This is a genomic window from Vreelandella sp. V005, assembly GCF_052645115.1.
In genome coordinates, this window is the sequence record NZ_JBQXYA010000011.1 from 57,672 (window position 1) to 115,044 (window position 57,373).

The 57,373-nt window shown below is 53.0% G+C and carries 50 protein-coding genes and 1 pseudogene (1 of these 51 running past the window's edge); 29 read left to right on the forward strand and 22 right to left on the reverse strand.

The annotated features are described in order from the left end of the window. Positions 1–1,296, reverse strand: partial view of a class II fumarate hydratase gene (locus ACUN8H_RS17810; RefSeq protein WP_445533379.1) — the 5' portion only. It extends 81 nt beyond the left edge of the window; the window shows 1,296 of its 1,377 coding nt (coding positions 1–1,296); its start codon is at positions 1,294–1,296; its stop codon lies beyond the left edge, outside the window. A 350-nt stretch (positions 1,297–1,646) separates the two neighbouring features. On the opposite strand from ACUN8H_RS17810, the gene ACUN8H_RS17815 reads away from it, so the two are divergent. Continuing rightward, entirely contained in the window at positions 1,647–2,021 is a 375-nt protein-coding gene (locus ACUN8H_RS17815) for a phasin family protein (RefSeq protein ID WP_298966950.1), read from the forward strand. 117 nt (positions 2,022–2,138) lie between these two features. On the opposite strand, the gene hda is transcribed toward ACUN8H_RS17815, so the two are convergent. Both hda and ACUN8H_RS17825 read right to left on the reverse strand, forming a co-directional pair. After that, the gene (gene hda / locus ACUN8H_RS17820; protein WP_445533380.1) at positions 2,139–2,846 is read right to left on the reverse strand and encodes a DnaA regulatory inactivator Hda; all 708 of its coding nucleotides are present in this window, start codon (positions 2,844–2,846) and stop codon (positions 2,139–2,141) included. Next, on the reverse strand, positions 2,843–3,988 hold the full coding sequence (locus tag ACUN8H_RS17825) for an AI-2E family transporter (RefSeq protein ID WP_445533381.1): 1,146 nt from the start codon (positions 3,986–3,988) through the stop codon (positions 2,843–2,845). The genes hda and ACUN8H_RS17825 overlap by 4 nt, the downstream gene beginning before the upstream one ends. A gap of 227 nt (positions 3,989–4,215) precedes the next feature. On the opposite strand from ACUN8H_RS17825, the gene purM reads away from it, so the two are divergent. Continuing rightward, positions 4,216–5,283, forward strand: a complete 1,068-nt coding sequence (gene purM, locus ACUN8H_RS17830; protein WP_445533382.1) for a phosphoribosylformylglycinamidine cyclo-ligase — start codon at positions 4,216–4,218, stop codon at positions 5,281–5,283. Next, on the forward strand, positions 5,280–6,035 hold the full coding sequence (gene purN / locus ACUN8H_RS17835) for a phosphoribosylglycinamide formyltransferase (protein ID WP_445533383.1): 756 nt from the start codon (positions 5,280–5,282) through the stop codon (positions 6,033–6,035). Before purM ends, purN begins: the two co-directional genes overlap by 4 nt. Before the next feature lie 93 nt (positions 6,036–6,128). Here the strand turns inward: purN and dcd are convergent, their stop codons facing one another. From dcd to cobA, 4 genes are all read right to left on the reverse strand, one after another. After that, positions 6,129–6,695 carry a dCTP deaminase gene (gene dcd, locus ACUN8H_RS17840; protein ID WP_008956214.1) on the reverse strand — a complete coding sequence of 189 codons (567 nt, stop codon included), beginning with the start codon at positions 6,693–6,695 and terminating at the stop codon, positions 6,129–6,131. An 11-nt stretch (positions 6,696–6,706) separates the two neighbouring features. Further along, entirely contained in the window at positions 6,707–7,507 is an 801-nt protein-coding gene (apbC, locus tag ACUN8H_RS17845; RefSeq protein WP_445533384.1) for an iron-sulfur cluster carrier protein ApbC, read from the reverse strand. Between the two features lie 179 nt (positions 7,508–7,686). Continuing rightward, the gene (locus tag ACUN8H_RS17850) at positions 7,687–8,883 is read right to left on the reverse strand and encodes a kinesin (RefSeq protein ID WP_445533385.1); all 1,197 of its coding nucleotides are present in this window, start codon (positions 8,881–8,883) and stop codon (positions 7,687–7,689) included. A 187-nt stretch (positions 8,884–9,070) separates the two neighbouring features. Continuing rightward, the gene (gene cobA, locus ACUN8H_RS17855) at positions 9,071–9,892 is read right to left on the reverse strand and encodes a uroporphyrinogen-III C-methyltransferase (protein ID WP_445533386.1); all 822 of its coding nucleotides are present in this window, start codon (positions 9,890–9,892) and stop codon (positions 9,071–9,073) included. Positions 9,893–10,138: 246 nt separating this feature from the next. Between cobA and ACUN8H_RS17860 the strand changes: the two genes are divergently transcribed. From ACUN8H_RS17860 to ACUN8H_RS17875, 4 genes are all read left to right on the forward strand, one after another. Further along, on the forward strand, positions 10,139–11,041 hold the full coding sequence (locus ACUN8H_RS17860; protein WP_445533387.1) for a GGDEF domain-containing protein: 903 nt from the start codon (positions 10,139–10,141) through the stop codon (positions 11,039–11,041). A gap of 30 nt (positions 11,042–11,071) precedes the next feature. Next, positions 11,072–11,410 (forward strand): 4a-hydroxytetrahydrobiopterin dehydratase, encoded by a 339-nt coding sequence (locus tag ACUN8H_RS17865; protein WP_445533388.1) that lies wholly within the window; start codon positions 11,072–11,074, stop codon positions 11,408–11,410. Next, positions 11,411–12,601: an amino acid aminotransferase gene (locus ACUN8H_RS17870; protein WP_445533389.1), complete on the forward strand. Its 1,191-nt coding sequence runs from the start codon at positions 11,411–11,413 to the stop codon at positions 12,599–12,601. Positions 12,602–12,742: 141 nt separating this feature from the next. Continuing rightward, a complete protein-coding gene (locus ACUN8H_RS17875; RefSeq protein ID WP_445533390.1) occupies positions 12,743–14,227 on the forward strand; it encodes an NCS2 family permease in 1,485 nt (494 codons plus the stop codon). On the opposite strand, the gene ACUN8H_RS17880 is transcribed toward ACUN8H_RS17875, so the two are convergent. From ACUN8H_RS17880 to ACUN8H_RS17890, 3 genes are all read right to left on the reverse strand, one after another. Further along, a complete protein-coding gene (locus ACUN8H_RS17880) occupies positions 14,224–15,558 on the reverse strand; it encodes an MATE family efflux transporter (protein ID WP_445533425.1) in 1,335 nt (444 codons plus the stop codon). The genes ACUN8H_RS17875 and ACUN8H_RS17880 overlap by 4 nt on opposite strands. A gap of 108 nt (positions 15,559–15,666) precedes the next feature. Further along, positions 15,667–16,251 carry a YceI family protein gene (locus tag ACUN8H_RS17885; RefSeq protein WP_445533391.1) on the reverse strand — a complete coding sequence of 195 codons (585 nt, stop codon included), beginning with the start codon at positions 16,249–16,251 and terminating at the stop codon, positions 15,667–15,669. 106 nt (positions 16,252–16,357) lie between these two features. Next, complete coding sequence (locus ACUN8H_RS17890) at positions 16,358–16,915, reverse strand: cytochrome b (RefSeq protein WP_445533392.1); 558 nt, start codon at positions 16,913–16,915, stop codon at positions 16,358–16,360. A gap of 326 nt (positions 16,916–17,241) precedes the next feature. On the opposite strand from ACUN8H_RS17890, the gene ACUN8H_RS17895 reads away from it, so the two are divergent. The 8 genes from ACUN8H_RS17895 to ACUN8H_RS17930 all read left to right on the forward strand — a co-directional run bounded on the left by ACUN8H_RS17895 (position 17,242) and on the right by ACUN8H_RS17930 (position 27,888). Next, a complete protein-coding gene (locus tag ACUN8H_RS17895) occupies positions 17,242–19,728 on the forward strand; it encodes an acyl-CoA dehydrogenase (protein WP_445533393.1) in 2,487 nt (828 codons plus the stop codon). A 225-nt stretch (positions 19,729–19,953) separates the two neighbouring features. Continuing rightward, positions 19,954–21,051 (forward strand): ABC transporter ATP-binding protein, encoded by a 1,098-nt coding sequence (locus ACUN8H_RS17900; RefSeq protein ID WP_445533394.1) that lies wholly within the window; start codon positions 19,954–19,956, stop codon positions 21,049–21,051. Then, the gene (locus ACUN8H_RS17905) at positions 21,044–22,144 is read left to right on the forward strand and encodes an ABC transporter ATP-binding protein (protein ID WP_445533395.1); all 1,101 of its coding nucleotides are present in this window, start codon (positions 21,044–21,046) and stop codon (positions 22,142–22,144) included. Before ACUN8H_RS17900 ends, ACUN8H_RS17905 begins: the two co-directional genes overlap by 8 nt. Beyond that, complete coding sequence (locus tag ACUN8H_RS17910; protein WP_445533396.1) at positions 22,137–23,027, forward strand: carbohydrate ABC transporter permease; 891 nt, start codon at positions 22,137–22,139, stop codon at positions 23,025–23,027. Before ACUN8H_RS17905 ends, ACUN8H_RS17910 begins: the two co-directional genes overlap by 8 nt. A gap of 1 nt (position 23,028) precedes the next feature. Then, a complete protein-coding gene (locus ACUN8H_RS17915; protein WP_445533397.1) occupies positions 23,029–23,925 on the forward strand; it encodes a carbohydrate ABC transporter permease in 897 nt (298 codons plus the stop codon). Positions 23,926–23,937: 12 nt separating this feature from the next. Continuing rightward, the gene (locus ACUN8H_RS17920) at positions 23,938–24,210 is read left to right on the forward strand and encodes a DUF2160 domain-containing protein (protein ID WP_445533398.1); all 273 of its coding nucleotides are present in this window, start codon (positions 23,938–23,940) and stop codon (positions 24,208–24,210) included. 125 nt (positions 24,211–24,335) lie between these two features. Further along, positions 24,336–26,102 carry an ABC transporter substrate-binding protein gene (locus tag ACUN8H_RS17925; protein WP_445533399.1) on the forward strand — a complete coding sequence of 589 codons (1,767 nt, stop codon included), beginning with the start codon at positions 24,336–24,338 and terminating at the stop codon, positions 26,100–26,102. 142 nt (positions 26,103–26,244) lie between these two features. Further along, positions 26,245–27,888: an FAD-dependent oxidoreductase gene (locus ACUN8H_RS17930; protein WP_445533400.1), complete on the forward strand. Its 1,644-nt coding sequence runs from the start codon at positions 26,245–26,247 to the stop codon at positions 27,886–27,888. Between the two features lie 75 nt (positions 27,889–27,963). Here the strand turns inward: ACUN8H_RS17930 and ACUN8H_RS17935 are convergent, their stop codons facing one another. From ACUN8H_RS17935 to ACUN8H_RS17955, 5 genes are all read right to left on the reverse strand, one after another. After that, positions 27,964–28,188 carry a hypothetical protein gene (locus ACUN8H_RS17935; RefSeq protein ID WP_008956668.1) on the reverse strand — a complete coding sequence of 75 codons (225 nt, stop codon included), beginning with the start codon at positions 28,186–28,188 and terminating at the stop codon, positions 27,964–27,966. Between the two features lie 495 nt (positions 28,189–28,683). Continuing rightward, positions 28,684–30,171, reverse strand: coding sequence for a glycerol kinase GlpK (gene glpK, locus ACUN8H_RS17940; RefSeq protein ID WP_445533401.1), 1,488 nt, complete (start codon positions 30,169–30,171; stop codon positions 28,684–28,686). A gap of 122 nt (positions 30,172–30,293) precedes the next feature. After that, positions 30,294–31,052, reverse strand: coding sequence for a DeoR/GlpR family transcriptional regulator (locus ACUN8H_RS17945; RefSeq protein WP_290694982.1), 759 nt, complete (start codon positions 31,050–31,052; stop codon positions 30,294–30,296). A 126-nt stretch (positions 31,053–31,178) separates the two neighbouring features. Beyond that, on the reverse strand, positions 31,179–33,062 hold the full coding sequence (locus ACUN8H_RS17950; protein WP_445533426.1) for an SLC13 family permease: 1,884 nt from the start codon (positions 33,060–33,062) through the stop codon (positions 31,179–31,181). Positions 33,063–33,430: 368 nt separating this feature from the next. After that, the gene (locus ACUN8H_RS17955; protein WP_445533402.1) at positions 33,431–34,408 is read right to left on the reverse strand and encodes an NADPH:quinone reductase; all 978 of its coding nucleotides are present in this window, start codon (positions 34,406–34,408) and stop codon (positions 33,431–33,433) included. A 225-nt stretch (positions 34,409–34,633) separates the two neighbouring features. Between ACUN8H_RS17955 and ACUN8H_RS17960 the strand changes: the two genes are divergently transcribed. From ACUN8H_RS17960 to ACUN8H_RS17970, 3 genes are all read left to right on the forward strand, one after another. Next, positions 34,634–35,389 carry a glycerophosphoryl diester phosphodiesterase gene (locus ACUN8H_RS17960; protein ID WP_445533403.1) on the forward strand — a complete coding sequence of 252 codons (756 nt, stop codon included), beginning with the start codon at positions 34,634–34,636 and terminating at the stop codon, positions 35,387–35,389. A 47-nt stretch (positions 35,390–35,436) separates the two neighbouring features. After that, positions 35,437–36,294 (forward strand): deoxyribonuclease IV, encoded by an 858-nt coding sequence (gene nfo / locus ACUN8H_RS17965; protein WP_445533404.1) that lies wholly within the window; start codon positions 35,437–35,439, stop codon positions 36,292–36,294. Between the two features lie 93 nt (positions 36,295–36,387). Then, on the forward strand, positions 36,388–37,803 hold the full coding sequence (locus tag ACUN8H_RS17970) for an amidase (protein WP_445533405.1): 1,416 nt from the start codon (positions 36,388–36,390) through the stop codon (positions 37,801–37,803). A gap of 93 nt (positions 37,804–37,896) precedes the next feature. Here ACUN8H_RS17970 and ACUN8H_RS17975 read toward each other — a convergent pair whose 3' ends face one another. After that, positions 37,897–38,331, reverse strand: coding sequence for a hypothetical protein (locus tag ACUN8H_RS17975; RefSeq protein WP_445533406.1), 435 nt, complete (start codon positions 38,329–38,331; stop codon positions 37,897–37,899). 292 nt (positions 38,332–38,623) lie between these two features. Here ACUN8H_RS17975 and ACUN8H_RS17980 point away from each other — a divergent pair, with 292 nt between their 5' ends. Both ACUN8H_RS17980 and ACUN8H_RS17985 read left to right on the forward strand, forming a co-directional pair. Then, positions 38,624–40,342 (forward strand): proline--tRNA ligase, encoded by a 1,719-nt coding sequence (locus ACUN8H_RS17980; RefSeq protein ID WP_445533407.1) that lies wholly within the window; start codon positions 38,624–38,626, stop codon positions 40,340–40,342. Continuing rightward, positions 40,326–40,958 (forward strand): lytic transglycosylase domain-containing protein, encoded by a 633-nt coding sequence (locus ACUN8H_RS17985; protein ID WP_445533408.1) that lies wholly within the window; start codon positions 40,326–40,328, stop codon positions 40,956–40,958. The genes ACUN8H_RS17980 and ACUN8H_RS17985 overlap by 17 nt, the downstream gene beginning before the upstream one ends. Here ACUN8H_RS17985 and ACUN8H_RS17990 read toward each other — a convergent pair. Both ACUN8H_RS17990 and ACUN8H_RS17995 read right to left on the reverse strand, forming a co-directional pair. After that, complete coding sequence (locus ACUN8H_RS17990) at positions 40,955–42,178, reverse strand: PqqD family protein (RefSeq protein ID WP_445533409.1); 1,224 nt, start codon at positions 42,176–42,178, stop codon at positions 40,955–40,957. The genes ACUN8H_RS17985 and ACUN8H_RS17990 overlap by 4 nt on opposite strands. A gap of 6 nt (positions 42,179–42,184) precedes the next feature. Beyond that, positions 42,185–42,667 (reverse strand): hypothetical protein, encoded by a 483-nt coding sequence (locus tag ACUN8H_RS17995; protein ID WP_445533410.1) that lies wholly within the window; start codon positions 42,665–42,667, stop codon positions 42,185–42,187. 210 nt (positions 42,668–42,877) lie between these two features. Between ACUN8H_RS17995 and ACUN8H_RS18000 the strand changes: the two genes are divergently transcribed. Genes ACUN8H_RS18000 through ACUN8H_RS18015 form a run of 4 tightly spaced genes read left to right on the forward strand, consistent with a single transcriptional unit; the run spans position 42,878 to position 47,345 of the window. Next, positions 42,878–43,567: a Cupredoxin gene (locus tag ACUN8H_RS18000; protein ID WP_445533411.1), complete on the forward strand. Its 690-nt coding sequence runs from the start codon at positions 42,878–42,880 to the stop codon at positions 43,565–43,567. 49 nt (positions 43,568–43,616) lie between these two features. Then, positions 43,617–45,986, forward strand: coding sequence for a putative bifunctional diguanylate cyclase/phosphodiesterase (locus ACUN8H_RS18005; RefSeq protein ID WP_445533412.1), 2,370 nt, complete (start codon positions 43,617–43,619; stop codon positions 45,984–45,986). After that, positions 45,983–46,861, forward strand: a complete 879-nt coding sequence (locus ACUN8H_RS18010) for a DUF3034 family protein (RefSeq protein WP_445533413.1) — start codon at positions 45,983–45,985, stop codon at positions 46,859–46,861. The genes ACUN8H_RS18005 and ACUN8H_RS18010 overlap by 4 nt, the downstream gene beginning before the upstream one ends. 10 nt (positions 46,862–46,871) lie before the next feature. Then, entirely contained in the window at positions 46,872–47,345 is a 474-nt protein-coding gene (locus ACUN8H_RS18015) for a group I truncated hemoglobin (RefSeq protein WP_445533414.1), read from the forward strand. 148 nt (positions 47,346–47,493) lie between these two features. Here ACUN8H_RS18015 and ccoM read toward each other — a convergent pair whose 3' ends face one another. Both ccoM and ACUN8H_RS18025 read right to left on the reverse strand, forming a co-directional pair. Continuing rightward, positions 47,494–47,649 (reverse strand): cytochrome c oxidase subunit CcoM, encoded by a 156-nt coding sequence (ccoM, locus tag ACUN8H_RS18020; protein WP_445533415.1) that lies wholly within the window; start codon positions 47,647–47,649, stop codon positions 47,494–47,496. A gap of 109 nt (positions 47,650–47,758) precedes the next feature. After that, on the reverse strand, positions 47,759–48,277 hold the full coding sequence (locus ACUN8H_RS18025; protein ID WP_445533416.1) for an FKBP-type peptidyl-prolyl cis-trans isomerase: 519 nt from the start codon (positions 48,275–48,277) through the stop codon (positions 47,759–47,761). Between the two features lie 111 nt (positions 48,278–48,388). Here ACUN8H_RS18025 and ACUN8H_RS18030 point away from each other — a divergent pair, with 111 nt between their 5' ends. Then, complete coding sequence (locus ACUN8H_RS18030; RefSeq protein WP_445533417.1) at positions 48,389–49,750, forward strand: AmpG family muropeptide MFS transporter; 1,362 nt, start codon at positions 48,389–48,391, stop codon at positions 49,748–49,750. Positions 49,751–49,786: 36 nt separating this feature from the next. On the opposite strand, the gene ACUN8H_RS18035 is transcribed toward ACUN8H_RS18030, so the two are convergent. Together ACUN8H_RS18035 and ACUN8H_RS18040 are read right to left on the reverse strand one after the other, a co-directional pair. Further along, positions 49,787–51,604 (reverse strand): SEC-C metal-binding domain-containing protein, encoded by a 1,818-nt coding sequence (locus tag ACUN8H_RS18035; protein ID WP_445533418.1) that lies wholly within the window; start codon positions 51,602–51,604, stop codon positions 49,787–49,789. 108 nt (positions 51,605–51,712) lie between these two features. After that, positions 51,713–52,954: an ABC1 kinase family protein gene (locus ACUN8H_RS18040; RefSeq protein ID WP_445533419.1), complete on the reverse strand. Its 1,242-nt coding sequence runs from the start codon at positions 52,952–52,954 to the stop codon at positions 51,713–51,715. Positions 52,955–53,165: 211 nt separating this feature from the next. Between ACUN8H_RS18040 and ACUN8H_RS18045 the strand changes: the two are divergent. The 4 genes and pseudogenes from ACUN8H_RS18045 to ACUN8H_RS18060 form a co-directional block, all read left to right on the forward strand. Next, positions 53,166–53,480, forward strand: a pseudogene (locus ACUN8H_RS18045) (toprim domain-containing protein); the annotation flags it as partial. Positions 53,481–53,549: 69 nt separating this feature from the next. Then, positions 53,550–54,893 carry a tyrosine-type recombinase/integrase gene (locus tag ACUN8H_RS18050; protein ID WP_445533420.1) on the forward strand — a complete coding sequence of 448 codons (1,344 nt, stop codon included), beginning with the start codon at positions 53,550–53,552 and terminating at the stop codon, positions 54,891–54,893. After that, positions 54,893–56,677, forward strand: a complete 1,785-nt coding sequence (locus ACUN8H_RS18055; RefSeq protein ID WP_445533421.1) for a hypothetical protein — start codon at positions 54,893–54,895, stop codon at positions 56,675–56,677. Before ACUN8H_RS18050 ends, ACUN8H_RS18055 begins: the two co-directional genes overlap by 1 nt. After that, on the forward strand, positions 56,677–57,267 hold the full coding sequence (locus ACUN8H_RS18060; protein ID WP_445533422.1) for a hypothetical protein: 591 nt from the start codon (positions 56,677–56,679) through the stop codon (positions 57,265–57,267). The genes ACUN8H_RS18055 and ACUN8H_RS18060 overlap by 1 nt, the downstream gene beginning before the upstream one ends. Positions 57,268–57,373: the final 106 nt, after the last annotated feature.

The following is a 57,373-nucleotide window of genomic DNA, read 5'->3' on the forward strand; positions in this document are numbered from 1 at the left end:
TTCGGCAACATCAATAATCGCCCTGCCCGCTTGATAAGCCTCTTTAGCAATCGCTGCAGCCGCGTTATATCCAATCACCCCGTTTAAAGCCGTTACCAGAATAGGGTTTTTCGCCAGCGGCCCTGTCAAGTTATCCTCTCGAACTTTGAAGGTCGCAATCGCCCTATCGGCCAGCAGTCTGGCGGTATTGCTCATTAAGCTGATGGACGTAAGCAAATTAGACGCCACCAGCGGCAGCATGACATTCAACTGAAAATTGCCGCTTTGCCCAGCAACCGTGATCGCCGTATCCAGGCCAATGACTTGGGCGGCCGCTTGCGCCGCTGATTCAGGGATTACAGGATTCACCTTACCCGGCATAATGGAACTACCCGGCTGCAATGCCTCAAGTTCGATTTCTCCCAGCCCTGCCAATGGGCCGGAATTCATCCAGCGCAGGTCATTAGCGATCTTCATAATGACACAGGCCAACCCCTTCAACTGCCCGGAAAGCTCGACCGCCGCGTCTTGTGACGAGAGGCTGGCGAAAAAGCTGTCATTGGGCGTGAACATTAATCCGGTCTGTTCGCTAAGCTCTTGAGCAACCTGCTCAGCAAAGCCGGTAGGCGCGTTGATACCGGTGCCTACGGCAGTTCCGCCCTGTGCCAGGCGGCACAGCCGCTTCATTGCACTGTCGAAACGCTCAATGGCTTGATTGATCTGGCTCGACCAAGCGCCAAGTTCTTGATCCATGCGCAGCGGCATCGCATCCATCAAATGGGTACGACCGGTTTTTACTACGTGAGTGAGTTCGCTAGCACGCAGATCAATCGTGTCGCGCAGATGAATCAGCGCGGGACGCAGCGATTCATGTACGGCAATGGCCGACGAAAGATGGATCGCCGTTGGAATCACGTCGTTACTCGACTGCCCCATATTAACGTGATCGTTAGGCGTTACCTCGACTCCTTCACGACTTGCCAATGTTGCCAGCACCTCGTTGACGTTCATATTGGTGGACGTACCGGAGCCGGTTTGAAAAACATCGATGGGAAACTGATGGTCGTGTTTGCCAGCTAGCACTTCACGAGCCGCTTTTTGAATCGCTTCGCCGCGTTCCCTATCAAGCCCTCCCAGCGTTTGGTTCGCCCGAGCCGCCGCCAATTTGATGCGGGCGACTGCATAAATAAACGCCGTCGGCATAGGACTATGAGAGACGGGGAAGTTATTGATTGCACGCTGGGTCTGCGCACCGTAAAGGGCGTCATCAGGCACTTCTAGCTCGCCCATGCTATCGCGCTCCATCCGTGTTGCCATTGCTATTACTCCCATCGATGTCTGTGTAAGGCTGCTTTATCCGAGCAAAAGCAGTTAGATCATTGGCTATGGTTCACGCCGTTAACTTCAAGCTAGCTGGTTAGCACGCAAGGGTAAATATGCGAGTGCTTCCGTTGCGATTTTCGTCGTTCAACACTCATCCAGGTAACGCGAAAAACAAGCAAAGAAAAAGCCAAATGTTGCACTGCACAAATAGGCTTGCTATGCTGCACCGCAAGATAGCTCGAAAGCAGTATTGCTTATTGAGCTAGCCATTCTAGCCAATGAAGTAGCAGCGCCAACCTCTGGATAGCTACTTCTGGCGAGACTAAACCCTGGAGAGTATGACGATGCGTACATTCAATACTAATGAAATGACTCAGCAATTCGACAACATTTTTATGGCACCGGCGCGCGCCTACATGGCATTGAGCGTCGATTACACTGAAAAAATGGTCAATGCGCAGATGGATGCCAGCAAAGCCTATTTCGACACAGGCGTTGCCCAAATGCGTCAGATGATGGACGTCAAAGATGCCGAAGGGCTTCGTAGCTACATGGAAAGCCAGCAAAAAGTCGCTAAAGACCTAGCCGAGCGTGCAAAAGGTGATGCGGATAAGGTCGTATCTCTACAGCAAGACTTTATTCAAAAAAGCCAGAAAATTACCGAAGACAACGTCAAGCAGGCACAAACTGCTGCTAGCAAAATGACCAAAACTGCCTAAACCATCAAGGTTTACGTGAGCCGTATGCTCTGTCGAGCATGACGCTAAAAACGCCACCGTCGGCCCCGCCCGCGGTGGCGTTTTTGACTCTGGATCCTCTGTTTTTCATTGACTGTTTCACCAGTTAAGTGCCGATTTTACAAAGGGAATGGTTAGTTTTCGCTTGGCCGACAACGACGCCTTGTCCAGCGTTTCCACTGCACGGCAAAGCTCGCCCAATTCGCGCGGGCCACGGTGCAAAATATAGCGACCGACATCATCGGGCAGTTGCATACCTCTTACGCTCGCGCGTAGCTTTAAAGCCGCCAAACGCTCAGCATCGTCCTCTAACGGGTGTATGTGAAAGGTCACTCCCCAGGACAGTCGAGACGCCAAATCAGGTAGCACCACATTCAACTGGCGCGGAGAAGCGCTCGCCGCAATGACCAGTTTTTTACCGGCATCACGTAGTCGGTTAAACGCATGGAATAACGCCTCCTCCCAGCGTTTACGCCCAATGACACACTCCAAATCGTCAATGGCCACTAGGTCTAAACGCTCGATATCTTCGAGCATTAGCGGCGGGAAATGGCCTAAATCCTCCAACGGTAAATAAAGTGCACGCTTATCGGCATCTGAAGCGGCATGGCAGGCTGCCTGTAACAGGTGACTGCGGCCTACGCCAGGCGCGCCCCACAGATAAAGAAACGGCTCCCCTTGGGGCGTTAACTGCCGTGTAATATGCTCTAAAAGCGGCGCGTTTGAACGCGCCGAATAATAGTTATCGAAAGTAGCGTCGTCACGAAGCCCAATGCCAAGTGGAAGCTGTGCCGGTATTCGGCTCATGGTGACTCCCCAAAATCCTTACGACCATGCGCATCACGGCCTGGCTCTTCATGATAGGAGGAACTGACTTCAATGATCGCTGGCGGTTTGTCGGTGTTTTTATCGTCGTACAATTCGCTGTGCTGGTAACGCACCTTCACTTCTTTCAAGAGTACTAAGATAACCGCCGCGACGGGCAATGCTAATAGCACCCCAGTCAAACCAAAGAGATTACCTCCCGCCAGTACAGCGAAAATGACCGCCACTGGATGAAGACCAATCTTATCACCGAGCAACTTAGGTTGAAGGATTACACTCTCTGCCATTTGACCAATACCGAATACCAAAATGACCCCGAGCACTGCCCACCAAGTAGCGTATTGGAAAAGCGCAACAACCAGTGCAATCACTAAGCCGACGATAAAACCCAAGAACGGTACGATGCTTACTAATCCCGAAACAAAGCCAATGAGCAGACCAAAATTGAGCCCCATTAGCGTTAACCCCACCGCATAAATAACGCCTAAACAGAGCATAACAAGCAACTGACCACGCAAAAAAGATGAAAGCACTTCATCGCAGCGGCGTGCTAAACGAAAGCTGTCATCTGCCCACTGGCGAGGAATCAAATTAGCAATGTTATTGAGCAACCGGTCCCAGTCTAAAAGCAAATAAAAGGTGACGACGGGAATCAAGGCGACATAGGTAATCCAAGAAACAAAGGCCATGCCCGAACGGCCAATTTGGCCTAAGGCCTGAGCTAAATAACCACCGGCATCCCGCCAGTTTTCAGCCAGTGTTTCTCGCACGTTAGTTAGTTCTGCCGTTACATCGTAGCCGGTCCACTCTTGCACCTGCGGGGCAAGGATATTTTCTACCCAGATAAAGATACTGGGGATGGCCTCACCTAACTGTTTAAGCTGTTGGACGATGAGCGGAATCAAGATCAGCAAACTCACCACAAGCACGATCAGCAAGACCAGAAACACACTGCTTACTGCCAACGGCCGGTTCATGCCCCAGCGTTGGAAGTGGTTAGTTAATGGATCGGCTAAATAAGCGAGAATCATCCCTGCAATAAAGGGCATCAATACGGCATCTAACAAATAAATTAAACCACCGATCACCACTAAAAACAGAACACCCCACCAAGAATTGCGCATAGTTCCCTCTCAAACGCGGATCGAATCAAACCATATTCATTTAAACGCTACTATTTTTACTTACCTCTACTATGCCGCAAATTAGCAAAAGCCGCTCGGATGCTTTTCATCATGCGTGACGGCGGTGCGAGTCGGGCCTCTGAGTGTTACAATCCGCTCAAGTTAAGCCCAGCACTGGCCTTGTCGCCAGCACTACCAGCACCGCTAATTGCCTCACAGGATCTGTCATGACCGAGACCTCCTCCTCTTCGGCTACTCCTTCCCTCAGCTACAAGGACGCGGGCGTCGATATAGATGCCGGTAATGCCCTGGTTGACCGCATCAAACATGTTGCCAAACGCACCACTCGCCCAGAAGTAATGGGTGGGCTTGGCGGTTTTGGTGCACTGTGTGAAATTCCAGCGGGTTACCGCCAGCCCGTGCTCGTCTCTGGCACCGATGGCGTCGGCACCAAGTTGCGCCTAGCAATGGATCTGGGCAAACACGACACGATTGGAATCGATTTAGTCGCAATGTGTGTCAATGACTTGATAGTGGCCGGCGCCGAGCCGTTACTGTTTCTTGACTACTATGCCACGGGTAAGCTCGATGTGGATATTGCCGCTGACGTTGTCACCGGCATTGGCGCTGGCTGCGAGCTAGCTGGCTGCGCCTTGGTGGGCGGTGAAACGGCTGAAATGCCGGGCATGTATGAAGGGAGCGATTACGACTTAGCGGGTTTTTGTGTCGGTGTCGTGGAAAAAGCAGACATACTGGATGGCAGTAACGTGGCCGAAGGCAATGTTATTTTAGGACTCGCCTCTTCAGGCCCTCACTCCAACGGCTATTCGCTGATTCGCAAAATACTCGAGGTCAGTAACGCATCGTTGACCACTGACGTGGACGGCCAGCCCCTGAGCGACGCACTGATGGCGCCCACCCGGATTTATGTCAAATCACTGCTCTCTTTGATGCGTGGTAGCGATATTCCTGTTCACGCTCTGTCCCACATTACTGGCGGCGGCTTGCTTGAAAACATCCCGCGCGTTCTGCCGGATGATCTTGCGGCGCATATCGATATTAATAGCTGGCAGCGTCCGGCCATCTTCGACTGGCTACAGGCCCAGGGTAATGTCAACGAAACCGAGATGCATCGAGTACTTAACTGCGGCATTGGCATGGTCGTTGTCGTACCTGAGCAACAGGCCGAGCAGGCTATCGCTCACCTGCAAGGCGAAGGCGAATCCGTTTATCGTCTTGGACAGATCGTCAAACGCCAAGGGGAAGCCGTCATTCTGGAGAATCTCTCGGCATGACCAATACGGACTACCAAAGCGATACCATTAAAGATATAACGCCAGACCCCCTTGGTGCTCGCCGCATCGTGGTGCTGGTGTCGGGTAGCGGCAGCAACCTCCAGGCATTGATAGATGCGCAGTCCCATGACCGCCTCGGCGGCGGGGAGATTGTTGCCGTTATTTCAAACGTGGCGGATGCTTACGGCTTAAAGCGTGCCCACGAAGCGGGCATTGAAGCGGTCGCCCTGCCCCACCGCGAATACGATAGCCGTGAAGCCTATGATGGCGCCTTGATCAAAGTGATCGAACGCCATGAACCCGACCTAATCGTGTTGGCAGGCTTCATGCGCATTCTGACTCCTCGCTTTGTTCAGCGTTTTTTGGGCCGTATGCTGAATATCCACCCCTCGCTACTCCCTGAGTACCAAGGATTGAATACGCATGCGCGCGCGCTGGCAGCGGGTGTTACCAGTCATGGCTGCAGCGTCCACTTTGTCACCGAAGAGCTAGATGGAGGCCCTGTCGTGCTGCAAGCGGAACTCCAGGTCAGCCCTGATGACACCGTGGAAACGCTGCAGGAAAAAGTGCGCTCCCGCGAGCATCTGATCTACCCGATTGCGGTGCAGTGGTTTTTGGAAGGCAGGCTGCAGTTCAGCACTGAAGGTGCCAAGATGGATGGTCATCTGCTACCCGAACACGGCATGCGGCTTTCTCACGCCGATGCTGCTGAAGAGCTGGACGAGGAGTTGGATGACGACCAGCAAGACTGAAAGCACATTGTAAATTGCACAACTTCTATTGGTGGAAACAAAAACGCCTGGCGGCTTTATCACCGTCAGGCATTTTTTTGCAGCACAGTGAAGCTAGGTCCGCGGCAAGGTAACGCCACGTTGCCCCATGTACTTTCCGCCGCGATCTTTGTACGAGGTTTCGCACACTTCGTCCGACTCTAAAAACAGCATTTGCGCGACGCCCTCATGGGCATAGATTTTCGCCGGCAAATTCGTCGTATTAGAGAATTCAAGTGTCACGTGACCTTCCCACTCGGGCTCCAGCGGGGTCACATTGACAATAATGCCGCAGCGGGCGTATGTGGATTTTCCCAAGCAAATAGTCAGCACATTACGTGGAATACGGAAGTATTCTACTGTACGTGCCAGTGCAAAGGAGTTGGGCGGAATAACGCACACATCGCCTTTAATATCGACGAAGCTTTTTGCATCAAATGCCTTCGGATCAACGATCGCAGAGTGAATATTGGTGAAGACTTTAAATTCATCTGAGCAGCGCACGTCATAACCATAGCTGGACGTGCCGTAGGAAATCACGCGCTGGTCATTGACATAGCGCACTTGCTCGGCTTCAAACGGCTCGATCATCGCGTCGCTCTTGGCCATGCGACGAATCCAATTATCAGATTTGATACTCATTTATGTCGTCTTCACTCACTGAAAGAAATAGTGGGGCTATCGCCTTGATTCGCGTTGACTGATTCAGCGACTTTTTTGGCGATACTGGCAAAGGTTTGGCTCACGCTTCCCTCCGGCTCAGACACAACACTGGGACGCCCTGAATCGGTCAGTTCGCGAATGGAGAGGGTCAAGGGAAGCCGTCCAAGTACTTGAGTATCGTACTCCTGTGCGATGTTATCGCCTCCACCCGTACCGAAAATAGCCGCCTCATGGCCGCAATTTTCGCAGTGGTAGAGGCTCATGTTCTCAACCACACCCAGTACCGGTACGTTAACCTTCCGAAACATTTCGATCCCTTTACGGGCATCTAACAAGGCAATATCTTGCGGGGTAGTCACAATCACCGCCCCTGCCACGGGTACTTTTTGGGCCAGCGTCAGCTGTATATCGCCCGTACCGGGAGGCATGTCGATCAGTAGAAAATCGAGATTGTCCCATTGGGTTTGCGTCAACATTTGCTGGAATGCACCCACTACCATTGGCCCGCGCCATACCATCGGCTCGCGGGTATTGACCATAAAGGCCATCGACATGGCCTGAATACCATGCGCTTCTAGCGGTAGGAATTTATCATTGGCCGCCGCCTGGGGACGCACGCCCTCTTTAACTCCTAACATCTGCGCTTGGCTCGGGCCGTAAATATCCGCGTCCAACACACCTACACGGTAACCTTCCTTCGCCAGGGCTAACGCCAAATTGACGGTAATCGTGGATTTACCCACGCCGCCTTTGCCCGATGCCACTGCAATAATATGTTTAACCCCATCCATTCAATGGCACTCCTCATTTAGGCTAATCGGTAACGTTGCGTGAATGATACTCCTCGGGGGCTCAATCATAAACCAACAAACAAAAAGCGGATGCCGGTTGCCCAACATCCGCTCTTGCTCTCTTCTTGTGATAGCTAAGCTATTACGGCAGCAGCTTCCAACCATTGCTTGCAAACATTTTAGCCAGCATTTTGCTGCGCTTCTTCACTGCCACCATCGCTATCGTTGGCGCTTTCATCAGCGGAGCTGCTCTGTGAAGAGCTCTCTTCAGAGGAGCTTTCTTCTGAAGAACTGCCTTCAGAGGCGCTACCTTCACTCTCTTGTGAGGATGAAGTCGCTTCAGCAGCGGACTCTTCTGCATCGGCCAAACGGCTATCTAACGTCGACAGCTCATTGCGCCATTCGCTTAACTGGCCCTCTAAACGCTCCAGTTGGCTCTCACGCTCTTCAATATCGCTTTCAACGCTCGACACTTCCTCGCGACCCATCTCCAAAGCGACCATGACATCATCAAGCTCAGTGCGCACATCGCTCAAGCTCTGTTCTTCCTCTTCACGAAGCGCCGTTAGCGAATCAACTTCGTTTTGCAGCTCATCGCGTTCGCTAGAGATGGAGTCACGCTCACTTTTTAGCTCATCAAGCTCGCTTTGGGCAGTTGATATTTCTTCTTCTAAACCACTTAGCTGTTCATTTGACTGGCTAATCTGCTCTTCTAGCCCGGACAGCTCCTCTTCCGTGTTGCCCAGCTCTTCAACCGCTTGCTGGCGCTGCTCCTCGGCTTCTTGACGAGCGGCTTCTGCTTCCTGACGGGCTTCTTCAGCGCTAGAACGCGCTTCTTCTACTTGCTGAAGGGTGCTTTCCGCCTCATCACGTGTGCTGGTGATCTCGTCGCGCTCTTCACGCAGTGCGCTCATCTCGCTCTCAGCGGTTGATACCTGATCGTTTAGGGAAGCAATCTCTTCCTCTAGCGAGCTTCGCTCTGCTTCAAGTTCTTCAAGGCGGGACTGAACGTTAGTGACATTCCCCTGGGCGCTTTCAAGCGAAGCACTCGCCTCTTCCTGCTGAGCTTCCAAAGAGGCCATTTCTTCTTGAAGCGCAGCTAAATTAGTTTCCGCCTCTTCAATTTCGGCAATACGCTGACTCATTTGACTATTATCTTGCTCAGCGCTGGCAAGCTGCTCTTCCAAGCGATCCACCTGTTCCTGACGAGACCCTGCGTTAGATTGCGCCATGATGGCCCAAATAACTGCAATCGCCGCGATACCGGCAATCGCCTTCACCCGGTTATCTTGAAAGAGGGTTTTCATGTCCGTTTTTTTGGCCAGCTCCGGCTTCTTGGCAGGTGTCGGGCTATCCGAATGATTTGTTTCTGTCATTATGCATTCCTCAATGGTCAAAACTAACGTTTGCCCAAGCTAACGGTCATCAGCCAACGATGAAATGCGCTAGCCGTGGATGAACTCCCTTTCAGCATACACAGCTCACTGTATCTAGCCAGTCTGTTAGTAAAATCGTATATAAATGTTGCTGTAATGTTACCAGCATCTTCTATTTTGAAATGCGCTAGCTCGAAGCTGGGTGCTTACCTTCGTGAAAACCCGATGCTTGTCCCTCATGTGCATCAAACCAGCGAAGCGTGGTGTGTAGCGACACCACACTCCCTACGATTAAAAGCGTAGGCGGTTTAATCTTCCCCGCCAAGAAAGCAGTTGGCAGCGCTGACAAACACCCCACATGGGTAAGCTGCTGGCGCGTCGTGCCCTGCTCAATCAAGGCAAGGGGCGTGTGTGGTGCTAAGCCGTGTTTTATCAACGCTTGGCTAATAACGTTGACGCTACCCAACCCCATATAAAAGACCAGCGTTTGCCCTGGCCGTGCCAGTGCATCCCAGTCAAGCTCGCACTCGCCTTGCTGTAAGTGGCCAGTCACGAAACGCACCGACTGCGCATGATCGCGATGCGTGAGCGGTATCCCCGCATAGGCCGCACACCCCGAAGCTGCCGTCACCCCGGGGATAACTTCCACGCTGATTTGCGCGGCCACCAACGCCTCCAGTTCTTCGCCTCCGCGCCCAAAAATAAACGGATCCCCACCTTTAAGTCTTACCACGCGCTTACCTTGCTGCGCCCATTGGACTAAGGCTTGGTTAATACCGTCTTGCGGTACGCTGTGCTGGGAGCGCGCCTTGCCAACGTAAAAACGCTGCGCACCATGGGGAATAAACGCCACAATTTCTTCGCTGACTAAACGGTCATACAAGACCACTTCTGCGGCCTGCAAACGCTTGTAAGCTTTGAGCGTTAATAACTCTGGATCGCCAGGGCCGGCTCCCATTAAACTAACTAGACCGTGTGGTGCAGACGTTAGCGCTTGTCCTGCTTCCAAGGAATCACCTCAGGAATAAAAAAAGTGTTTAATATTCGAAAAAGTAATTAATTTTATCATTAAATAGTGATGACGCTTTATTTGCTGGTTAAAAAATTAATCGCAAACATGTATAAAACGAATAACCTTATTCAAAATAAGTATGGATTTTAGCCAATTTGTCTGCAATGGCTTACATCCTGATTACGTAAATAGCGCTAATCTTCACGATCGAAATTTAATTGGTATATGCTTGGAGATTCACGCATGCCCGTGAATGATGTAGACGCACCCCAGCGAATCAGTGCAGATCACCTCGTCCCTCACATTCCTGGTGTCATCTTTCAATTACACCGCGCGCGCAACGGCCATATGCGCTTTCCCTACCTAGAGGGCGGTGGTGTAGCACTTCAACATATTGATCGAGAGCTGCTTGCTCATAACGCAGGTCAGCTAGTCGAGCAATTAACGGGTAAAGATCACCCCAAAATCATGTCGGCAATCGAGCGTTCTGCACGCTGGATGTTGCCACTCACCACCCGCTTCAGATTACCGTTCCCAAAGGGGAAGCCGCACTGGATTGCCGTTAGCGCTAAGCCCGCTCCCGTCGCTGATGGCGTACAGTGGAACGGCATCATGATGGATATTAGCGATCAGGTGTCCGAGGAGCAGCGGCTTCGTAAATTGTGCGATACGGATCCGCTTACAGAACTACCCAATCGCCGCAAATTGATGCTGCACTTAACGAATGTCGCGTCACTGAGCACCCGCCATGGCACCCCGCTTTCTATTATGATGATCGACATTGATCATTTTAAACACCTTAACGACCGCTGGGGACACCTACATGGTGACGACGTGCTCAAGCAACTGGCGACACAGGCGCTATCGTTACTGCGTCGGGAAGACATGATTGCTCGACTGGGTGGCGAAGAGTTTATGGTCGTGTTACCGCTCACCCCGCTGCAACAATGCCATACACTCGCCGAACGCATACGCCAAGCGATCAGCGCTCGCGACTTTGGTGTTGGCACAGGTCAAGTAACACTGAGCATCGGTATCGCCGAGTACCGCTGTGGCGAACCCCTTCACAGCCTGATCGAACGGGCCGATAAAGCGCTCTATAGCGCCAAAGACGATGGTCGCGACTGTGTTTGCCTTCTACGCTAAAGGTTAGCACTTAAGCTTAGGAGCCAAACGATGACCACGCTAGCCGACTCTATCTGTGAACCGTGTAGCAAAGGTGCTCAGCCGCTGAGTAAAGCGGACGCTCAAGAACGGCTAAAAAGCCTCCCCCAGTGGCAGATTGTCGATCACGATGGCATCATGAAGGTGTTGCGGTGTTTTAAATTTCGTGACTTTGCCAGCGCTTTGGCGTTTACCCAAGCCGTTGGCGATATTGCAGAGCAGGCTGGCCATCATCCTGTCATTGTGACGGAGTGGGGCAGCGTCACCGTTACGTGGTGGACGCATGCTATTAACGGCCTGCATCTAAATGACTTCATTCTTGCCGCCAGAACCGACGAGGTAGCCGAATAAATGTTTGAGCATATTGAGCGAGTCCCAGGAGATGCCATTCTCGGGCTGATCGAAGCTTTCAAGAAAGATACCAACCCACAGAAAGTGGATCTAGGTGTCGGTGTTTACCGCGATACCCAAGGCAATACGCCGGTAATGCGCGCTGTTAAGGAAGCAGAAGCTCGCCTGCTCAAGAATGAAACAACGAAAACGTATATTGGCTCTCATGGCGCCCCCAGCTATGGCGAAGTCGTGCTGCCTATGGTGTTTGGCACGGAATCGCCGGTATTGGCAGCTAACCGCGCCAGCGCGACGCAGTCACCTGGCGGTACCGGTGCTCTGCGCCTGGCGGCTGATTTCGTTGCTACCCAGTTGCCGGGCAAGGATATTTGGGTGAGTGACCCCACATGGCCCAACCACCACGGTATTTTTACCGCGGCGGGTATTAAACTGCATAAGTACCCTTACGTTGATCCTGACAACCGTCTCGATTTTGATGGTATGCGCGCAGCGCTGAAAAACATTCCGGAAGGCGACGTAGTCGTGCTACATGCCTGCTGCCACAACCCAACCGGTTTTGACCTTTCCCATGACCAATGGCAGGAAGTGCTGGAAATTGTTCGCGAGCGCAAACTACTGCCGCTGATCGACTTTGCCTATCAAGGCTTTGGCGAAGGCTTGGATGAAGATGCCTATGGCGTGCGCCTGTTGGCCGAAAACCTCGATGAAGCGATCATCACCAGCTCCTGCTCCAAGAACTTTGGTATTTATTGCGAGCGTACCGGCTGCTTGATCATGGTCGCCAAAGATAGCGAGCAGATGGATAACATTCGCTCTCAGGTCGCTATCGTTGCCCGTGAAAACTATTCAAATCCGCCTGCTCACGGCGGCGCCATCGTCAGTGAAATCCTCCACGACGACGAGCTAACCGCATTGTGGCGTGAAGAACTCACCGAAATGCGCGACCGTATCAATACCCTTCGTCGTGATTTCGTAGCAGCACTAAAGCCTTATGGCTTGGACGAAAAGTATGCCTGCGTTGCCGAACAGCGCGGCATGTTCTCCTACACCGGCTTAACACCGGAGCAGGTTGATCGTCTGCGCGACGAGTTTGGTATCTACATGGTGCGTTCAGGCCGTGCCAACGTAGCGGGCTTCTCCCAAGAGAATCTCCCCTACCTCGCTAAAGCGATTGCCGCTGTCAACGACTAGATAGCGTCCAAGCACTATCGCACAACAAACGCCCAGGCTTCCCTGGGCGTTTTTGTGTGCAAGGCGCTTGACCGATTAGTCAACCCTTCGGCACACTCAACGTTGCCTTGTATACAACACACCATAATCAAGAGGCCTGACATGGCGGCTGCCAGCACCCACTACCCCTGGTACAAAAAAGAAGACACCGACGCGTTCTTCGCCCTGTTTCAAAACAACATTGCCAACTTTGTCATTATTGCCATCACCATGCTGGGCATGGGGTTCCCCTCGTCCATTGTCTATGGGCAAGTGCTGCCCGGTGCGGCAGTAGCGGTAATGGTCGGTAATTTTTACTATGCGTGGAGCGCAGCCAGATTAGCGCGTAAAGAGAATCGTGCCGACGTGACGGCACTTTCTTACGGTATCTCAACGCCGGTGATGTTCGTCTTTCTGTTTGGTGTTTTATTACCTGCTAAACAGCTTACTGGCGACGCGGAAATGGCCTGGAAAGTAGCCGTTGCCGCCTGCTTCATTAGCGGTGCCATTGAAGCCGCGATCAGCGTGATTGGCCGCTGGGTGCAGTACCACCTGCCACGTGCCGCCATGCTAGGTGCCGTGGCTGGTGTCGCACTGACGTTTATCGCCGGTGAAATGTTGTTTAAAACGCTCGAAATGCCCATTATTGGCCTGCTGGTGTTAGCGATCATTATCGTTGGTTTGGTCGCACGAGTGAGTATGCCGTTCAAGCTGCCCACCTCACTATTTGCCATTATCGTCGGCACCGCCATGGCCTATTTGATAGGCGATGCGGGCGCCGAACGCTTTAGCGATGCATTCACTCACCTGGGCTTTTATCCGCTGCTTCCCAACCTAGCGTGGTTTGAAGGGCTGGGTTTACTGCTGACCAGCATGCTCGCGGTACTCACCGTGGTGCTGCCGATTACTCTTTATAATGCCATTGAAACCATGAATAACGTGGAAGCAATGGAAGCCGCTGGCGATAAGTACGATGTGCGCGAGTGCCAAGCGGTTGATGGCGCAGGCACAATGATTGGCGCCCTGTTTGGCGGGGTCTTTCCTACCACGGTCTATATCGCCACCGTGGGCGCTAAGTGGATGGGCGCTGGACGTGGTTACAGCCTTCTCAACGGCGCGGTTTATGCGCTGGCCACCATGTTCGGCTTGATTGCCGCCCTGGCCGCGATTATTCCCGTTTCAGTGGTAGCACCGATTTTGGTTTTTGTGGGTATGTCGATGATTGCGACGGCGTTTCAAGCCAACGACACGCGCTACTACCCTGCCGTGGCGTTGGCAATGCTGCCCTACTTTGCTAACTACGTGATGACACGCTTCAATCGCGGTGCGGGCGAAGTGGTCACGGATATCTCCAGTGCCATTGTCGTCATGGGCCAAGGCGCCATGTTTATGGCCATACTGCTCGGCGCCATGACGGTGTCGGTGATCGATCATCAATTCAGACGCGCCGCCGCTTTTGCAGCCGTTGCCGCGGGATTCTCATTCGTCGGACTAATGCACGCCCCAGAGCTGTCACTGAATGCCGCCCCTGAGTTTGTCATGGGCTACTTGGGCATGGCGCTCCTGTTTATGTATTTCTCTATTCAGGAAGCTTCATACAAGCATTAATTTACGTATCCCGCCTGCCGGTGCGGGCGGGATAAAATACGCCGCATCACTTGCCACGCCAGAAAGCCTGCCAGCACATTGCCTATGGCTGCGCCCGCCGCTAACCCCCACCAACCAAAGAACTGCGAGCCTAACCATAAACAAGGCAAATAGCAGATAAACAGCCGAGCGCTGGAGAGCAACATCGCGCGCAACGGCCAGCCCAATGCATTACCTGCCGAAACCACCAGCATGCAGACCCCTAGCGCTGCGTAGCTTGGCAAAAGAAACCGAATGAGCAGTGTCAGCTCGCTTTGCACATCGGGGTTGCCCGCTAACGCCATCGACAGCCAGGGCGCTCCCAATGCCAATATCACGCCGAGCCCCAGTTGCCACACTAGCGCGACCTTGGTAGCTAAACGCATGAGTTGCTGGATCTGCCCCCAGTCACCGGCGCCGTAACAGCGTCCTAGCCAGGGCGGAAGCGACATGGTCATGGCCAGAATCACCATTAGCGAAAGTGTCTCCAGCCGGCTTGCCAAGCCCCACGCTGCCACTTCACTTTCGCCCAAACCCGCCACCACTGAGATGGCCAACATAGCAGCCAAGGGCGGCATCAATTGGCTGACCATGGCGGGAGCGGCAATACCGGCAAATGGCCGCCAAGACTGCTTGGCCTCCTGCCACAGCCCCTGCTGAGATGCCCACTGGCGCGTGAGTAGCTTACGAGTGGTAATCAAAAGCCCAACGGAGAAAGCAATGGCCGTCGCCCAGGCGGCACCAGGCAGTCCCCAACCTTCCCAATCACCCACACCAAAAATCAGCAACGGATCGAGCACAAGATTGATTAGACTACTCAGCATCATCATTTTACCCGGCAAGCGGGTATCACCATGGGCGCGAAATACGCTGTAACTGAAGTAGAGCAGCGCGCCCAACCAAGCCGATAGCAATTGAGGCGCCCAGTAAATCCGGATATACGAAAGTGTGGTTTCGTCTGCACCCAATAATTGAAAAATGGGCACATGAAATAACCATAAGATAATCGCCAAGAGGCCGATCACTCCCCCACCCGCCATCAGTACCAAACTGCTTAAACGCCTTGCTCGCGCTTCTTCACCGGCACCCAGAGCGCGTGAAATCAAGGCGGCTATCGCAATACCCATACCTACCTGGATACCAATGATCAGAAACGAAAGCGGAAAGGTAAACGACTGAGCGGCCAATGGCGCAGTACCCAAGCGGGCAATAAAGGCGCTATCTACAAGTTGAAAACCCAATAGTGCCAACACCCCAATGGCCATTGGCCAAGTTTGGCGCCATAGGGTTATTGCCAACTCTTTTTGATGCATGACAGCTGCCAAGCACGCTCTCCTTATTTAGTGGTTAACTCTTTATCGGTTGTAACGTAAAACGCCACCGCCCCTGAAGGGCAGTGGCGTAAGGAAAGCCGTAAAAATTTACTGACGAATGCCTTCAAACGTCACGTAGAGCTCAAGCTCATGCATGGACTCAGGGAAATCGCTCATGTCGATTCCGTAATCGCTCAACGTCAACGTGGTGCTGCCTTCGAAACCGGCACGATAGTTGCCCCAAGGGTCTTCACCCTCACCCAACAGGGTAACTGGCATTTCAATCTCCTGGGTTTCGCCGTGCAGGGTCAGGTCACCTGATAACACACCTTCATTATCGCCCGTCGATTCGAAGCCCGTAGAGGTGAACGTAGCGGTCGGAAACTCGCTGGCATTCAAGAAGTCATCGCTGAGAATATGGCGATCACGCTCAGCGTGGTTACTGGTCAAACTATCAATCTGTACTTCGATTTCGGCAGAAGAAGCATCGATATCTTCAGGGTCGTAGGCAAATTGTCCTTCAAACTCTTCAAAACTGCCTAGAATATAAGAGAAGCCCAGGTGAGAAATCTTGAACTGAACAAAGGCGTGCTGACCTTCGGTATCGATTTGGTAATCAGCGGCCTGGGCTTGGCTCAAAGGTACCAGCGCTATAGCGGCGATTGCGGATGCAAATGCTGTCTTCTTGAACATAGTGAATTGCTCCTTGCTTTACTTAATAGGCACTGCGGGCAGTCAATTATCTTACCCGCAGTGTTTAGAAAAATTGTTACAGGCAACGTCATTATCTTGATGCGCTTTAATGGCCTGCTTGGCTATGCGCTGGGTTTAGCATACGTACCAAGGTTTTATGCCGACTTAACCAGTGATGCTTAAAGGCAGCAAGCGAATGCCCCACCGCTAAGGTCATCAATGCCAGGGCACTGTACCAGTGTATCTCACCCGCCAAGCTAGCTTGATTGGGCAAGTCGTACAGCACGGCAGGTACTTCAAACCAGCCAAAAACAGTAATACCCCGGCCATCGGCCGTTGAAATTAAATAGCCACTCACCATAACGGTTAGTAAAAGCACATAGAGCGCAATATGACCGGCATGGGCGGCAATAGTTTCTAATCGGCTCCCCTCGGCGTGGGGCGTTGGCTGGACGAAGCGCCATACCAATCGCGCGAAGGTAGTCATCAATAGCAGGATGCCAATCGAGCGGTGTACCCATGGCCCCTGATTGTACCAAGGGTCGTAATAGCCCAGGTCAGTCATCCACCAGCCCAGTGCAAACAGACCAATAATGGCTAGCGCACTTAGCCAGTGAAACAGAATACTGATTAATCCCCATCCGCTGCGACTATTTCGCCACATTTTTTCATTCCTTGTTTATCGCTATAGAACAGCGAACATAATAATAACAAAAGCATAACGCGTAATAGCCTTGATAACCGCTGAAAAAAGCAGAACGCTCCATTCGTAAAAACCACTGCTGGAGGAGTGACTAAAATTGGCTAGCCATTAAAGGCCATTTCACGGGTATGGTTTTTTTAGCCAGTCGATCACATTTACATCGCTAAACATGCCTAAATACTTGCGTGAGGCGGCGTCCATCTGCCAATATTCAAACAAGTGTTCGATTGATGCGCTTATTAACAACAGCAGGCTGGATATAAAGGCCTGAAACAGAGAGAAATCCTATGCTCACCCTACTCCTTATTGTGCTCGCCATCGCCGGCCTGCTGGTGGTAATGCGGCGCGAAGCAGGCGCCCCCGCGGCGCTAGCGGTGCTTGGCGTACTGGGCCTTGTTGGCCTGCTGTTTGATGCCGAGGTGATCGGCGTATTGCTCCTAATGGGTGCCGCCGCGATTGCTATTACCGGCCTGCCCGCCTTGCGTCGCATGTGGCTGACGCCGCGTCTGTTCGCCATGTTCAAAAAGGTCGCACCTAAAGTATCGGCCACCGAGCGCACCGCCTTGGAAGCAGGCAGCGTCTCCTGGGATGGCGAGCTGTTTTCAGGCAAGCCCCAGTGGGAAAAGCTGCTGGCCTTTAAAGATGACGGCCTACGCGACGATGAGAAAGCCTTTTTGGCCAATCAGTGTGCGAAAGCCGCTGGCATGTGTAACGCTTGGGATATTGCTCAAGAACGTGCCGACCTGCCCCAGCAGCTGTGGGACTATCTGAAAAAAGAGGGCTTCTTCGGTATGATCATTCCGAAGGAGTACGGCGGTCTAGGCTTTTCGGCCAAAGCACAGTCCATGGTGCTGCAAAAGCTTTCAGCCAATGAAACCCTGATGGTGACCGTGGGCGTGCCTAACTCCCTCGGCCCTGGCGAGCTGTTGCTTAAATACGGTACCCAAGCGCAGAAAGACCATTATCTGCCGCGTCTGTCCGATGGCCGTGAAATTCCCTGCTTTGGCCTGACCGGCCCCCGCGCAGGCTCTGATGCCACTTCGCTGCCTGATACCGGCGTTGTGTGCAAGCAGACCATTAACGGCGAAGAAGTACTTGGCCTGCGCCTTAACTTCGAAAAACGCTGGATAACCCTGGCCCCCATCGCCACTGTCGTCGGCTTGGCCTTCCGCTTGTTTGATCCTGAAAAACTGCTGGGTGATGAAGAAGATCGCGGCATTACCCTGGCGTTGATTCCCCGTGATACCGACGGCATGGAAATCGGCCGTCGCCACCACCCTATCGGCAGCCCATTCATGAATGGCCCGATTATCGGCAAAGATGTCTTTGTACCGCTGGACACCATCATTGGTGGTCCGGACATGATTGGCCAGGGCTGGCGGATGCTGGTCGAGTGCCTCTCGATTGGTCGCTGCATCACGCTCCCCTCGGGCGCTACCGGCACCGCGCGTTATGCCCTGGGTTGGAGCGGCGGCTTCACCCGTGTACGCCGCCAGTTCAATGTACCGGTTGCCGAAATGGAAGGCGTACAAGAGCCTCTCGCTCGCATGGCGGCGCTGGCCTATATTTCACAGGCCACCGTGTATCAAACCGCCAACATGATCGATCACGGCGAAAAGCCGGCGGTGCCCTCGGCGATTCTAAAAAGCCAGTTGACCGAGTTCCAGCGTGTGCTGCTTAGCGATGCCATGGACGTACACGGCGGCAAGGCAGTGACGCTTGGCCCACGCAACTACCTCGGTATCGGCTATAGCGCCAACCCGGTCGCGATCACCGTGGAAGGCGCCAATATCATGACCCGCAACCTAATGATCTTTGGCCAGGGCGCTATTCGTTGCCACCCTTATGTGCTTGATGAGTTGGCCGCCAAAGATACCAACGATATGAAGGCGTTCGATAAAGCCTTCTTCGGCCACGCGGGCTTGATCTTTGGTAACGCCGCCCGCGCCTTTACCTTAGGCTTTGGTATCGGCAAAACCAGCGTACCCTTCGATGGCCCTGCAGCGGCTTATGCCCAGGATATTGCCCGCCTCTCTGCTGGGTTTGGCCTGTGTGCTGACGCTGCCATGGCAAGCCTGGGCTCAGCGCTCAAGAAGCGTGAAATGATCTCTGCTCGCTTAGGCGATGTGCTATCGAACCTCTACCTGACCTCTATGGTGCTCAAGCAGTGGCAGTCAGGCAGTAAGGTGGAAGGCGAAGAAGCGCTTCTACATTACAGCTGCCGATTTCTGCTGCAGCGTGCCGAGCAGGCGTTTGTCGAGATATTCGATAATCTTCCTAATCGCGCGCTAGGTAAGACACTGAACGCAGTAGTGATGCCTACCGGTCGTCGCTGGAATAAACCTCACGACGACTTGGCCCGCAATATTGCCAAGCGCGTTTCTACCCACAGTGCCCTGCGCACCAAGCTGCTAGAAAACACCTGGGACGCTGATGACGGTGAACAGCGCAATCCGCTGGCGCGCTATAACGCTCTGCTGGTTGATTATGACCGTGCCGAAGCGATCTATCGTACGTTGAATAAAGCGTATGCCAAAGGAGAGCTCCCGCAAACAGCGTTGCACCCTGAAGCACGCGTTGAAGCTGGCTTGGAGAAAGGCCTGATCAGTGCTGAGGATGCCGACTTCATGCGTACCTTCGAAACCGAGGTGCTGGAGATGCTTACCGTAGACGACTTCGCCTACGATGCCTTTGCCAAAAACAAGTCGACGCTAATTGATCACAATGGCAAACCTGCACCTGCGCCCCAACAGGCAGAAGAAAACATCAAGTAACTCTTATGATTCAATAAGTTGCTGACAAACACAGCCGACTACTGCACACCGGTAGTCGGCTTTTTTGTGTTCGCTTTCTACGCCTAAATGCCTAGCCTTATCGCCTAAAAACGCGTTGCAAGTTCGCAAGTGATCAACTAGCCTTTCGTAAACGAAAGCGACCTCTTCTTTTTTGTCGCTTTTCTAACAGCATGATCCAATAACAATGACGCTAGCGAGATCGGCATGTCCTTACATTTGCAAAATATTGATCACATCGTTAACGGTGTGCCTCATATCAGTGGAATAGACCTAGCGCTTGAGCCAGGCTCATTCAATGTACTACTAGGGCGAACGCTGGCCGGAAAAACCACTCTAATGCGCCTCATGGCAGGGCTCGAACCTCCCACTCGCGGAAAGATCATCATGGATGGCAAGGACGTTACCAACGTCTCCGTTCGCAAACGCAATGTTTCCATGGTGTATCAGCAATTTATCAATTATCCAAGCCTCACTGTGTACGACAACATAGCGTCGCCTCTCAAGCTCGCCAAGCATCCGAAAAGTGACATTGAGAAGCGCGTGGGTGAAATTGCCGAAATGCTGCATATCGAGCATTTGCTCAACCGTTACCCGCAAGAACTCTCCGGTGGTCAACAGCAGCGCACCGCTATGGGGCGCGCCTTGATCAAGGATGCCGACGTCATCCTGTTTGACGAACCGCTGGTCAACCTGGATTACAAGCTGCGCGAAGAGCTGCGTGATGAGCTACGTGAACTGTTTAAAGCGCGCAACTGTATCGCAGTGTATGCCACTACCGAACCCAATGAGGCACTTGCGCTAGGTGGAAACACCGCCGTACTTCATGAAGGCAGATTACTGCAGTACGGCCCTACTGAGCAGGTCTATCGTGAGCCGAACGGCCGTTTCAGTGCAGAGATGTTCTCCGAACCGCCGATCAACATCGTTCCTGGCCAACTTACCGATACTGAAATCACCTTTGATCAGACGCTGCACTTCCCCTGCGACGAAAAGCTGAAACGCCTAGAACCCGGTGATTACGACTTTGGCGTGCGCGCATCGCATCTTACCCTGCAACCGCAGCAGCCCGATGATCTAGCCTTGGATGTTCATGTAGATGTGGCGGAGATCAGCGGCTCTGAAACCTTTCTACACGTTCACCACGAACGTTTTCCGCTCGTGCTCCATCTGGCCGGCATTCACCAGTTTAGCGTCAACGAACCGCTGAAAGTCTACTTCCCTACCCATCAACTTTACGCCTTCGACAAACAGGGACACACGGTGCATATTCCTGCGCGTCAGGGAGGAGCTGCCCATGGCTGAGATTACTTTAAAAGGTCTGGCTCACTCCTATGAAAAAACGCCCAAGGGTGCGGCGGATTACGCTATTCGGCAGATGGATCACGTATGGCATCAAGGCGGCGCCTATGCGCTATTGGGACCGTCGGGTTGCGGTAAATCCACCCTGCTCAATATTATTTCCGGGCTGCTCGAACCGTCTGAAGGCGACGTTCTTTTTGACGGCCAGCGCGTCAACGAACTGCCCCCCGAAGAGCGTAACATTGCCCAGGTTTTCCAGTTTCCGGTGATTTACGACACCATGACGGTGTTCGACAACCTAGCCTTTCCCCTGCGCAATATGAATACCCCCGAGTACCGGGTGAAACCCAAGGTACTGGAAGTCGCCGATATACTTGAGCTGACGCCACTGCTGGACCGCAAAGCCAAGAACCTGACCGCCGACGAGAAGCAAAAGGTCTCTATGGGGCGTGGGCTGGTTCGCGACGACGTGACGGCCATTCTATTTGATGAACCGCTGACCGTGATCGACCCGCAGCTCAAGTGGAAACTGCGGCGCAAGCTCAAGGAGATTCACGAGCGCTTCAATATCACCATGATTTACGTCACGCACGATCAGTTGGAGGCGTCCACCTTCGCCGACAAAATAGCCGTGATGTATGACGGCCAAGTGGTGCAGTTCGGCACGCCACGGGAGCTGTTTGAACGCCCGGCCCACACCTTTGTAGGCTATTTTATCGGCAGTCCCGGCATGAACTTCATGGCCGTCGAGTATCAAGATGAACAGGCCATGTTCGGCAACCAATCACTGCCGGTCAGTGAGCCGATCAAGCGTGCCATTGCCCATGCCAGCAGTAACAACATCAAGCTGGGTATCCGTCCCGAGTTTATCGGCATTAGCTCAAGCCCAAGCGCTGAAAGCGTGCCCGTCGAGATCATTAGTGTGCAAGATCTAGGCACGTATTCCCTGCTGACCTATAGGCTCAACGGCCAAACCTTCAAGGCACGCCTACCTGAAGGGCATCCCCCCGTGGGAGACGCGGCGTTTGCTGAGTTCGATACGACCAAACTCGCCCTCTATATCGATGAATACCTCGTGGAGACCGGCCATGAATAATAATAAGGTACCCAACAATAGAGCGTGGCTGCTAGTGCTTCCCATGCTGGTATTGGTGGCATTTTCCGCCGTCATTCCCCTGATGACCGTGGTCAACTACTCGGTTCAGGATGTGCTAGGCCCCAACGCGAGCTTTTTCACGGGCACCGAGTGGTTTAAAACCATGCTCAATGACGAGGCACTGCAGTCAGCTTTTCTGCGCCAAATTTCATTCTCACTGATTATACTGGCTATCCAGATACCGTTGGGAATAGGGATTGCCTTGATCATGCCTAAACGCGGCTGGCAAGCCTCGGCGGTACTGATATTAATCACCCTGCCATTGCTGATTCCCTGGAACGTCGTGGGCAGCATCTGGCAAATCTTTACCCGTGGTGACATTGGCCTTATGGGCTGGGGGCTGCGTGAGTTGGGCATCGACTACAACATTACCGGCAATGCCAGCGACGCCTGGGTCACGATCGTCCTGATGGATGTATGGCATTGGACGCCACTAGTGGCAATGCTTTGCTACAGCGGTCTTCGCTCCATTCCTGAAGCTTACTACCAAGCCGCCCGCATCGACCGCGCCTCCAAGTGGGCGGTGTTTCGCTATATCCAATTGCCTAAGCTTACCAACGTGCTCGTTATCGCCGTTCTGCTGCGTTTCATGCACTCGTTCATGATTTACGCCGAGCCTTTTGTGCTGACCGGCGGCGGCCCCGGCAGTTCGACCACCTTCCTGAGCCAATCTTTGGCCACTATGGCAATCGGCCAACAGGATCTGGGGCCTTCTGCCGCGTTTTCGCTGATCTACTTCCTAGTCATTCTGCTGGTGAGCTGGGTGTTCTACACCACCATCATGCACATGCAGAAAGACAAGCCACCGCATGGAGGTGCCTGATATGAGCTACCAAATCGAAAACACCCAGCGTGGCGAAAAATACAACACTATTTATAGCAAGATCACACCGGCTCAGCGGCGTAACCGCTCTTCCCGCTCTCGCTTGCGCTCGCGGTTGCTGCTCGGCCTTTATTTGGCACTGATGATCCTGCCGATCTACTGGCTGATCAACATGTCGCTGCAGACCAACAGCGAAATTCTCGGCTCCATGACGCTGTGGCCGCAAAACCTCACCTTTGACAACTACATTGGCATCTTCACCAACTCAAGCTGGTACATGGGCTACGTCAACTCCATGCTTTATGTGGCCATGAACATGCTGATCACGATCTGCGTGGCACTACCGGCCGCCTATGCGTTTAGCCGCTACACCTTTATCGGCGACAAGCACCTGTTTTTCTGGCTGCTGACCAACCTGATGGCGCCACCGGCGGTCTTCCTGCTGCCCTACTTCCAGCTCTACTACTCGGTGGGCCTGTTCGATACACACATTGCCGTCGCTCTGGCCCACTGTTTGTTTAATATTCCGCTGGCCATCTGGATTCTGGAAGGGTTTATGAGCAGCGTGCCCAAGGAGATTGATGAAACGGCTTATATCGACGGCTACAGCTTTCCGCGCTTCTTCGTCAAGATTTTTATCCCCATGATCCGCTCCGGCATTGGCGTCACGCTGTTCTTCTTGTTCATGTTCTCCTGGGTGGAACTATTGCTGGCGCGCACATTAACAGCCACTGATGCCCAGCCAATCGGCATGATTATGACGCGTACCTCAACCGCCTCCGGGATTGATTGGGGCACCCTGGCCGCCGCCGGTGTACTGACCATTATTCCCGGCATTCTGGTGGTTTATTTCGTCCGTAACCATATCGCCAAGGGCTTTGCCCTGGGCCGTACCTGAGGAGAGCGCACCATGTCTTGGATGGTATGGACCATGCCCACCGCCATATTCTTTTCATCTATTGCCGCCATGTTGGCGGGGATGACGGTATGGGAGATTTTATCTCCCACCATAGAGCGCAAAGGGTTTCTGCCTATTGCCACCACTCGCGGAGACCGGCTGTTTATCGGCCTGCTCTCGGCGGCCTTTATCCACCTGGGAGTGATTGGTTTCACCTCATTATCCATCTGGATTGCACTAGCGGTATCCGCTGTATGGCTGCTGGTGTTGATGCGCTGGGGATAGCGCTTGGGAAACACTCGAAAAGCGTAAGCAACAGCGCTTTAGAGAGATGTAAAGGGCGCGCTAGCGCTTAACGGTATCAAGGACGGCCAAGCCATCATGGAAGAGCACAACAAAACGAGGTCACCATGCAAAAGCACTACAACAAGTCCAGACTGACTAAGTTCAAACTGACAACCCTCGCCACCGGTCTGTTACTGGCATCGGGGTCACTGTCAGCGCAGGAACAGGATGCCCGCGCCATTGCTGAACGCTTGGTCGACGAGCACTTCCAGGACTCGACACTAAGTCGTGAAGAGCAGATCGAAGAGTTGCTGTGGTTTGCCAAGGCAGCCGAGCCCTTTCGCGGTATGGACATCCAGACCGTCGCCGAAGGCTTAACCACTCACGTCTATGAAAGTGAAGTGCTCGCTGAAGCCTTCAGCGAACTGACCGGCATCAACCTGACCCACAACATCATCGGCGAAGGCGATGTCGTGGACACCATGCAGAACCAAATGCAGTCGGGTAACAGCATCTACGACGGCTTCGTCAATGACACCGACGCCATCGGCACGCATATCCGCTACGGCACGACCATTAATATCTCTGAAGCGATGGAGAACGAGTGGGCCGACTACACGCTGCCCACCCTGGATCTAGACGACTTCATTGGGCTGCAGTACGGCACCGGGCCGGATGGCAGTCTCTATCAGCTACCTACTCAGCAGTTCGCTAACCTATATTGGTTCCGCCATGACTGGTTCCAGCGTGAAGACTTACAGGAGCAGTTTCAGGAAATCTACGGCTATGATTTAGGCGTACCCACCAACTGGACCGCTTATGAAGACATTGCCGAATTCTTCACTGAGCATGTAGGCGAGATAGACGGCACCAAGATTTACGGTCACATGGATTACGGTCGCCGTGATCCCTCACTAGGCTGGCGCTTCCATGACTCCTGGCTCTCTATGGCAGGTATGGGTAGCCCCGGCGTTCCTTCTGGTAACCCGGTGGATGACTGGGGTATTCGCGTAAACGAAGAGAGCCAGCCGGTAGGCGCCAGCGTCAGCCGTGGCGGTGCCACCAATTCACCGGCCTCCGTATTTGCGATGCAGAAAGCCGTCGATTGGTTACAGAATTTTGCCCCCGAAGAAGCCCAGGGCATGACCTTTGGTGAAGCAGGCCCGGTGCCGGCACAAGGCCACATTGCCCAGCAGATTTTCTGGTACACCGCCTTTACTGCTGACATGACCGATCCTGCGGTTGCAGTGACCGACGACGAGGGCAACCCGCTATGGCGCATGGCGCCTTCACCTACTGGCCCGTACTGGGAAGAAGGCATGAAGGTGGGCTATCAGGACGTAGGCGCATGGACGTTCTTTGACTCTACCCCTGAAGATCGTCGCACGGCGGCGTGGCTGTTTGGCCAGTTCACCGTGTCTAAAACGGTGTCTTTGGAAAAACTGATGCACGGTTTAACGCCGATTCGTGAGTCTGACATCTTCTCTGAGCAGATGACCGAAATGGCACCGAAACTGGGTGGCTTGGTGGAATTCTACCGTAGCCCCAACGAGTCGAACTGGACACCGACCGGTACCAACGTGCCTGACTACCCACGCATGGCGCCGCTGTGGTGGCAGAACCTTGCACCGGTCATGAGTGGTGAAGTGACGCCCCAGGAGGGTCTCGACAAGCTGGCGGCAGACCTAGACAGCACCATGAATCGTCTGGCCCGCGCCAATGTCTTCGACAGCTACGCGCCTGTTCTTAACGAAGAGCGGGATCCCCAGTACTGGCTGGACCAGGAAGGCGCCCCGAAACCCAAGCTTGATAACGAAATGCCGCAAGGCACCACCGTTCCTTACGATGAAATGATGGAAGCCTGGATGGAAGCTGGTACACGCCAAGAGTAATTAAGCTTATCAGTAACGACGCGTCAAAAACTTGCAGGGCGGGCTCTGGCTCGCCCTGCCAAGGGTTTCATTGGCGGTATGCCAGAGCTAAAGAGACGACACCCACTGCAACCGGGCTATTGATTGGTTAATTGGATCCGCTATGAAACTGCGAAATCGAAATATTGAGAAGTTACCCACTGAAACCTTTGATGCCCTAATCATTGGCGGCGGTATCAATGGCGCGGCCACCGCAGCGGCATTGGCGGGTAAAGGCGTAAAAGTAGCCTTAATTGACCGTGGCGACTTCGCCGGCAGTACCAGCATGCACTCCTCCAATCTGGTATGGGGTGGCATTAAATATATGGAAAGTAAGGATTTTGCACTGGTTCGCAAACTGTGCAAAAGCCGCAACCACTTAATCAAAAGTTACCCTTCTACGGTGCAGGAAATTCGTTTCCTAACCACTATCTCAAAAGGTTTCCGCCACTCTCCCCGTTACCTGTGGGCGGGAACCTGGCTTTACTGGCTGATGGGCAACGGCTTCACTAAACTGCCGCGTCTGCTTTCACCCAGCAAAATCAAGCAAGAAGAGCCTATCATCGATATTAAGGGTGCGGTGGGCGGATTCGAATACTCCGACGCTTACCTGCACGATAACGATGCTCGGTTTGTCTTCAACTTTGTACGCCAAGCGCTTAACTACGGAGCAATTGCCGCTAACTACGTCGAGTCGCTCGGCGCTGAGCGCCAGGATGGCCTTTGGGTCACCAAGGCGCGCAACGTGATGGATGGCAGCACCTTTGATATCCGCGCCAAGGTACTCATCAATGCGGCCGGCCCGTGGGTAGATCAGCATAATGAGCTGACAGGTCAAAAAACCACGCATCACCATCTCTACTCGAAAGGCATCCACCTTATCGTTCCCCAATTGACCGACACACAACGGGTATTGGCGTTTTTTGCTGACGATGGTCGGCTGTTCTTTGTGATTCCCATGGGCAACCGCACCTGCATTGGTACGACCGATACTCATATGGAACATCCAGAGGTGGAGGTCACCGCTGACGATATCGCCTTTGTCCTGGAAAATATCAATAAGCGCCTAACGCTCGCTAAACCGCTTACCCAAGGCGACATCATCTCAACGCGCTGCGGTGTACGGCCATTAGCCATCAAAGATAATCAGGGCAACGATCGCGACTTTCTGCAGCTCTCGCGTAAGCACGTGGTCGATACCAACGCCGAAAGCGCGCATATCAGCATCTTTGGGGGCAAGCTGACCGACTGCTTGAACGTAGGTGATGAGATTGCCGAAGAAATTAGCCAATTGGGCGTTAACCTGACAGACCCCAATTTCCGCTGGTACGGCGAACCCCCCAAGGCTGTTAAACAGCAGTTTATGGATCAAGCCAAGCGTATGAACCTGAATGCCATGACGGCCACCACCTCGTCTGAACTGCTCTCCACAAGGCTCTGGCGGCGCTACGCCGACCAAGCCATTCAGATGTTAGAGAAAATTCGCCAGGATCCCGCCCAAGGCGAAATTTTAATCGAGGGCACCGAGTATATTCGCTGCGAGCTTGAGCATGCCCGTGATCACGAAATGATCACTCAGCTTGAAGACTTTTTGCGCCGTCGTGCTAAGGTCTCGCTGGTCGTGCCCCACGAGCAGCTACGCCATTCAAATGGGTTAAAAGAGGCTTGTCGGGTATTGTTTGGCGATGATGCCGAGAAGCGCTTAAACAACTACTTCGAACACCACCGAGATACTTCATTACCGTTTACACCCGCGGCTAAAGGTTAAGCTTTTTAAAGCGTAAAAAGTAAAAAGCCCCCTCAACGCAATGAGGGGGCTAATTTTTTTACCGATTTAATTGTTTTATTCTTCATCTTCAATACGAAGTTGGGAGTCTCCCGCGAGCACTTCATCCCAGGCCTCTTCCAGTGTGCAGCCTGAACGACTATCCACTGTATCGATAACCTCAACCGCATGTTGCAGCGACTCACGGTTGCCCTTCAGCGCCACCACTAGCCTGGCGAGGTCTTGCTTACTGAAGGAGCTGGCGATGCTATTGGCTTGTTGGCTCAGTTCGATGCAGTTCATTAGTAATACCTCATGGTATGGTCATCCGCTGCCCAACCGGTAATCAGTTTAAAGCAGCCATCTTAGTTAACGACGTATGGTGACGTTGCTACTCATGCTGGGCCGGGTAAGTGCCCAGTTCGGTAACTGCGAAACGGTCACAAGCGTTAAGACCTTCGCCTTGTAGCACTTGGGTAATACTGAAGCGCTATGGTTCTGTAGCAAGAATGAGGTTAGTGGTTCGGGATAACGAAACACCGCCCTGATCCATGACTTCACTATGGGTCACAGGCACAAAGCTAACAATGCGTCATTGGCCGCAGGCATGGTTGTAACTCGACTACATAACCGCGCAATAAGCGATAATGTTGTTAAAGACTTTCAAGAGGGGCGCTAAAAGCGAATATAGGAGGCCAACTGTTTAATTGGCCGCTATATTATAAAGAATCGAAAGAAACAATAGATAGTGTGCTTAAGTAGGGGTGCTGCACTGATTAGTTGAATTCAGGTCATTATCTAAGGCGTAGAGCGGACTCTAGACACTGCATCCAACCAACCTTGGTAAAGCTGCTCACGTGTGGCCTCTTCCATAGTGGGCATAAAGCTCTTCTCGCAGCGCCATAGCTGCTCGATCTCTTCCAGGGTTTGATACCAGCCCAAACGCAGTCCAGCCAAGTAAGCTGCGCCCAACGCGGTGGTTTCCAATATGGTGGGGCGATCTACCTGCACACCGAGCATATCGGCCAGAAACTGCATCACCCAGCTGTTCTTCACCATGCCACCATCGACGCGAAGCGTGCCGGGGGGGGCCTCCATATCGTCGTTCATGCAGTGCTGCAAGTCGCGGGTTTGATAGCACACGGCCTGTAGCCCGGCAGCGACAATTTCCGCAATACCGGTATCACGGGTCAATCCAAAAATCGCTCCTCGCGCTTTGGGATCCCAGTGCGGCGCACCCAAACCGGTGAAGGCAGGTACCAAGTAAATGCTATGGCCGCTGCGTGTTTCCCGGGCCAGTGCTTCGGTTTCCGAGGCATCGGCAAACAGGTTAAGCCCGTCGCGCAGCCACTGCACCGTTGCGCCGGCCACGAAGATACTGCCTTCCATTGCATAAGTCGGCTTACCATTAAGACGGTAGCCGATGGTGGTCAACAGGCGGTTGCGGGAGAGAGATGGCGTTTCACCGGTGTTGACGATCATGAAACAGCCGGTGCCATAGGTACTCTTGCCCATACCTGGCTGAAAACACGCCTGCCCGACCAAGGCAGCCTGCTGGTCCCCTGCTACCCCCGCGATAGGCAGAGGTGCGCCCAGCCAGTGCGCCTCGGTGGTTCCGAAATCATCGCTGGAATCTTTCACTTCGGGCAATAAGTTGCTGGGAATATTGAACAGTGCTAGTAGCTCGTCATCCCACTCTTGGGTATGAATATTGAACAGTGCCGTGCGTGATGCGTTCGTTGCATCGGTGACGTGCTGCTGGCCACCGGTCAACCGCCAGATAAGAAAGCTGTCGACAGTACCGAAGGCCAGCTCCCCGCGCTCGGCGCGCGCTCGTGCGCTATCCACATTATCCAGAATCCAGGCAAGTTTGGTCGCCGAGAAATAGGGGTCAATCAGCAGGCCTGTCTTGGCTTGAACGATGTCGGTGTGCCCTTTATCGCGCAGCGCCTGACACAAATCCGAAGTGCGACGGTCCTGCCAGACAATGGCGTTATAAAGCGGCTTGCCGGTCTTTCGATCCCATAAAAGGGTGGTTTCCCGCTGGTTGGTAATACCGATCCCAGCAATCTGTTCTGGCGTAACGTCCGCATTCGCCATTACATCACGACAGGTAGCCACCACCGTTTCCCAAATATCTTCAGGGTCGTGCTCGATCCAGCCATCATGCGGGAAGTGCTGGGTGAACTCCTGCTGAGCAACGGCAGCCACTTGACCCTGGCGGTCGAAGAGAATGGCGCGTGAGCTGGTGGTACCCTGATCAATGGCAAGTATATAAGAGGACATATCGAGTTCGCTTTTTTGTAGTGTCTTTCGATTTTGTTTAATTGCTTTCGCTTTATTATGTTTTAAGGCTACTCCAGCCGCTCGAAATGCTCAAGGGTGAAACTGCTACAGGAATCGCCCACCTAAGCGATATGCAAAGCGACATCGTGCTGTGTCAGCAAACGCTGGATCGCTTCTGGCGGTTTGCGGTCGGTAAATAGTGCATCCAACTGCTCCAGGTTGCCCTGCCGAACCACGGGGTTACGATGAAATTTGGAGTAGTCTGCGGCTAAGTAGATACGCCGCGAGTTGGCAATAATCGCTTGAGCGACGCGCACCTCCTGGTAATCAAATTCCAGCAGCGAACCATCCTCGTCAATACCACTAATACCGATAATGCCGTAATCCACTTTGAACTGATTGATAAAGTCGATAGTGGCTTCGCCGATGATCCCGCCATCGCGCGAGCGCACCTGCCCCCCGGCGATGATCACGGTAAAATCCTCTTTATGCTGAAGAATGGCCGCCACATTGAGGTTGTTGGTGATAATCTCGAGCCCCTGATGCTCCAACAGCGCATGGGCAATCACTTCATTGCTGGTACCGATATTGATGAACAGCGAAGCGTGGTTGGGGATGTGTTGCGCCAGGCAGCGGGCTATACGCTCCTTCTCTTCCAAGTGGAGCGTCTTGCGTGTGCTATAGGCGGTATTGACGGTGCTCGATTCGATGCCTACGCCGCCATGCACGCGGCGCACCCGACCTTCGTCAGCCAGCGTGTTCAAATCACGGCGAATAGTTTGCGGCGTTACCGCAAAGTGGTCAGTGAGCTGTTCGATACTCATATAGCCGTGCTGGCGAACTAGCTCGACAATGGCATCCTGGCGAAATTGTTGATTCATAAGCCCAGCCTGTTCGATTTTTATTGGTTTCTGAACGTATTAGGGTAGCAAAATTTTCGAAATCTAATAGCACTCATCAAGCGCTTCACTTCCACCACCCCGACAGGCCGAATCGTTAGGCGTCTTCTAAAGCGGCCATACCAGAAGAATCAGCGGAATAGCGACCGCTAATACCACTAGCGAAAGCGGTAGCCCCAATTTCCAGTAATCGCCAAACCGATAGCCGCCAGGGCCCAGCACCAGCGTATTCGATTGATGTCCGATCGGCGTCAAGAATGCACAAGATGCACTCACAGCCACCACCATTAGGAACGGGTCGAGCGAAACATCGAACCCATTGGCTAGGCTTACCGCGATCGGCGCCATCAGCAGAGCTGCCGCTGCGTTATTGACCACATTCGAGAGTAGCATGGAGAGCAGAAACAGCCCCACCATAGTGACCACGACCGGCCAGTCACTGCCAAAGCGTAGCAGCGCATCGGCAATTAGGTCAGCACCTCCACTGGTTTCTAGCGCCTCCCCGACGGGTATCATGGCGGCCAGCAACACGATCACAGGGCCATCAATGGCTTGATACCCTTCGCGCAATGGCAATACGCCAATCAGTAGCGAAATCAGCGCTGCAGTGCTCATGGCCACAGCGGCGGGCAGAAGATCAAATAGCATGGCAATGATTGCTAGGGCAAAAATAGCAATCGACATAGCAAGCTTACGCGGCTGCCCAAGATGCAATTCGCGACTTGCTAGCGGCAGACAGCCCAGTGAGGCCAAACTCTCAGAAATTTCGTTTTCACTGCCCTGAAGCAACAACACATCGCCATTTTTAAAGCGGATATCACGCAGCCGCTGCTTCAGGCGCCCCCCATCGCGGGCAACAGCGACCAAATGAAGGCCAAACTGATGGTTCAAGCGTAGTTGACGTACGCTGCGGTTGATCATCATGGAGTCATTACGCACCACGGCTTCAATTAGTTGCAAGCCCTCGGTATCGACGGGCTGATGATCCTGTGCAGACTCTTTGTTTTTAGCGGTATTCGCGCCACCGCCCTCTTCACCATCGGCGCTGGGCGCCACGTCTTTCGCCTCCTCTTCGAGTTCGGCAATTGCGCTGAGCCCCACTTTGTCTTCCAGCAACTGGAGTTCATCGGGCCCTGCTTCCAACAGGAGAATATCGCCCTCCTCCAATGCACCGTGGAAGTTATAGCCAGCACGACGATTATCATCGCGGACGACCGCTAGCACGGGTATGGTCTCATCCAGCTCGTCACGCAATTGTTGTAACGTTAAACCTTTGGCTTTTGACTCTTCACCGACCTTCAATTCCACCAAATAGTTGGCGGTATCGAACATTTCCTCGGTAGAAGCCTGGCCGCTGCGCTTGGGCGTCAGGCGCCAGCCGACCAGCACGATAAACGCAAGCCCCGCCAACGCCACCGCAATGCCGACGGGTGAAAAGCTGAACATGCTGAACGCATCGCCTGTCACATCGCGCCGGTAGCTGGAGATAATGATATTCGGCGGGGTGCCTATTAACGTGGTCAGGCCGCCAAGCAATGAACCGAAGGCCAGCGGCATTAACAGTAAAGAGGGTGAGGTGTTGTGTTCACGAGCCAACCGCATCGCTACCGGCAATAGCAGCGCCAGAGCGCCCACATTGTTCATAATTCCCGACAGCAGAACGACGGTACCGACTAATACCAGCAGTTGCAGCAGTAGGTTTTCCCCCACTTTGAGTACTTGGTGGGCGATAATATCGACCACCCCGGAGCGCTCGAAACCGCGGCTAAGCACCAGTACCGCAGCAACGGTGATCACCGCAGGATGTCCGAAACCGGTGAAGGCGTCTTCTGCAGGCACAAGCCCCAACATGACCGAGCCCAGCAAAGCCGCCAACGCGACTAAGTCGTAGCGAAATCGCCCCCATATAAACGCGACAAGCGTCAATCCAAGCACAATAAACACCAACGTACTCGGCGTTAGCGCCAACCACCCTAGCCCTAACGTGTCCATGCTAAGGTTTTCACCCACTAAGTTTTCAACCGACATCCTTTTCCTACTCCCTTGCCACCGCTTGATAGCGGCGGCATACGATTGATCCACGCAACCTTTTCAGCATGGCTATTTCTTACGCACATTAGACGTTTACTATACATGCGTATAGACCCTGCATACGCTAAACACATAAACACTTAACTTTAAAAGCAAAAAAGCCCGGCAAAGCCGAGCTAACACAGTTACGATAGTCTTTTAAGCCCTACTGGTACAGTGCGTAGCATTCGGCCCAGGCCAGCTTGTCGATAACGTGGCAAGCGTTGAAAGCCGAATGCGCCAGTTGAGGAGGTATGGCGATGTAAAGCGCGTATATAGTAGGGTAGAAATTAGGGCAACAGGATAGTCGAGCCGGTGGTCTTGCGGCTCTGCACGGCATCCTGGGCTTTACCTGCTTCTGCCAGCGGGTAGCGGTTGGCGATATCGATGTTGACCTTGCCGCTCTCCAGCATGGCGAAGAACTCCTGGCACATCATTTCCAGACGCTCGCGCGTGTCGGCATAACCGTTCAAGCTTGGGCGAGTCACGTAAAGCGCGCCCTTCTGGTTGAGGATGCCGATATTGACACCATCCACCGGGCCAGAAGCGTTGCCGAAGCTCACCATCAAACCCCGTGTTTTCAGGCAGTCCAATGACATCTCCCAGGTATCCTTGCCTACCGAGTCATACACCACATCGCACATTTCGCCATTAGTCAGCTCACGCACCCTCTCGGCCACGTTCTCTTCGCTGTAATTGATCGTCGCCCAGGCACCATTGGCCATGGCCAGATCCGCTTTTTCCTGGGAACTGACGGTACCAATCAATTTGACGCCCAACGACTTCGCCCACTGGCAGGCAATCGACCCTACCCCACCGGCAGCCGCATGGAACAGAATGGTTTCGCCGCCTTTCAACTCATAGGTCTGGCGCAGCAGGTACTGCACGGTCAGGCCCTTGAGCATGCTGGCCGCTGCCGTCTCGAAATCAACGAAGTCGGGGAGCTTGACCACTTTCGCCGCTGGCAGCGTGTGCAGCTCGGCATAGGCGCCCAAGGGCCCTTGAGCGTAAGCCACACGGTCACCAACAGAAAGGTGTTTCACGCCAGCCCCCACTGCGTCGACGACACCCGCGCCTTCGGTGCCAAGGCCAGAAGGCATCGCCGGGGCAGGATAAAGCCCGGTGCGAAAGTAGATATCGATGAAGTTGAGGCCAACGGCTTTGTTGGCGATACGCACTTCGTCCTGGCCGGGTTCAGCGGGGGTCGCGTCAACCAGCTCTAGCACCTCGGCACCGCCAGTCTGGGCAAATTGGATACGCTGAGACATTGAGATTTCCTTTCATTAGTGGGTTTATGAATAATAGACAAGACAATAGGTGCCGCTATACAAGCGCGTCACCGCGTTTAAATCAAGCTAGCATGCTAGTGCCTTTGTTGACTTAGCGGACATATTGGACCGCGCGGACTTGACGACTAGCGTGATGAAACGCCGCTGTCATACACCCATGCTAAAATTACACCCCTTTTATCGTCTAAGGCGTAGAGATTTGTCATGACGCATCCCGCTATTCAAGTTCCCGCCCTAATTGCGCACCGCGGCTACTCAGCCGCCGCTCCCGAAAACACCCTGGCAGCCGTGCGCGCCGCCCATCAAGCGGGAGCGACCTGGGTAGAGCTGGATGTTCAATTGCTCGGAGATGGCACACCGGTCATCTGGCACGATGCCGATGTGGCGCGCTGCTCAAACGGGCGTGGCAGCTTGGCCTCAATGAACTGGGCAACGGCGCAAACGCTGGATGCGGGCAGTTGGTTTGGCGATCGCTTTGCCGGTGAAAAAATGCCCCACCTGGGTGAGATGCTGGCGCTGCTTAATGAGCTTGAAATGGGCGTCAACATGGAGATTAAAGTCAACCGCGGCCGCGATCCCATTGCCCTGGTGGAGCGCGCACTGCCAGAGATGCTGGATACGCTGCCCAGCGAGCGTCTGATTCTCTCTTCCTTCAATGCCGAAGCACTCGTCCACTGCCGTCAGTTGGCAGGTAAGGAGCGCTTGGCGCTGGGCGTGCTGTTCGGCAGCGTACCCAAAAATTGGCGTGCACAGTGTGAAGCCATTGAGGCCTTCAGTGTGCACCCTGACTGGCCACGCTTGAAACGTGCTCAAGCCGATGCCATGCAAGGGGATGGTTACCAAATATTGTGTTACACCGCCAACGACCCCAGCGCCTTCCATAGCCGCTGGGGGTGGGGCATCGCCGGTGTAATCACCGACGAACCCGCCGCGTTCAAGCGCTTTCTCGATAGCCATTGACCCTACCCTACCTATGAAGCCGATCAAACAGTGACAAGGAGGCCGTTGTGAAATACCTGGGAGCTCACGTGAGCGCCGCCGGTGGCGCGGATCAAGCCGTTCATCGAGCCGTGGAAATCGGTGCTAATGCCTTTGCACTGTTTACCAAAAACCAGCGCCAATGGCAGGGTAAGCCGCTCACCGATGAGGCTATTCAAGCGTTTCGTCAGGCTTGCGCCGAACACCGCTTCGCGCCGGAGCAGATCCTGCCTCACGACAGCTATTTAATTAATCTTGGCCACCCGGAAAAGGAAGGGTTGAACAAATCCAGAGCGGCGTTTTTGGATGAGATGCAGCGCTGCGAGCAGCTTGGTCTGACCCTGCTCAATTTCCACCCGGGTAGCCATTTGAACAAAATCAGCGAAAGCGACTGTTTAAAGCGTATTGCAGAGTCGGTGAATGAAGTGCTGGCGCATACCCAAGAGGTGACAGCAGTAATTGAGAACACCGCCGGCCAAGGGACCAACCTGGGGTGGCGCTTCGAGCATTTGGCCGCCATCATCGATCAAGTGGATGATAAAAGCCGGGTGGGTGTATGTATTGATACCTGCCATGCGTTTGCCGCCGGCTATGACCTGCGCAGCGCAGAAGCTACACAAGCCACGCTGGACGAGCTGGGCAGCGTAGTGGGGTTCAACTATCTACGCGGGATGCACTTGAACGATGCCAAAAGTGCCTTTGCCAGCCGTGTGGACCGCCACCATAGCCTGGGCAAAGGGAATATCGGCCTGCCTGCTTTCACCACCATTATGCAGGACTCCCGCATCAACGCGATTCCGATGATTTTAGAAACCATCGAACCCGCTATCTGGGCTGATGAAATTAGCTGGCTGCGTGTCCAGGCAGCGAAAGCGTCGATCGAATAAGCATTACCGTCGTAGCTGCGCCTTTGCACGCAAGGCGATGCTTGCCTACCCTTAAACTCCTTTCCCAAGCCCAGCCGACGTAAGGAGCGCCCGATGAGCGGTAACGATCTTGGCAGTTTCGATGCCCAGACCCTAGCTCAGTTGTTTAAAAGCCGCGAAGCCTCTCCTCTTGAGGCGACCCGCGCCGCCCTTGAGCGCATCGAACGCTTCAACCCCGCTATTAACGCCTATGTGCATGTGGATGCAGAAGGCGCAGAGTCAGCGGCGAAAGCCTCAGCACGGCGTTGGGGGCAAGGGAAACCGCTAAGCCCCATCGATGGCATCCCCATATCACTGAAAGATTTGACCCAGGTAGCGGGCATGCCCTGCCGCGAAGGATCGCTCACCGCTTCCGATGCGTTATGCGACACCGATGCACCGCCTGCACGCATGCTACGCGAAGCAGGCGCGGTGATACTGGGTAAGACCAATACCCCTGAATTCGGCTGGAAAGCGGTGACCGATAACCGCGTTTTTGGCGCCACCGCCAACCCCTGGGATACCCGCTTAACTCCCGGCGGTTCATCTGGCGGTGCTGCTGCTGCCGCCGCGCTTAATATGGGCGTGCTTCACCAAGGCGGCGATTCGGGTGGTTCGATACGCATTCCCGCAGCATTTACGGGGGTGTTTGGGTTCAAACCCACTTACGGCTGGACCCCTCAATGGCCCCCCGCCAAGGAGCCCAGCCTTTCACACCTGGGCCCATTGACCCGCACAGTACGTGATGCGGTCAGTATGTTGAACGTTATTGGCCGCTACGATTACCGTGACCCCTACGCCACACGCGGGCAGCCTGAGTGCTGGGGTGTCGATTTGGATAAAGGGTTGGCCGGGCTGCGGATTGGCTACTCGGCGGATCTGGGTTACGCAAATGTGGACCCGCAAATTGCCGAGCGTGTGCGTGAAGCGGCGACTCGTTTGGAAGCGTTAGGGGCTGAAATAGTCGAGATAGACCCCGGCTTCTCATCGCCACTGGATACCTTTCGTAAGCTGTGGTTCACCGCTTCTTTAGAACAGTGGTCGCAAACGGGGCAAGATCAACGCCCCCTACTGGACCCCGGTATGGTGGCAAATGCCCGCGAAGCAGAACCCTGGAAAGCCGTTGAACTTTTTCGTGCCCTCGCCGACCGGGCAGCATTGACCCAGCGACTGGAACACTTTAACCAAACGTATCATTTGCTAATGACGCCCTCGGTGGCCGTCAGCCCGTTTGAGATTAATCAGGAAGTGCCTCCTGGCAGCGGCATGCAGGATTGGGAAGAGTGGGCACCGTTTAGCTATCCCTTTAACCTCAGCCAGCAGCCTGCCGCCTCGGTCCCCTGCGGGTTTACCAATGAAGGGTTGCCGGTCGGCTTTCAACTCGCGGGCGGGAAATTTGATGACATCCGTGTGCTACGCGCTTGCCACGCTTATATGGAAGCGCACCCCCCGCGTTTTCCCAGCGCCCCTAACCCTACCCAGCTCGCTTGATCATTTATCGCTTTAGTGATGCCCACCAACAAAAACCCCAGCAAGGCTGGGGTTTTTGTTAGCTACCAATTGGCCTGAATAGACGCTTCAGCACTACATCGCCGATAGCTTCTCTTCATCCAACACGCCCGACATGCGCACCATGGCCAACGCTTCGTCAAGATTGTCCATTTCTTCAATCATAATTAATTCGTTCTCTAAGCTAACCGGCTGGCCAGCCGTATCGGAGAGTATTTTTTCCAGGGAAGCCACATCCATAGCGTCGTCTAAGTGGTGAACATCTATGGAGGCACTGTTACGGCCTGGCAAATAGATGGTGCCATTAGAGAAATCCACGGCGTAGGCAATCACACCCGGAACGATAAAAAACAGTAAACCTACCCCATTGGCGATAGCGACAACCGGATCGATATCACCGCTCATCTGGCCTTTCCGCTCAGGGTAAAACAACGTACCACAACCACTTAATGACACGATGGAAACGCCAACTACGGCGCCTGTCAACCAGCGACGAACTGCTTGATGCATGGAAAGATCCCTCAATCAGAAAAGTAACCATAGTCGGCCTAACCTGCTGTGGCGCAGCGTTTTTTTATGACTATTCATTGCCGACCATCGCGCCCTAAACCAGCGTAGTCTAGCACAGCCTGCCAAAAGCATAGATGATTTAGCGATAAGCACTATTTTGCCGCTTTAACGACTAGGCCGTACAATGGCCCAATTCAACGCTAATGGGGCCAAGCCCCGAAGGTGAGTAAGGCTTCTTCCCAGCACCCGCTCTTATAAACACTATTTTAAGCTCTAAGGAATGCTCTAACCCATGCGCGCCAGCCAACTATTGATTGCCACTCTGAAAGAAACCCCGGCCGATGCCGAAGTCATTAGCCACCAGCTAATGCTCCGCGCCGGGATGATTCGCCGTTTGACCTCAGGGCTTTATACGTGGCTACCGCTTGGCCTGCGCACGTTGCGTAAAGTAGAAGCCGTTGTGCGCGAAGAAATGAACCGTGCAGGCGCTCAAGAGGTACTGATGCCCGCCGTTCAACCGGCAGAGCTTTGGCAGGAATCTGGCCGTTGGGAGCAGTACGGCCCGGAGCTGTTACGTTTAAAAGATCGTCATGACCGCGACTACTGCGTTGGGCCTACCCACGAAGAAGTCATTACCGATTTGGTGCGCAAAGAGATCGCCAGCTACAAGCAGTTGCCGGTCAACTTCTACCAGATTCAGACCAAATTCCGCGATGAAATTCGTCCGCGTTTTGGCGTCATGCGCTCACGCGAATTCATTATGAAGGACGCCTACTCCTTCCACTTGGATGAAGCGTCTCTGAAGCAAACCTATCAGGATATGTATGATGCCTACACGCGCATTTTTACGCGTTTAGGACTTAACTTCCGTCCCGTTATCGCTGACAACGGCTCGATTGGCGGCACCGGTTCTCACGAATTCCATGTGCTCGCCGATTCCGGAGAAGACGATATCGTCTTCTCCAACTCCTCCGAGTACGCAGCCAACATGGAGAAAGCCGAGGCGCTACCTGCGCCACTTGGCAGCCAGGCTGCCCGTGCCGAACCCGGCGAGGAGATGCGCCTAGTCGATACGCCCGATGCAAAAACCATCGCTACATTGGTGGAACAGTTCGATCTACCGATTGAGAAAACCGTTAAAACATTGATGGTACATGCCGCCGAGGGCGGACTGATTGCACTGCTTGTACGTGGTGATCACGAACTGAACGAAGTGAAGGCCGAAAACTTGGCCCACGTTGCCGCGCCACTGACCATGGCCAGCGAAGAGGAAATTCGCGCAGCGGTAGGTGCAGGCCCCGGCTCACTGGGTCCGGTTGGGCTCAAGATCCCGGTGATTATCGACCGCAGCGTGGCATTCATGAGCGACTTTGGCGCGGGCGCGAATGTCGATGACAAGCACTACTTCGGGATTAACTGGGAACGTGACGTTGCCTTGCCCGAGATAGCTGACCTTCGCAACGTGGTGGAAGGCGACCCCTCTCCAGATGGCCAGGGCACGCTCTCGATCAAGCGCGGAATCGAAGTCGGCCACGTTTTCCAGCTTGGTCAAAAGTACTCCCAGGCCATGAATGCCAACGTGCTAGGCGATAACGGTAAAACCAGCCATCCCTGGATGGGCTGTTACGGTATCGGCGTGACACGTGTGGTCGCTGCTGCCATCGAGCAAAACCACGACGACGCCGGGATTATCTGGCCCAATGCCATCGCCCCGTTCCAGGTAGCACTGGTGCCCATGAACGCGCATAAGTCTCAACGTGTTCGCGAAGAGTCCGAGCGCCTTTACCAAGCGCTAAGCGCCGCCGGTATGGATGTGTTGCTGGATGACCGTGATACGCGCCCCGGTGTTAAATTCGCCGACCTGGAACTGATGGGCGTGCCGCATCGCTTAGTGATCGGCGACCGCGGTCTGGATAACGGTGAACTGGAGTACAAGGGTCGCCGAGACAGCGAGGCCACGATGGTACCTGCCGATCAAATTATCGACTTTCTGCGTGAGAAAACCCGCTAATATCGCCAAAATAGCCACCGCGCCCAGTCGCTTGTTTGGCGCCGCGCGGTGGCTAACACTGGCACTGAGCGTGCTCTTGCTCAGTCAGGTGGGGCCCGCAACAGCACAGCCGCTGCCACCGGCACTGCGCCCTACCCTTGAAATGGCTAACCAGCAGCACCAAACCCCTCACCAACAGTGGGTGGCGCGCCAGTGGCGGGCAAAAATGGACGCGCCACTGGCGCGTTTTATTCCTGATTCAGCGCAGCGGCAGTTACTCCTCACGCGCATCTATCAGGAAGCCAGATTGGCAGGTTTGCCACCCGATTTAGTCTTGGCGTTGATACAAGTGGAAAGCGCCTTCAACGCTGACGCGATCTCAACGGCCGGCGCGGTGGGCTTGATGCAAATCATGCCCTTCTGGATTAGCGAGTTGGGATTACCTATCGATGATTTAACCCACCCGCCGCGCAATCTGCGCTATGGCTGTACCATCTTGGCGCACTATTTAGCCATCGAAAGTGGCGACTTTACTCGCGCCCTAGCGCGCTATAACGGCAGTTTAGGAAAAACCTGGTATCCAGAGCGGGTGATGCATGCCTGGCGCGATACGTGGCGTCAGCCAGTGGGGCATTAATCTTGCTGTTCACTAGGCTCAATCAAACCCACCGCCAAACACTGCCCCAACAGTTCAGCCATGTCCCGACGCACCTGCTCAAGAGAAACGGGCATAAAAAACGCCACTAAGGTTTGGCTTAACTCTTCCATCGTCAGCGCTTCATGCTGCAATAAGGCCCACGCTGCACGGCTTGTGATGTTCATCCGATGAATCGCACCGCCCTCTTCAACAATGACAAATAGCTCATCGCCTAAGGGGTACTCATGGGCCGTTTTACAAGCACGCCAATAGCGCTGATCACTCCTATTAAGCGCCGCCGCTTCAGGCATGGCCGCTGCCTGGGAAGGAGACGTGTAGAGGGTGGGTTGATCATTGAGTGCTGAGCCAAGCTCACGCCCTACAAACGCTGCCGCTTCGTAGGCGTCTGAATAGCGCAGCAGAAAGCAAGGCATCCCCTCCACCATCGGCCAGAATTTCTCAATCAGTTGTTGGTCAGTCAGCCTATCGGCAAAGTTCTGCTTTAACAGCTGCCATAATCCTTCCCCATGCTGAAGTGGCGTCAGTTGTGGCGTGGTCACTTTGCGATCCCGGTCAATCAATACGATGGCACTGATGGGGCGCTGCTCACCATGTCTGGCCAGCAGCGTTTCATCCAGCGCCACATAGCCATAGCGATCATCACTTGGCCCCTTATGCTGGCCAATAAAGTCCTGAAGCTCAGTTGCAAGCGAGGGAGGAAGGGGTAAACGTAAGCGCGGCGCGATTCCGAGCGAAACGCCCCTGCCTTGAGAAGTGAGCGCCACGACATCGTCTCCAAAGACACGGTAGCCAGCGGCTGCAAAGGCACAGGTGAGCGTACTTTTACCGGCCCGGTGCGATTCGGGAAAAATGATCAATTGACCCTCTATCTCAACCGCGCCGCAGTGTAAGCCAATAACGTTCGAGTGTTGACGTAAATAGGCACCCGACAGATCCGCTATCACACTGCAGGCGGCACTCACTGGCGTATCGAGCCATATGCCCCCTTTTGGGAGCGCGGGCGCTTGCTGCCAATAACCGGCCTCTTGCTGACTAACAAAAATAGCAGGCTGGTTTTGCTGAAGCGTGCATTCGGTTAACGGCCAGCCGGGCATGGCTGCCTGTAGTATCGACAGCAGCGGCTGAGCATTAACTAAGCGTAAGCAAGGGCCAAGACCGGCTAGCGCATAATCGCTTGTCGTCGTGTTAAGCGTCGTCATCGTTTTTCACCAGCGATGCGGGAGTAAACGGCTGATGCGTAATTCAATCACACCCTCCCGCTCCCAGCGAGGACGCTCATCGTAACGATAGGGCCGCGAATCTCTCTGGTGAGGATAAGGCGAGCGTGAATAGCCGTTGCGCGAATATTCAGGGCGGGAATAGTCCGGACGAGAATACTCAGGTCTTGCATAATTAGGACGAGAGTAATTAGGGCGAGAGTAATTAGGGCGAGAGTATTCGGGCCTTGCATAGCTTGGGCGAGAATGGCTAGGACGAGAATGACTGGGCTTAGAGCGCCCCCGGCCGACCCGTTGATGGTGATGACCGTGAGGACGCGAATGCCCACGCTCATGGGCTTCAGCTTGCCCCATTGACAGTAAAGAAGGAGCTACGTAAAGCGCCGCCGCACCAAAACCAAGGCTAGCTAGTACCTGTCGGCGCGACCGCTGCTGTTTAAGCAAGGTAGTGGTAGGTTCTTGAGTGCTCATATCACTTCTCCGTAGTTATCGAACACCGTTTTCAGTATTCACTTTAACCACCATGCCCAGTGAGCGCCACGTTGCCGTGCCTCTTTCCCCATTGTTTACTCTTTTTTTGCAAGTGTTGGCTTACCGTTAAGCCAAAAGAATGACTTTCTTGCATAATCCTTTCACTATTAATCCCGATGCTTTACTAGCCCCATGTGGAACGCTATCTCAATGCCAACAAAAAATACGTACTGCCGCCTTTTCAATAAAATGCTCACTCTCTGCACTGGCCCGCTTGTATTGCTGGCGACGCTTCTGTTTAGCCTTACCGCCAACGCCGCGCAGATAACAGTACTCGACAGCGATGGCTTACCGCTAAAGGATGCCGTCGTTGAGGTTTACTATGACGCTGAGACAAACCCACCTGAACAAGAGAAAGAGAATATCTATCAACGCAACGCTGCCTTTCATCCGAAAGTACTAACAGTACCTATCGGAAGCTATGTGGCCTTTCCCAATCAAGACACTACTCGCCATCACGTTTACTCATTCTCCTCCGCTAAAACGTTTGATTTAAATCTTTACCTACAAGAGACGCCCCCCCCCGTGCATTTCGACCAGGCGGGCATTGTCGTGCTGGGCTGCAATATTCATGATCACATGCAGGCGTTTATTGTGGTCAGCGATGCCCCCTATGCGGCGACCACTAACGCAGAAGGCATGCTGGCCCTGCCCACCCTGCCGCCTGGCCAACATCGCTTGCGTGTTTGGCATCCACGTCTCGATAACAATCAAGAAATATGGTGGGAAGGCGATATTAACAATGCTGACCAGTTAGAAGTCAGGTTAGAACTTAATGCGCTGCCACCACCGGTGCAAAACCTGTCGCCCCTGCAGCAGCGGTTTCGGGATGCCAGCTAAACACACAGCATGGCTATAGGTTGTTGATCCGTTTTTTATTGAGGTCGCTATGCGCTTTCAAACGCGCCTGATGCTAGTACTGCTTACGGTAGTGATTCTCTCGCAATTGGCTACCGGGTTGGCGTTTTTGCGCGCAACCCAAAACGACGTCATCGCCAAAGGCTCTCAACGCTTAGAGGTGGGGGCCAACGTATTACAGCAAATGCTGGATGCACGCGGCGAACAGTTGAGTGATAACGTTTCCATCCTTGCCGATGATTTTGGTTTTAAGAGTGCCGTTTCGACTCAGGATACGGAGACACTCTATTCCGTGCTGGCCAATCATGGTGATCGAGCCAAGGCTGATATCGTCTTACTCAGCGGCCTGGATGGAAATATTTTGGCTAGCAGCCACCACGCCCAAAATAGTCCGATGCCATTCCCCCAACTGTTTGAGCGAGCCCGCCAAGAAGGCGAAGCGGTGAGCGTAGTCATCGCCGAGGGGGAACCGTATGAATTTGCCTTGCTACCCGTGCGCGCCCCCAATCTGATTGGTTGGGTGGGTATGGGTTTTTTAATCAGTGAGGCGGTCACTGAAGAGATCAATGCGCTGACGGGGCTTGATATAAGCGTGGTCAACTATCGCCATAATGGTGACATCAGCTACCTCGCCAGCTCCCACCAAGAACAGTTGGCCATGAGATTAATGAGCGGGAATGGTGATGAGCTTATGCAGGGGGAATATTTGTCGAGCAGCCAAATGACCCCGGATGCAAAGTATCTCTCCTATGCCAGCCTGCTTTATGCCGATGATGCCAATCAAACTTATGCGTTATTGCAACTGTCGCGCAATGACCTTCTGGGTGCTTATCGCTCATTACAGTGGCAGCTACTGGCTATCATTGCATTAATTCTGGTGTTTACCATTTTGGTTGCCATGTGGAGTGCGCGAAGCATGAGCAAACCACTCATATTGCTGGCGAAAGCGGCGCAGCGCATTGGGCGCGGAGAGCGTTTTACTGAGATACCGGTCGGTACAGGGCGCAGCGAGACCGGGCTGCTGGCATCTACCCTAATGGCCATGCAGGAAGGCATCGCTCAGCGCGAGTCAACGCTTCATCACCAGTCTCGCCACGACATGCTCACCGACCTTCCCAATCGCATCAGCGCGCAAGAGGATATTAGCCTTTTAATCAAACGCGGCGATCCATTTACCCTGTTGCGAATCGCGATTAATAACTTTCGTGACATTAACGACACCTTTGGCTATGCCCTGGGGGATCATATGCTGGTCACACTCGCCAAGCGCTTGCAGCATTTAGATGACGCGGAGAGCACTGCCTACCGGCTGGATGGCGATGAGCTACTGTTGCTCCTCAATCAGTCTAGAAGTGATTTTGCCTGGCGAACCCGGCTGTTTACTACGCTGCATCACCCGATCGATCTCGATAAATCTCCCATTACGCCCTCCATTTCAGCTGGTGAAACCAACTATCCCGAGCATGGCGACAGCCCGCAACTGCTGCTTCGGCGTTCGGATATAGCACTGGACATGGCGCGTCGTCACCGGCACTCACACCAACGCTACCTAGAGGGTCAGGACGAGCACCACTTGCGTCAACTCACCTTGATTCGAGACCTGCAGGACGCGGTGGGCAACGGTGAACTTTGGATGGCCTACCAGCCCAAAGTAGACACCCGTAACGGCCGTGTCGATCAGTGCGAAGCGTTGATGCGCTGGCGTCACCCATCGCTGGGTTTTGTGCCACCCGATGAGTTCATTAGTTTAGCCGAGCGCTCGGGAAGTATCAGCATGCTTAGCCATTGGATGTTAGCCAATGTTTGCGCTCAGCTGCATAACTGGCAGCAACGTGGTTACCACTTATCGGTTGCCGTTAACCTCTCCGCCAGTGACGTGGTAGACCGCCAATTAGCCGCTTACGTAGCCAGCTTACTGGAACGCTATCGCTTGGCGCCTGCCCGCCTGAGTATCGAAGTCACTGAAAGTGCCGTGATGCAGGATGTCGATGCTGCGATGAAGACACTGATGGAACTCAACCAATTAGGGTTGCGTATCGCCATTGATGACTACGGCACAGGCTACTCTTCCCTGGCGCAAATCAAACGACTGCCCGTGGATGAACTCAAGATTGACAAGTCATTCGTGTTGGCCATTGACTCCCAAAAAGACGACTTAACCATTGTCAGCTCAACCATCGAAATGGGTCACAGTTTAGGCCTGCGTTTAGTGGCCGAAGGGGTCGAGAATCGCGCCAGCGCCGAGTTATTAAGTAAGCTTGGCTGTGACTATTTACAGGGGTATTGGATTGCTAAACCGATGCCCGCTGATGACATCCCCGCTTGGTTGGATAATTTTACAACCCTGTCATTACCCCACCCTATGTCGTCCATCATAAAGACCCTGCTGAGAAAGCCATGAAGTCATTGCTACCTTTTTTTTCACCGTCCCCCTCGCTTTTGCGGCCGTCCCTTTGCGGCTGCCTAGCGATCTGTTTAGCGCTTGCTTCCACCCCTTCTTTTGCCGGTAGCCGCATTTTAGGCACCGGGGGAGTGAGCGCTATCGAAGGCGCAGCAGGCGGCGGCTTGTCACCATGGGCAGTGCTGGCCAGCACGGCAAGCGAGCAAGAAATGGGCGTTACCGCATCTGCGTCGCGCGCCTGGGTAGATGACTATCGGCTAACGGTCACCGGCGCTAGCCTGAATGTTTATGATCGAGCAGAGCTTTCTATCGCGCGTCAAACGCTTGATTTAGAAACGCTGGGTGGCGAGCTGGGCCAAGATATTTATGGCGCTAAATTACGTTTATGGGGCGATGTCCTGTACCACCCCTGGGGTATTTGGAGCATGGGAATTCAGCACAAACGGCTCGTTGATGGTGCCATCCCCACCGCGCTGGGCGCCAGCGATATAAACGGCACCGACGTCTACCTGAGCGCGAGCAAACTGCTATTTAGTGCAGTGGCGGGACGCAACGTACTGCTCAACGCCACCCTACGTAATACTGACGCCAACCAAGGTGGCCTACTCGGTTTCGGGGGCGACCAGGGTCACCGCACCTGGGTTGCGGAAGGAAGCGTGGGGTTATTTATCACACCTAACTGGGTGATGGGCGCTGAGTATCGTCAGAAACCCGATAACTTAAGCGTGGCCAAAGAGGACGATTGGCAGAGTCTCTACAGTGCCTACTTTTTCAATAAGCACCTATCGCTAACGGGCGCATGGCTCGATTTAGGCGATATTGCTGGCCTGCCCTCTCAGCGCGGCGGCTATCTCTCTCTTCAAGCAGCTTTTTAAGCGGAACGCCATGACCATTCAACCACGAATCACATTTTCACGCCGTCCGTTAATAGCGCTCTTCTTTGCAGTGGTGTCTTTAACAATGATGGGCTGCGCGCAACAATCGACAGCGCCGACTACCTCTACAACGCTCTATGAACGCTTGGGTGGCGCGACGACTATCGATGCGGTTGTCGAAAACTTCCTGTACCGAATTGCCGATGACGCCGATATGGTGGGCTTTTTTGCTAACACCAACATCGACTTTTTTGCCCAATCACTGGCAAGCAAACTATGCGATGTCAGCGACGGTCCGTGCCGTTATGAAGGCCCACCAATGGATCGTGCCCACCAAAACATGGGATTGACGGATGTCCACTTTAATCGGTTGGTAGAACACCTTGACGCCGCGATGGAAGAGGAAGGCATTGCCCTGGGAAATCGCAATGAATTACTGGGCAGGCTAGCCCCTATGCACGGCGATGTCATGCGTCTTCAGTAACCCCGCCAGCCTCCCGTCCGACCGCTTTCACTCGGTAGAGGGCTTTGTGGGCAGAATTGGAAAAGTCAGCCCAAATAAGGCTGGCAACAGGAGGCTTACTAAGCGCGCAAACCCCCTCCCCTGACAAGGTTAATGCGGATCAGATCGGCTATTTCTTGCGCTCATCTTTACGCAGATGATCTCGAATGACGAAGCCGACCCAGCCAACCATAAAAGCGATAACCAAAGCGACGCTAGCCAAGCCGAATACAACTGTGTCATCCCAATACATGGTGAATTCTCCCGCCGTGATGTATGAGCCCATACTAGCCACTCAACGGCAGAAGAATGCTGACCTGGATCAAATTACGCGGGGCGCGGGAATGCGGCTGAGTAGAAAGTTGTTGCGCGTCAATTTTTGCCGCTGAAAGCGCTTAGAGCACTTTGCGGTCTTCCACTTTACTATGCTCGGTGCCCGGCGGAAGCGGATGGCCTTTGGCCAGTTCTGCCCGGGTGGCATCACGCACCTCTAAAATAGTGACTTGGTAGTTAAGCGTGCGTCCGGCAAGCGGATGGTTGGTATCCACGGTAACGCGATCAGCATTTACTTCCAGTACGGTGACGATTTGTGGCCCGGCTTCACCTTCGGTTTGAAAGCGGCTACCGGGCACCAACTCAGCGTTACCAAAGGAGCCGCGACTGACTTCCTGAACCAGCGCCTCATTGCGCACACCGTAGGCATCAGCAGGCATCAATTGCACACTTAGCTCGGCACCAGCGGTTTGGCCCGCCAACGCACTCTCTAATCCGGGGACAATATTGTCGTGACCGTGTAGATACTCCAGCGGTTTATCGCGCGCCTGGGAATCATCCAGTACCTGCCTACTGCCATCGTTAAGCACATCGCGAAGAACATAGTGCAGCGTAACGACCTGATGCGCCGTAATCGACATGGAAAACTCCTCTCCGGTAAGCTGTCGGCGTTGTGATAAAACATTGTGATAAAAACATACCCTAGTTTACCACTTGGCCATTGCTAACGTCTTTCCCAGGAGTAGCGCTTAATGCCCAACCCCACCCCCCAGCGCAGTTGGCTTGCTGCGCTGGCTGTTTATTGTCGTGCGCCGGTGATTACCATGTTGTTTTTAGGCTTTTCTGCTGGCCTGCCCTTTCTGCTGGTGTTCTCGACGCTTTCCGCTTGGCTGCGCAGTGACGGCGTAGAAGTGGCGGCCATCGGCTTTTTCGCTTGGATCGGCATGCTTTACTCCATCAAGTTTTTCTGGGCACCGGTCGTTGATCGGTTAGCGCTACCGCTGATGACCCGTGCTTTCGGCCAGCGCCGTGGCTGGATGCTATTAGCGCAAGGGATGATAGCGGCCGGCTTGGTGGGGCTCGCCGGTTTAAGCCCGGTGGGTAACCTGGGTTGGGTTGCCGTGTTTGCGCTGCTGGTGGCGTTTGGCTCAGCCACCCAGGATATTGCCATTGACGCCTACCGCATTGAGTCCGCCGACGATGATGTCCAGGCCGCCATGGCTTCTACCTATATTATTGGCTACCGGGGGGGCCTGTTGGCCGCTGGCGCGGGGGCGCTTTATATCGCCGCCTCCGCCTCGTGGAACGTGGCATATCTCAGTATGGCAGCGCTAATGAGTATTGGGGTGCTGACCGTGTTACTACGCCCTGAGCCCAAACGTGCCTCGCTCTCTATTCAGCTTATCCACGAGCCGCGCGTACGCGCCTTTATTCGCGCCAGCCGCGGCAAACCTAAGATGATACGCCGCCTGGGCGCCTGGAGTATCGGCGCACTGGTCTGCCCGTTTACCGACTTTTTCAGCCGCTACGGAGTCAAAGCACTATGGATTTTGGTCTTCATTGCGGTCTTTAGAATCAGTGACTTGGCCATGGCCTCCATGGCAAACCCGCTCTACATAGATTTGGGGTTTTCGCTGGCTGAGATTGCGAACGTGACCAATATATTTGGTATTGCGATGAGCATTACTGGAGGCATGTTAGGCGGGCTTTTTGTGGCGCGTTATGGCATCGGCCCTTTGCTGATTTTTGGTGCGGGGCTAGTCATGCTCACTAACCTGCTGTTCGCCGCCCTCGCCGTGGTAGGCAACCAGTTACCCATGCTGGTGGTCACGATTATTGGCGACAACCTCGCCAATGGCTTGGCCAGCGCGGTGTTTATCGCGTTTCTTTCCAGCCTTACGTCACGGGCTTATACCGCAACACAATACGCGCTGTTTTCGTCGCTAATGACGCTACCAGGAAAGTTTTTGAGCGGGTTTGGCGGGCTGGTCGTTACGGCCCAGGGCTACCCGAGCTTTTTTGTGATCGCTACACTGCTGGGGCTACCGGCCATACTTTTGGCGATTTGGATCAGCCGAGACAAGCAGCTAGTGCCTGCCCCTAAGCCACGTTAAATGGCCAGGGGCAAGCGCAAGCGCTAATCATTTCGGCTAGCGGTGCGCTTCCAGCCAGTCGAGGGCACCTGTCGTCGTGCGCCACTGATCGCGCATCAGCGTACGGTACTGCCAGGCTTCTGCCCGTGAGCCAGGGTCAACCTGGCCATCCGGGTGGGGCATGGAAGGCCGCGGGTTCTCAGCGCAGATGAGCTCTAAAGCATAGCGATTATGGCCAACTACATCGCCAAGGGCGGTCTCGGCCGCCTCACGCTGTTCCAAACGATAGAGCGCCAAGGTTTTTCCCATCAACAGACCAAGCACCAGCGAGCCGTCGTCGTCATTCTCTTCCGCCAACGCCAAGGCTTCTTCGTTTCGGTCATCGCGCAGCAACTGATCCAGCACCAGTTCGCGCAACCCCAAGCTATCTTCCTGGTCGATCAGCAGCAGCTCTTCGGCCAGTTCGCGGGAGTGCTGACGCGCGCCTCGCTCCATGCCCACCACTAACGCCAAGCCGGTGCGCAGCAAAATAGCGTTATCCGCATCGTCCCAGCACAGGTTGCCATCCCCTTCGGCACGGGCCTGCTCCAACCACCGGGAAAGGCGCAGCGCTAAGGGTTCCAGCAAACTCGGCGCCATCCACGGCAAGCTGCCAAAACGACTGGTGAGCGCCAGTGTCAAATCCTGCACCACCTGGGGAGCATCCAACCACTCCGGGTGAGAGCACAGGGCCGACATCCACTCAATGGCATTGCCCCAGGGATCGTCACGAAACCCCAGCGCCACGTCTTCATCCACCAGCACCTGAAACTGTTCATGCCAAGCGGCAAACAGCGTCGCTTCACGCGCGCTGGTGTTGTAAAGCAATCGGTCACTGTCAGGGTCGGCTTGAATATCGATTTTGGGGGCAGTGGGCAACGCGGCCAGCAACGCTTGAAGTGATACCAGCGGTGTGGCCAGATCCTCTTCCGCACTGAGCAGTTGATCCGCAAGCGTCGCACCCGGATTTTCCGCTAGCGCGGCCAGAAAATCCAGTTGGTCTTCATCGAGTTCGCCCTGGCGTAAAAGGCGGCGGTACCAGAAGTTAGCGCGCTCTTTGGCTTCCTGCTCGTGGCCTTCATGCAATAGCAACATGGCTTCAATGTAAGCCAGCGTGGGAGAATCGGGCAGTGCCTGCTGGGCTTTGACAAAAGCGCCCCGAGCACTGTCCAAATCATCTTTATCAAGGTGCATCAAGCACAAACGCTCAAGGGCTACGCCACGCAGAAACAGCGGCCCGCGCTCCATCACATCGTCAAGCAGGTCGGCACGTTTGCGGTTGAAGCCGCGCTCTTGATAAATATCCAATAGGATTTCAAAGGCAGGCTCGGCCTGCTCGGGCAGGCGTGACCAGTCGCTGCCATCAAACAGCGATTCGAGAATTTGCATTGCACGCCCCGTCTGGCCACTTTCGGCGGCGATAAGGCCAGCTTCCAGCAGCGCTTGAGGCGGTGCATGTTGGCTATCCAGCGCCGCTTTCAGGGTGGTGCCTTTCCATTCCCGCAGCGAAAGCATCCACATCATCTGTTCGGGGATGTCGGTGGGAAATTCGACTTGGTAACAGCATTGCTTGAATTTACGCCCGGAATCACACCAGCACGGTTCATTGCGGCCCGGCGTGGCCAGGGGCTCACAGGCGAAACTGAGCCGCTCCAGGGGCGTTTGCGACCACAATACCGGCGCCAGCGCCTGCGCCATGGATACATCGCCTTCGAAGGATTCCGCCCCCTTAGCGCGCACCCAGGTCATAAAATCCGGATAGTGTTCTTGTTGCCTGATTGCCGAGAGTGCCCCGGAGGCGAATCCCAGCAGTTGATCGACCCATACCGCCAGCATTGCCGTCTCCACTGCGTTAAACGATGTCTGCCAATAACCATGACTAAAATGAAAGCGACATAGTTTATCACGAAGGCAGACAGCATCGCAGCGGCAATCGGTTGTTCGTTAGTAGGCACGCGCTAGTAGCGGTAAGGTGCGCGCATACATATCCAATCGCGCGCCTAATCGAACTAAGTTCCAGTAGTGGCCGTTCAACGCGCGTGAAAGCAGCAGCGTATCCGCAGGTGGCTGCAGGCGATCCATCGCCGCCCATACTTTCGGAGTCAATTCGCGTAACTGACGATGCACCCGCACATCGCTGAAATCCTGTTCGCCCGGTGCAAACAACGGGGCGATGCACTCAGCAGATTCCCGATAGAGAGACAGCGGTGCCCCCTGCCCCTGGCGTCCGCCCATCTGCATCAGCGCCTCATCCATTCCCATGGGGTCGTGTTTTAGCGTGGCGTCGAGCAGTTGCATCATTGCCTTAATGCGCCCCTCTGGCACACTAATGACAGCCCCTAAATCGTAAATCACCAGCCGCCCTTCAGCATCAGCGGCAAAATTGCCCGCATGGGGGTCCGCGTGCAGTTCGCCGTGAGTAAACAGCTCCTGGGTAATCCAGTCCGCCAATGCCTGCGCGATCCCTTGGCGCGTGGCATCATCAGCCTCTGCTAGTTCACGCAGCGGCGTGCCCTGCACATAGCGCATGGCTAACACATGCTGGCCGGAAAGCGCGGGCAGCGGTTCGGGGATCACCAACCTCGGATCATCCTGATAACGCTCACGGTAGCGCGCTAGCGCGGCGGCTTCGGCGTGATAATCCAACTCCCCGCGCAGGCTTTCGGCGAGTTCCTCGAATAGCGCATCCAGACGTGCTTGCGGCACTTTGAACCAGCGGCCCAAGCGCATGATGCGACGCACCTGTATCAGGTCGCTTTCTAACACATCGGCAAGACCTGGGTATTGCACCTTGAGAACGATCGTTTCACCTTCGTGGGTCGTCGCTCGGTGAACTTGGCCCATTGAGGCGCTAGCGAATGGGCGCTCTTCAATCTGACTAAAATAGTGATCAATGTCGCCATACTGTAATTCCAACGCCTCCCGAATACCCGGCCACGGCATGGGCTCGGCCTGGCGCTGTAGGCGGGCCAGCTCCTCGGCAAGATCAGGGGGCAGCAAGTCATCCCACTGAGACATGATCTGGGCAAGCTTCATGGCGGGGCCTTTAAGCTCTGAAAGCCCTTCAAACAACGCTTCGCCCAAAGCGCGCCAATCCGCCTGACCGCCCAGCCGCGTTTTCAGCAAAGCCCCACCGGTGCGAGCGCCCAAGCCCATTAAACGCCGTGTTCTGCCTCGATCGCGCATTGTTGACGCCCCTTAACCAGCAAAGCGTTTACCAAGCACATGGCTATCAAACCGCTTGCTATTAATAAAAATATTTATACACAATCTATACAACTTAACAGCAATAACCATTTACCGCATCACTCTATTGAGCAGCTCCCGCTGACGCCAATGCTGGGCGCCGTCTGCTACCATAGGCGCCATCAACGGATACGATGAAGGCTTCGCTGCTATGCGCCTGATAATTGCCGAAAAACCCAGCCTCGCCCAAGCCATTGCGAGCGCGCTCCCAGGGACGGGTAAACGCCAGGATGGCGCCATGGTATGTGGTGACACAACGGTCACCTGGTGCCTCGGCCACTTATTGGAGCAAGCACCTCCAGAAGCTTACGACCCCGCCGATAAGCAGTGGCGACTGGACCGACTGCCCATCGTGCCGCTGCAATGGAAATTGATGCCGCGCCCAAAAGCACGTGGGCAACTCGCGGTGATACGAAAGCTGATCAAGCAAGCCACCGATGTCGTGCATGCTGGCGACCCCGACCGCGCACTGTTACGATTTTTCTATTGAAAGCGATTGTTACGTTTACAATCTATGAAATAGTGAAATAACAGCATGGGTGGTCATGTGGGCATAGAGCTATGGGAAATTCCTGACTTTGTTGTAGATCAGCCAATTAAACGAGAGATTAATAGGTCCACCGGAGAGCTATCAATATGCTTTGAAAGATCTGGCAATTCTCTAGGCAAACTTCCTCTCTTATACAAGGAAGACGGTAGCAGCATTAGAGTCGCGAATATTTGGCTGATCCATTTAAAAGCCAATTTGCGTAAGAAAGCGGTTAACACTCAAGCACAAGCATTGCTCCACTACTTTACCTTCCTTGAAGATATAGGCATTACTTGGGACACTATGCCTGCCGCCCTGAGAAAAAGACCTACCTATGGGTTTAAGAAGCATTTGCGTGAAGCGTATAAAAACGGAAATATAGCTAGATCTACTGCCAGCAGCTATATGAGTATAGTGATCAAGTTTTATAAATTCTATCTAGCTAGAAATCATCCATTTGAGCACCCGCCGTTTAAGTATGAGATAGTCAAAGTCAGTACGAGTGGCTCACATGAGTACATGAGAAACAAGTTGATTCATGTCGACACCACTGATCTAAGATTAAAGCTACCAAATGATACGAGCTATTATGGACTATCACGCAAACTGCTCCCAATGAACCATCAGGAATGGCGCGTGGCTGAAAAATACTACAAGGAGCTTCAAACTGGAGTTTCTAATAGAAGCAATAATACAAAGACAGTTGCGCTATCGCAGGAGTTCCAAATTGCAATCGAGCTAAGTCGGTACTGTGGATTGAGAAGATCAGAAATCATAAGCATTCGGATAAACGCAATCTACAAGCCCAACTCAAAACAACTGACAAAGAAATACCTAATCAACGCCGATGGTTTGAACCTTGACCCAAGGCGAGGCGTGACGACTAAAAATGGTACGGTAAGGATAGCTGAAATTACTTCTGAATTGATGCAGCGAATCTACGAGTACACAAACTCAGCTCGATACATACAGCGCAGAAAGCTATATGAGGAAAGTAATACTGAAGACAAGTATGGCCCCCCACTGCTTTTAAACCAACTAGGCAAACCATATTCACCTAAAAGTATTGATGCACGATGGGGTGAGCTAAGAAATGCCATTAGAAGCGAGCTTCCAAATTTTAGCCATAAGTTTCATAATTTACGCTCGACCTATGCTGTTGAAAGATTAAAAGAATTATTGAATTCAGGAATAAAAGAAGGAAAAGCCCTCGACTATCTCCAGTCAGTGATGGGGCACAAAAGCAGAGCCACACTACTGGGCTATCTCAAGCTTTCAGAGGAGGTAGTTACAGCTAATGAGATTCATGAAATAGCCACAGACATAATTCTTGAGAGCGGTGAACATTAATGGCTTTTTTAAAAGAAAGCAAAAGAAAAACATCGGCAGCACGACAAACAAATTTTGAAAATGTAGTCAGCATAAACTTGAAGGATAGGTTTATCACTGATGGACACGGCACGGCCAATTTTGTGCGCCTTCTTTATAAAGGATGTCCAATTCTTTCAATGGAAGAAAGACGTACAAACAAGCCTAAGCATCAGACTGATCTTATTGATGCCAATCGAAGAGAGTTGGCAGTAAAAATCTGCAATGCAATCCATGGTATGGATAAAACTGAAAGAACAAAGATTAATATATTTCGAGAAACTGTATCATTTATAAGAAAAATGGACTCTGAAGGAATTAACGACACTTTTTGCCATGATTCCATATCCATATATGTTAACGAGCTAACAAAACTATATGAAAAAGGTATAAAAGGAAAAAGCTTATCTTCTCGCCAGAACTCTATTAAATCGTTGCTAAAAGAGCTAGATATCGAGCTGTATGAGCAATGTAAATATATATTCATAGCTTTCCCATCAGACAGTGAGCCTACAAAGCCATACACAGACGATGAGCTTAAGAAAATAGCATTAGCTCTTTACACCATCTTTAATAATTACGCAAAACATTTAGAGAACGATACCACCCCAACAACATTTCCACTTTACACTGAAAAAAATGAAGATGGCTCCTATAAATTCATAAGCAACGGTAGCTCAGTAAGACATACGACCTATAGAAACAGCTGTAGCACATGGAAAACTGACTTAGTTAGAGCAGCATACTTCATCACCAGTTTACATACAGGTGTAAACTCTAACCCTCTTCTTGAATTAAAAATATCAGATATAGCTGAAGAGACTTTTCAAGATATTACTCGTGGAACCTACAAGCTTAGAACGATCAAAAGAAGACAATCAGGAAAAATAAATGAAATAGAAGCTGGCTTTACCAAAAAAGGTAAAACCTTTTTTGATAGGTGGCTAAGAATTAGCAAAAAACTAAACTCATATAAGGATGGCTATATATTCCCAAATTTTTCTGGCAACAAGCCATCTAAAATGACTAACAGTAACACTAGCTCCCTTAATAAATACATAAATAGCTTTGGCATTCCTGCATTTAGCAACCAAAGATTTAGAAAAACGAAGGCCTCTCTTATAATGAGGGCGACTGAAAGCATATTCATGGTTGCTCAAGGGCTAAACAATTCTGTAGCAACCGCATCCAAGTATTACGCTAATGGAGATCCAGTAACCACTGAACTTTCACTAGCCTCAGCACTATATATCCGTGAGCAAACTGCACTAGGGGTACCATTAGATAACGCAATAAAAGAAAGTACATTTGTTTTCAATGATCCAATCAAAGAAAGCGGCGCAAACACTAAATATAAAAAATTATCCAATGGTTTAAGGTGCGGCGGTGCCTTTGGAGAAAAATCAATTAAGATAAAAAGCACATTAATTAAAGAAGGGATTGCAAAAGAATCTGATCTTGTTGCTTGTCATAAGTTTTTAGAGTGCTTTGGTTGTATGCATCATGCCGTGGTCGCAGAAGTAGAAGACATATGGTTATTACTATCATTCAGTGATGTTATATTAGAGTCTCTCACTACGCCATCTATCAATTCAAAGCCAACAAACTTAATACATAAGGTGCACAATACTGTTCAGGTTATTATTGAACGCATGAAAACTAAACATACAACTGTTTATTCTGAAGCTTATCAAAAATATCTAGATACACCACACCCGCTTTGGCAAGATACTAGTGACATTGAATTGATGCTGGAAATTTACTAATGAATGAAACAACAAATACTAAAAACTTAAAGTCAATAGAGCCTATCCAAGATATTGTTATCTCTTATGATTCTAACGGACAACCTTATAGTTACTACCACTCAGAAAAATGGATTTTGTGGTCACTTAGCTTCGATGTTTCTTTTTCCAGGCTGTCAGGAGAATTCAAAAAAGCCACTAAACATCTTGTATATAAGGTCATAACAAACAAAACCCTCAAATCTAAAAAAAGTGCTACTAAAAACATCATTGAAGGGGCAGTTATTTTTGAAAAATGTATAACAGCATGCAATGGGTATTTATATGAATTCATTGACGAAGACAAAAACTATCGAAAAGTTATAGATCAAGCAAAGATCAGAAACCTAAAATATAAAACATGGAAAAATAATTTAATTTTCATTTCTCATCTATATGCTGAAAAATTAATAAGCCGAAATATAGGCAGCGCTGAAAACTTAGCAAGATATTTATCAAGTAGTGGTGATGATATTTCTCAGGCAATATGTTTGCCAGAGCGTATCGCCACCATTTACTACAGAGAGTCTCTAAACTTAGTTGAAGTGTGTTCGACGTCTCCCCCTGATTGAGTAGCGCTACACTTTAGAGTCCGATCCTATGGGTAAGGAGATTGGACATGAAGAAGCGTTTCAGCGAAGAACAGATCATTGGTTTCCTGGGCGAAGCCGAAGCGGG

Excerpts from the sequence above, each read along its gene's own strand:
- ACUN8H_RS17890 (WP_445533392.1), bottom strand. The coding sequence starts at position 16,915 with ATGTGGCGAAATAGTCGCAGCGGATGGGGATTAATCAGTATTCTGTTT.
- ACUN8H_RS17950 (WP_445533426.1), bottom strand. The coding sequence starts at position 33,062 with ATGGACACGTTAGGGCTAGGGTGGTTGGCGCTAACGCCGAGTACGTTG.
- ACUN8H_RS17905 (WP_445533395.1), top strand. The coding sequence starts at position 21,044 with ATGGCTGAGATTACTTTAAAAGGTCTGGCTCACTCCTATGAAAAAACG.
- ACUN8H_RS17980 (WP_445533407.1), top strand. The coding sequence starts at position 38,624 with ATGCGCGCCAGCCAACTATTGATTGCCACTCTGAAAGAAACCCCGGCC.
- ACUN8H_RS17870 (WP_445533389.1), top strand. The coding sequence starts at position 11,411 with ATGTTTGAGCATATTGAGCGAGTCCCAGGAGATGCCATTCTCGGGCTG.
- ACUN8H_RS17860 (WP_445533387.1), top strand. The coding sequence starts at position 10,139 with ATGCCCGTGAATGATGTAGACGCACCCCAGCGAATCAGTGCAGATCAC.
- ccoM (WP_445533415.1), bottom strand. The coding sequence starts at position 47,649 with ATGGGCTCATACATCACGGCGGGAGAATTCACCATGTATTGGGATGAC.
- ACUN8H_RS18025 (WP_445533416.1), bottom strand. The coding sequence starts at position 48,277 with ATGTCGATTACGGCGCATCAGGTCGTTACGCTGCACTATGTTCTTCGC.
- ACUN8H_RS17995 (WP_445533410.1), bottom strand. The coding sequence starts at position 42,667 with ATGAGCACTCAAGAACCTACCACTACCTTGCTTAAACAGCAGCGGTCG.
- ACUN8H_RS17935 (WP_008956668.1), bottom strand. The coding sequence starts at position 28,188 with ATGAACTGCATCGAACTGAGCCAACAAGCCAATAGCATCGCCAGCTCC.
- ACUN8H_RS18050 (WP_445533420.1), top strand. The coding sequence starts at position 53,550 with ATGGGTGGTCATGTGGGCATAGAGCTATGGGAAATTCCTGACTTTGTT.
- ACUN8H_RS18000 (WP_445533411.1), top strand. The coding sequence starts at position 42,878 with ATGCCAACAAAAAATACGTACTGCCGCCTTTTCAATAAAATGCTCACT.
- ACUN8H_RS17850 (WP_445533385.1), bottom strand. The coding sequence starts at position 8,883 with ATGACAGAAACAAATCATTCGGATAGCCCGACACCTGCCAAGAAGCCG.
- dcd (WP_008956214.1), bottom strand. The coding sequence starts at position 6,695 with ATGAGTATCAAATCTGATAATTGGATTCGTCGCATGGCCAAGAGCGAC.
- purN (WP_445533383.1), top strand. The coding sequence starts at position 5,280 with ATGACCAATACGGACTACCAAAGCGATACCATTAAAGATATAACGCCA.
- ACUN8H_RS18060 (WP_445533422.1), top strand. The coding sequence starts at position 56,677 with ATGAATGAAACAACAAATACTAAAAACTTAAAGTCAATAGAGCCTATC.
- ACUN8H_RS17815 (WP_298966950.1), top strand. The coding sequence starts at position 1,647 with ATGCGTACATTCAATACTAATGAAATGACTCAGCAATTCGACAACATT.
- hda (WP_445533380.1), bottom strand. The coding sequence starts at position 2,846 with ATGAGCCGAATACCGGCACAGCTTCCACTTGGCATTGGGCTTCGTGAC.
- ACUN8H_RS17930 (WP_445533400.1), top strand. The coding sequence starts at position 26,245 with ATGAAACTGCGAAATCGAAATATTGAGAAGTTACCCACTGAAACCTTT.
- ACUN8H_RS17925 (WP_445533399.1), top strand. The coding sequence starts at position 24,336 with ATGCAAAAGCACTACAACAAGTCCAGACTGACTAAGTTCAAACTGACA.
- apbC (WP_445533384.1), bottom strand. The coding sequence starts at position 7,507 with ATGGATGGGGTTAAACATATTATTGCAGTGGCATCGGGCAAAGGCGGC.
- purM (WP_445533382.1), top strand. The coding sequence starts at position 4,216 with ATGACCGAGACCTCCTCCTCTTCGGCTACTCCTTCCCTCAGCTACAAG.
- ACUN8H_RS17960 (WP_445533403.1), top strand. The coding sequence starts at position 34,634 with ATGACGCATCCCGCTATTCAAGTTCCCGCCCTAATTGCGCACCGCGGC.
- ACUN8H_RS17910 (WP_445533396.1), top strand. The coding sequence starts at position 22,137 with ATGAATAATAATAAGGTACCCAACAATAGAGCGTGGCTGCTAGTGCTT.
- ACUN8H_RS18030 (WP_445533417.1), top strand. The coding sequence starts at position 48,389 with ATGCCCAACCCCACCCCCCAGCGCAGTTGGCTTGCTGCGCTGGCTGTT.
- ACUN8H_RS17915 (WP_445533397.1), top strand. The coding sequence starts at position 23,029 with ATGAGCTACCAAATCGAAAACACCCAGCGTGGCGAAAAATACAACACT.
- ACUN8H_RS18015 (WP_445533414.1), top strand. The coding sequence starts at position 46,872 with ATGACCATTCAACCACGAATCACATTTTCACGCCGTCCGTTAATAGCG.
- ACUN8H_RS17955 (WP_445533402.1), bottom strand. The coding sequence starts at position 34,408 with ATGTCTCAGCGTATCCAATTTGCCCAGACTGGCGGTGCCGAGGTGCTA.
- ACUN8H_RS18005 (WP_445533412.1), top strand. The coding sequence starts at position 43,617 with ATGCGCTTTCAAACGCGCCTGATGCTAGTACTGCTTACGGTAGTGATT.
- ACUN8H_RS18055 (WP_445533421.1), top strand. The coding sequence starts at position 54,893 with ATGGCTTTTTTAAAAGAAAGCAAAAGAAAAACATCGGCAGCACGACAA.
- ACUN8H_RS17920 (WP_445533398.1), top strand. The coding sequence starts at position 23,938 with ATGTCTTGGATGGTATGGACCATGCCCACCGCCATATTCTTTTCATCT.
- ACUN8H_RS18035 (WP_445533418.1), bottom strand. The coding sequence starts at position 51,604 with ATGCTGGCGGTATGGGTCGATCAACTGCTGGGATTCGCCTCCGGGGCA.
- ACUN8H_RS17990 (WP_445533409.1), bottom strand. The coding sequence starts at position 42,178 with ATGACGACGCTTAACACGACGACAAGCGATTATGCGCTAGCCGGTCTT.
- ACUN8H_RS17885 (WP_445533391.1), bottom strand. The coding sequence starts at position 16,251 with ATGTTCAAGAAGACAGCATTTGCATCCGCAATCGCCGCTATAGCGCTG.
- ACUN8H_RS17865 (WP_445533388.1), top strand. The coding sequence starts at position 11,072 with ATGACCACGCTAGCCGACTCTATCTGTGAACCGTGTAGCAAAGGTGCT.
- ACUN8H_RS18040 (WP_445533419.1), bottom strand. The coding sequence starts at position 52,954 with ATGCGCGATCGAGGCAGAACACGGCGTTTAATGGGCTTGGGCGCTCGC.
- ACUN8H_RS17875 (WP_445533390.1), top strand. The coding sequence starts at position 12,743 with ATGGCGGCTGCCAGCACCCACTACCCCTGGTACAAAAAAGAAGACACC.
- ACUN8H_RS17880 (WP_445533425.1), bottom strand. The coding sequence starts at position 15,558 with ATGCATCAAAAAGAGTTGGCAATAACCCTATGGCGCCAAACTTGGCCA.
- ACUN8H_RS17970 (WP_445533405.1), top strand. The coding sequence starts at position 36,388 with ATGAGCGGTAACGATCTTGGCAGTTTCGATGCCCAGACCCTAGCTCAG.
- ACUN8H_RS17895 (WP_445533393.1), top strand. The coding sequence starts at position 17,242 with ATGCTCACCCTACTCCTTATTGTGCTCGCCATCGCCGGCCTGCTGGTG.
- ACUN8H_RS17945 (WP_290694982.1), bottom strand. The coding sequence starts at position 31,052 with ATGAATCAACAATTTCGCCAGGATGCCATTGTCGAGCTAGTTCGCCAG.
- ACUN8H_RS17975 (WP_445533406.1), bottom strand. The coding sequence starts at position 38,331 with ATGCATCAAGCAGTTCGTCGCTGGTTGACAGGCGCCGTAGTTGGCGTT.
- glpK (WP_445533401.1), bottom strand. The coding sequence starts at position 30,171 with ATGTCCTCTTATATACTTGCCATTGATCAGGGTACCACCAGCTCACGC.
- ACUN8H_RS17825 (WP_445533381.1), bottom strand. The coding sequence starts at position 3,988 with ATGCGCAATTCTTGGTGGGGTGTTCTGTTTTTAGTGGTGATCGGTGGT.
- ACUN8H_RS17900 (WP_445533394.1), top strand. The coding sequence starts at position 19,954 with ATGTCCTTACATTTGCAAAATATTGATCACATCGTTAACGGTGTGCCT.
- ACUN8H_RS18010 (WP_445533413.1), top strand. The coding sequence starts at position 45,983 with ATGAAGTCATTGCTACCTTTTTTTTCACCGTCCCCCTCGCTTTTGCGG.